At 60.3% G+C, this 57,173-nt stretch carries 58 protein-coding genes and 4 tRNA genes (2 of these 62 only partly in view); 48 read left to right on the top strand and 14 right to left on the bottom strand.

Features of this window, described 5'->3' with window-relative positions:
- The 4 genes from C7453_RS05140 to C7453_RS05125 all read right to left on the bottom strand — a co-directional run.
- A protein-coding gene (locus tag C7453_RS05140; RefSeq protein ID WP_114726444.1) for a hypothetical protein crosses the window boundary here: on the bottom strand, window positions 1–1,339 show its 5' portion. It extends 479 nt beyond the left edge of the window; the window shows 1,339 of its 1,818 coding nt (coding positions 1–1,339); it begins with the start codon at window positions 1,337–1,339; its stop codon lies beyond the left edge, outside the window.
- On the bottom strand, window positions 1,314–1,916 hold the full coding sequence (locus C7453_RS05135; protein WP_170143132.1) for an O-methyltransferase: 603 nt from the start codon (window positions 1,914–1,916) through the stop codon (window positions 1,314–1,316). Before C7453_RS05135 ends, C7453_RS05140 begins: the two co-directional genes overlap by 26 nt.
- A gap of 104 nt (window positions 1,917–2,020) precedes the next feature.
- Window positions 2,021–3,217 (bottom strand): GGDEF domain-containing protein, encoded by a 1,197-nt coding sequence (locus tag C7453_RS05130; protein WP_114726442.1) that lies wholly within the window; start codon window positions 3,215–3,217, stop codon window positions 2,021–2,023.
- Between the two features lie 93 nt (window positions 3,218–3,310).
- A complete protein-coding gene (locus tag C7453_RS05125; RefSeq protein WP_371858453.1) occupies window positions 3,311–4,591 on the bottom strand; it encodes an MFS transporter in 1,281 nt (426 codons plus the stop codon).
- A gap of 133 nt (window positions 4,592–4,724) precedes the next feature.
- On the opposite strand from C7453_RS05125, the gene C7453_RS05120 reads away from it, so the two are divergent.
- From C7453_RS05120 to C7453_RS05095, 6 genes are all read left to right on the top strand, one after another.
- Window positions 4,725–5,090, top strand: a complete 366-nt coding sequence (locus tag C7453_RS05120; protein WP_114726440.1) for a tRNA-binding protein — start codon at window positions 4,725–4,727, stop codon at window positions 5,088–5,090.
- Window positions 5,090–5,572, top strand: coding sequence for a xanthine phosphoribosyltransferase (gene gpt / locus C7453_RS05115; protein WP_114726439.1), 483 nt, complete (start codon window positions 5,090–5,092; stop codon window positions 5,570–5,572). Before C7453_RS05120 ends, gpt begins: the two co-directional genes overlap by 1 nt.
- 76 nt (window positions 5,573–5,648) lie before the next feature.
- Window positions 5,649–5,725: transfer RNA gene (locus tag C7453_RS05110), tRNA-Pro, on the top strand.
- Window positions 5,726–5,752: 27 nt separating this feature from the next.
- On the top strand, window positions 5,753–6,058 hold the full coding sequence (locus tag C7453_RS05105; protein WP_114726438.1) for an ETC complex I subunit: 306 nt from the start codon (window positions 5,753–5,755) through the stop codon (window positions 6,056–6,058).
- A 33-nt stretch (window positions 6,059–6,091) separates the two neighbouring features.
- Window positions 6,092–6,168: transfer RNA gene (locus C7453_RS05100), tRNA-Arg, on the top strand.
- A 158-nt stretch (window positions 6,169–6,326) separates the two neighbouring features.
- Window positions 6,327–6,416, top strand: a tRNA-Ser gene (locus tag C7453_RS05095).
- A 75-nt stretch (window positions 6,417–6,491) separates the two neighbouring features.
- Here C7453_RS05095 and C7453_RS05090 read toward each other — a convergent pair.
- Window positions 6,492–6,860 carry a hypothetical protein gene (locus C7453_RS05090; RefSeq protein ID WP_245948849.1) on the bottom strand — a complete coding sequence of 123 codons (369 nt, stop codon included), beginning with the start codon at window positions 6,858–6,860 and terminating at the stop codon, window positions 6,492–6,494.
- A 640-nt stretch (window positions 6,861–7,500) separates the two neighbouring features.
- On the opposite strand from C7453_RS05090, the gene flgG reads away from it, so the two are divergent.
- The 5 genes from flgG (at window position 7,501) to C7453_RS05065 (ending at window position 12,553) form a co-directional block, all read left to right on the top strand.
- A complete protein-coding gene (gene flgG / locus C7453_RS05085) occupies window positions 7,501–8,286 on the top strand; it encodes a flagellar basal-body rod protein FlgG (protein ID WP_174787910.1) in 786 nt (261 codons plus the stop codon).
- 244 nt (window positions 8,287–8,530) lie between these two features.
- On the top strand, window positions 8,531–9,310 hold the full coding sequence (gene flgA / locus C7453_RS05080) for a flagellar basal body P-ring formation chaperone FlgA (RefSeq protein ID WP_245948798.1): 780 nt from the start codon (window positions 8,531–8,533) through the stop codon (window positions 9,308–9,310).
- Between the two features lie 9 nt (window positions 9,311–9,319).
- On the top strand, window positions 9,320–10,063 hold the full coding sequence (flgH, locus tag C7453_RS05075) for a flagellar basal body L-ring protein FlgH (protein WP_114726434.1): 744 nt from the start codon (window positions 9,320–9,322) through the stop codon (window positions 10,061–10,063).
- A 152-nt stretch (window positions 10,064–10,215) separates the two neighbouring features.
- Window positions 10,216–11,574, top strand: a complete 1,359-nt coding sequence (locus tag C7453_RS05070; protein WP_114726433.1) for an L-serine ammonia-lyase — start codon at window positions 10,216–10,218, stop codon at window positions 11,572–11,574.
- A gap of 85 nt (window positions 11,575–11,659) precedes the next feature.
- Entirely contained in the window at window positions 11,660–12,553 is an 894-nt protein-coding gene (locus C7453_RS05065) for a diacylglycerol/lipid kinase family protein (RefSeq protein WP_114726432.1), read from the top strand.
- 465 nt (window positions 12,554–13,018) lie between these two features.
- Here the strand turns inward: C7453_RS05065 and C7453_RS05055 are convergent, their stop codons facing one another.
- On the bottom strand, window positions 13,019–13,471 hold the full coding sequence (locus tag C7453_RS05055) for a hypothetical protein (protein WP_114726431.1): 453 nt from the start codon (window positions 13,469–13,471) through the stop codon (window positions 13,019–13,021).
- 118 nt (window positions 13,472–13,589) lie between these two features.
- Window positions 13,590–14,468, bottom strand: a complete 879-nt coding sequence (locus C7453_RS05050) for a TrmH family RNA methyltransferase (protein WP_170222009.1) — start codon at window positions 14,466–14,468, stop codon at window positions 13,590–13,592.
- Between the two features lie 64 nt (window positions 14,469–14,532).
- Between C7453_RS05050 and C7453_RS05045 the strand changes: the two genes are divergently transcribed.
- The 19 genes from C7453_RS05045 (at window position 14,533) to C7453_RS04955 (ending at window position 31,042) form a co-directional block, all read left to right on the top strand.
- Window positions 14,533–14,618, top strand: a tRNA-Tyr gene (locus tag C7453_RS05045).
- 618 nt (window positions 14,619–15,236) lie between these two features.
- Window positions 15,237–16,091 carry a MotE family protein gene (locus tag C7453_RS05040; RefSeq protein WP_141288696.1) on the top strand — a complete coding sequence of 285 codons (855 nt, stop codon included), beginning with the start codon at window positions 15,237–15,239 and terminating at the stop codon, window positions 16,089–16,091.
- Window positions 16,092–16,354: 263 nt separating this feature from the next.
- Window positions 16,355–16,690 (top strand): hypothetical protein, encoded by a 336-nt coding sequence (locus C7453_RS05035; protein ID WP_114726428.1) that lies wholly within the window; start codon window positions 16,355–16,357, stop codon window positions 16,688–16,690.
- Between the two features lie 334 nt (window positions 16,691–17,024).
- A complete protein-coding gene (gene fliF / locus C7453_RS05030) occupies window positions 17,025–18,632 on the top strand; it encodes a flagellar basal-body MS-ring/collar protein FliF (protein ID WP_245948797.1) in 1,608 nt (535 codons plus the stop codon).
- Window positions 18,633–18,660: 28 nt separating this feature from the next.
- Window positions 18,661–19,680 carry a flagellar motor switch protein FliG gene (gene fliG / locus C7453_RS05025; protein ID WP_114726675.1) on the top strand — a complete coding sequence of 340 codons (1,020 nt, stop codon included), beginning with the start codon at window positions 18,661–18,663 and terminating at the stop codon, window positions 19,678–19,680.
- A 35-nt stretch (window positions 19,681–19,715) separates the two neighbouring features.
- Entirely contained in the window at window positions 19,716–20,435 is a 720-nt protein-coding gene (locus C7453_RS05020) for a FliH/SctL family protein (protein ID WP_245948795.1), read from the top strand.
- A 17-nt stretch (window positions 20,436–20,452) separates the two neighbouring features.
- Entirely contained in the window at window positions 20,453–20,824 is a 372-nt protein-coding gene (gene fliN / locus C7453_RS05015) for a flagellar motor switch protein FliN (protein ID WP_114726426.1), read from the top strand.
- A 10-nt stretch (window positions 20,825–20,834) separates the two neighbouring features.
- A complete protein-coding gene (locus tag C7453_RS05010) occupies window positions 20,835–21,209 on the top strand; it encodes a hypothetical protein (protein ID WP_245948793.1) in 375 nt (124 codons plus the stop codon).
- A 217-nt stretch (window positions 21,210–21,426) separates the two neighbouring features.
- Complete coding sequence (fliP, locus tag C7453_RS05005) at window positions 21,427–22,122, top strand: flagellar type III secretion system pore protein FliP (protein WP_114726673.1); 696 nt, start codon at window positions 21,427–21,429, stop codon at window positions 22,120–22,122.
- Window positions 22,123–22,693: 571 nt separating this feature from the next.
- Window positions 22,694–24,196: a methyl-accepting chemotaxis protein gene (locus C7453_RS05000; protein WP_114726425.1), complete on the top strand. Its 1,503-nt coding sequence runs from the start codon at window positions 22,694–22,696 to the stop codon at window positions 24,194–24,196.
- Window positions 24,196–24,495, top strand: coding sequence for an STAS domain-containing protein (locus C7453_RS04995; protein ID WP_245948792.1), 300 nt, complete (start codon window positions 24,196–24,198; stop codon window positions 24,493–24,495). The genes C7453_RS05000 and C7453_RS04995 overlap by 1 nt, the downstream gene beginning before the upstream one ends.
- Window positions 24,492–24,875 carry a response regulator gene (locus C7453_RS04990; RefSeq protein ID WP_114726423.1) on the top strand — a complete coding sequence of 128 codons (384 nt, stop codon included), beginning with the start codon at window positions 24,492–24,494 and terminating at the stop codon, window positions 24,873–24,875. The genes C7453_RS04995 and C7453_RS04990 overlap by 4 nt, the downstream gene beginning before the upstream one ends.
- 28 nt (window positions 24,876–24,903) lie before the next feature.
- Window positions 24,904–27,189, top strand: coding sequence for a chemotaxis protein CheA (locus tag C7453_RS04985; protein ID WP_245948790.1), 2,286 nt, complete (start codon window positions 24,904–24,906; stop codon window positions 27,187–27,189).
- A gap of 42 nt (window positions 27,190–27,231) precedes the next feature.
- A complete protein-coding gene (locus C7453_RS04980) occupies window positions 27,232–27,702 on the top strand; it encodes a chemotaxis protein CheW (protein WP_114726421.1) in 471 nt (156 codons plus the stop codon).
- Complete coding sequence (locus tag C7453_RS04975; RefSeq protein ID WP_114726420.1) at window positions 27,699–28,541, top strand: CheR family methyltransferase; 843 nt, start codon at window positions 27,699–27,701, stop codon at window positions 28,539–28,541. The genes C7453_RS04980 and C7453_RS04975 overlap by 4 nt, the downstream gene beginning before the upstream one ends.
- A 3-nt stretch (window positions 28,542–28,544) precedes the next feature.
- Window positions 28,545–29,579: a protein-glutamate methylesterase/protein-glutamine glutaminase gene (locus tag C7453_RS04970; protein ID WP_114726419.1), complete on the top strand. Its 1,035-nt coding sequence runs from the start codon at window positions 28,545–28,547 to the stop codon at window positions 29,577–29,579.
- A 101-nt stretch (window positions 29,580–29,680) separates the two neighbouring features.
- The gene (locus tag C7453_RS04965) at window positions 29,681–30,070 is read left to right on the top strand and encodes a response regulator (protein ID WP_114726418.1); all 390 of its coding nucleotides are present in this window, start codon (window positions 29,681–29,683) and stop codon (window positions 30,068–30,070) included.
- Window positions 30,067–30,627 carry a chemotaxis protein CheD gene (locus C7453_RS04960; protein WP_114726417.1) on the top strand — a complete coding sequence of 187 codons (561 nt, stop codon included), beginning with the start codon at window positions 30,067–30,069 and terminating at the stop codon, window positions 30,625–30,627. The genes C7453_RS04965 and C7453_RS04960 overlap by 4 nt, the downstream gene beginning before the upstream one ends.
- 28 nt (window positions 30,628–30,655) lie before the next feature.
- A complete protein-coding gene (locus C7453_RS04955; protein WP_114726416.1) occupies window positions 30,656–31,042 on the top strand; it encodes a hypothetical protein in 387 nt (128 codons plus the stop codon).
- Window positions 31,043–31,241: 199 nt separating this feature from the next.
- Here the strand turns inward: C7453_RS04955 and C7453_RS04950 are convergent, their stop codons facing one another.
- On the bottom strand, window positions 31,242–31,634 hold the full coding sequence (locus C7453_RS04950) for a flagellar biosynthesis regulator FlaF (protein WP_114726415.1): 393 nt from the start codon (window positions 31,632–31,634) through the stop codon (window positions 31,242–31,244).
- A 230-nt stretch (window positions 31,635–31,864) separates the two neighbouring features.
- Here C7453_RS04950 and C7453_RS04945 point away from each other — a divergent pair, with 230 nt between their 5' ends.
- Window positions 31,865–32,845: a flagellin gene (locus C7453_RS04945; RefSeq protein ID WP_114726414.1), complete on the top strand. Its 981-nt coding sequence runs from the start codon at window positions 31,865–31,867 to the stop codon at window positions 32,843–32,845.
- Between the two features lie 175 nt (window positions 32,846–33,020).
- Here the strand turns inward: C7453_RS04945 and C7453_RS04940 are convergent, their stop codons facing one another.
- Window positions 33,021–33,671: a hypothetical protein gene (locus tag C7453_RS04940; RefSeq protein WP_147280864.1), complete on the bottom strand. Its 651-nt coding sequence runs from the start codon at window positions 33,669–33,671 to the stop codon at window positions 33,021–33,023.
- Window positions 33,672–34,035: 364 nt separating this feature from the next.
- Here C7453_RS04940 and C7453_RS04935 point away from each other — a divergent pair, with 364 nt between their 5' ends.
- The 8 genes from C7453_RS04935 to C7453_RS19300 all read left to right on the top strand — a co-directional run bounded on the left by C7453_RS04935 (window position 34,036) and on the right by C7453_RS19300 (window position 41,806).
- A complete protein-coding gene (locus C7453_RS04935; protein WP_114726412.1) occupies window positions 34,036–34,368 on the top strand; it encodes a flagellar hook-basal body complex protein FliE in 333 nt (110 codons plus the stop codon).
- 10 nt (window positions 34,369–34,378) lie between these two features.
- Complete coding sequence (locus C7453_RS04930; protein WP_114726411.1) at window positions 34,379–34,654, top strand: flagellar biosynthetic protein FliQ; 276 nt, start codon at window positions 34,379–34,381, stop codon at window positions 34,652–34,654.
- Between the two features lie 34 nt (window positions 34,655–34,688).
- Complete coding sequence (locus C7453_RS04925) at window positions 34,689–35,501, top strand: flagellar biosynthetic protein FliR (RefSeq protein WP_170143130.1); 813 nt, start codon at window positions 34,689–34,691, stop codon at window positions 35,499–35,501.
- 131 nt (window positions 35,502–35,632) lie between these two features.
- Window positions 35,633–36,718, top strand: coding sequence for an EscU/YscU/HrcU family type III secretion system export apparatus switch protein (locus tag C7453_RS04920; RefSeq protein ID WP_114726410.1), 1,086 nt, complete (start codon window positions 35,633–35,635; stop codon window positions 36,716–36,718).
- Window positions 36,719–37,087: 369 nt separating this feature from the next.
- Complete coding sequence (locus C7453_RS04915; RefSeq protein WP_114726409.1) at window positions 37,088–38,818, top strand: flagellar hook-basal body complex protein; 1,731 nt, start codon at window positions 37,088–37,090, stop codon at window positions 38,816–38,818.
- Between the two features lie 408 nt (window positions 38,819–39,226).
- Window positions 39,227–39,763: a flagellar basal body-associated FliL family protein gene (locus tag C7453_RS04910; protein WP_114726408.1), complete on the top strand. Its 537-nt coding sequence runs from the start codon at window positions 39,227–39,229 to the stop codon at window positions 39,761–39,763.
- Between the two features lie 58 nt (window positions 39,764–39,821).
- The gene (gene fliM / locus C7453_RS04905; RefSeq protein WP_114726407.1) at window positions 39,822–40,973 is read left to right on the top strand and encodes a flagellar motor switch protein FliM; all 1,152 of its coding nucleotides are present in this window, start codon (window positions 39,822–39,824) and stop codon (window positions 40,971–40,973) included.
- Between the two features lie 80 nt (window positions 40,974–41,053).
- Window positions 41,054–41,806: a DUF6468 domain-containing protein gene (locus C7453_RS19300; RefSeq protein WP_245948789.1), complete on the top strand. Its 753-nt coding sequence runs from the start codon at window positions 41,054–41,056 to the stop codon at window positions 41,804–41,806.
- A 13-nt stretch (window positions 41,807–41,819) separates the two neighbouring features.
- Here C7453_RS19300 and C7453_RS04895 read toward each other — a convergent pair whose 3' ends face one another.
- The 4 genes from C7453_RS04895 to C7453_RS04880 form a co-directional block, all read right to left on the bottom strand.
- Complete coding sequence (locus tag C7453_RS04895; RefSeq protein ID WP_114726406.1) at window positions 41,820–42,311, bottom strand: hypothetical protein; 492 nt, start codon at window positions 42,309–42,311, stop codon at window positions 41,820–41,822.
- 145 nt (window positions 42,312–42,456) lie between these two features.
- Window positions 42,457–42,888: a hypothetical protein gene (locus tag C7453_RS04890; RefSeq protein WP_114726405.1), complete on the bottom strand. Its 432-nt coding sequence runs from the start codon at window positions 42,886–42,888 to the stop codon at window positions 42,457–42,459.
- Window positions 42,885–43,232 (bottom strand): rod-binding protein, encoded by a 348-nt coding sequence (locus C7453_RS04885; RefSeq protein WP_114726404.1) that lies wholly within the window; start codon window positions 43,230–43,232, stop codon window positions 42,885–42,887. Before C7453_RS04885 ends, C7453_RS04890 begins: the two co-directional genes overlap by 4 nt.
- Window positions 43,233–43,238: 6 nt before the next feature.
- A complete protein-coding gene (locus tag C7453_RS04880; RefSeq protein ID WP_114726403.1) occupies window positions 43,239–44,369 on the bottom strand; it encodes a flagellar basal body P-ring protein FlgI in 1,131 nt (376 codons plus the stop codon).
- Window positions 44,370–44,822: 453 nt separating this feature from the next.
- Here C7453_RS04880 and C7453_RS04875 point away from each other — a divergent pair, with 453 nt between their 5' ends.
- The gene (locus tag C7453_RS04875; RefSeq protein ID WP_245948788.1) at window positions 44,823–45,635 is read left to right on the top strand and encodes a transglycosylase SLT domain-containing protein; all 813 of its coding nucleotides are present in this window, start codon (window positions 44,823–44,825) and stop codon (window positions 45,633–45,635) included.
- Window positions 45,636–45,693: 58 nt separating this feature from the next.
- Here C7453_RS04875 and C7453_RS04870 read toward each other — a convergent pair whose 3' ends face one another.
- A complete protein-coding gene (locus C7453_RS04870; RefSeq protein ID WP_245948787.1) occupies window positions 45,694–47,259 on the bottom strand; it encodes a glycosyltransferase in 1,566 nt (521 codons plus the stop codon).
- 408 nt (window positions 47,260–47,667) lie between these two features.
- On the opposite strand from C7453_RS04870, the gene flhA reads away from it, so the two are divergent.
- From flhA to C7453_RS18665, 8 genes are all read left to right on the top strand, one after another.
- Window positions 47,668–49,743 (top strand): flagellar biosynthesis protein FlhA, encoded by a 2,076-nt coding sequence (gene flhA / locus C7453_RS04865; RefSeq protein ID WP_170143143.1) that lies wholly within the window; start codon window positions 47,668–47,670, stop codon window positions 49,741–49,743.
- A 200-nt stretch (window positions 49,744–49,943) separates the two neighbouring features.
- Window positions 49,944–51,692: a DUF1217 domain-containing protein gene (locus C7453_RS04860; RefSeq protein WP_114726400.1), complete on the top strand. Its 1,749-nt coding sequence runs from the start codon at window positions 49,944–49,946 to the stop codon at window positions 51,690–51,692.
- A 134-nt stretch (window positions 51,693–51,826) separates the two neighbouring features.
- On the top strand, window positions 51,827–53,218 hold the full coding sequence (fliI, locus tag C7453_RS04855; protein WP_114726670.1) for a flagellar protein export ATPase FliI: 1,392 nt from the start codon (window positions 51,827–51,829) through the stop codon (window positions 53,216–53,218).
- On the top strand, window positions 53,215–53,640 hold the full coding sequence (locus C7453_RS04850; RefSeq protein WP_114726399.1) for a flagellar export protein FliJ: 426 nt from the start codon (window positions 53,215–53,217) through the stop codon (window positions 53,638–53,640). Before fliI ends, C7453_RS04850 begins: the two co-directional genes overlap by 4 nt.
- A 165-nt stretch (window positions 53,641–53,805) precedes the next feature.
- Complete coding sequence (locus tag C7453_RS04845) at window positions 53,806–54,570, top strand: hypothetical protein (RefSeq protein ID WP_114726398.1); 765 nt, start codon at window positions 53,806–53,808, stop codon at window positions 54,568–54,570.
- Window positions 54,571–54,587: 17 nt separating this feature from the next.
- Window positions 54,588–55,682 carry a flagellar motor protein MotB gene (locus C7453_RS04840; RefSeq protein WP_114726397.1) on the top strand — a complete coding sequence of 365 codons (1,095 nt, stop codon included), beginning with the start codon at window positions 54,588–54,590 and terminating at the stop codon, window positions 55,680–55,682.
- A 126-nt stretch (window positions 55,683–55,808) separates the two neighbouring features.
- On the top strand, window positions 55,809–56,690 hold the full coding sequence (motA, locus tag C7453_RS04835; RefSeq protein WP_114726396.1) for a flagellar motor stator protein MotA: 882 nt from the start codon (window positions 55,809–55,811) through the stop codon (window positions 56,688–56,690).
- Window positions 56,691–56,726: 36 nt separating this feature from the next.
- Window positions 56,727–57,173 carry the start of a hypothetical protein gene (locus C7453_RS18665; protein WP_141288688.1) on the top strand. It continues 1,947 nt past the right edge of the window, so 447 of the gene's 2,394 nt are visible here — the first part of the coding sequence; its start codon is at window positions 56,727–56,729; its stop codon lies beyond the right edge, outside the window.

Genomic DNA, 57,173 nt, shown 5'->3' with positions numbered 1-57,173 from the left:
CGGCTGCATCGTCAAAAATAACATCATTGTTGAGAAACAGCAGTACATCGTGCTCTGCTTGAAGAGCAACCGTGTTGTTGCAATTAGAAAACTGATAGCGAAGATTACGCACAATCACACATGCATGCTCAGATGCACGTTCGTCGTATCCATTCAGAACAGCCGACTGCCTAGAGCCGGTGTCTCCAACCAGTATCTGCAAGGACAGTCCGCGCTCGGTGAATACATCCCGCGCGTCCATCAAGGCGTCGATTTGAGGCAGGATCAGTTCCGGCTTATCCCGATTCAAAATCACGACAGATAAGCCGGGTGTTGGATTCCTACGTACGCCAAGCACGGGGGAACGGTGTTGAACGGCTGCCGCGCGCGCAGCATTGTCGTCGAAATTGTAAGGATCAAGACGCGGATCGCGTTCCGGCAGAAAACACTCTGCACGGCTGAGATGCGGAGGCGATGCATCCGACATGATTCCCTTCGGCATATCCTGCCGAGCAGGATCATACAGCATCTTCCGGACGAGACCGGCCAGCCCTTCTCGCTGTACCATCTCCAAACTTCGTCTCAAAGTTGGTCCAACACCATCTCGCTCGATGATGCCTCTGGCCTTCGTCGTAGCCCCCTTCAACTTGCGCGCCACAATGCGCGGACGACGGCCATTACGAGCAACCATGCGCAACGGGGCAGTGATTCGCCAGGAAGAACTGGCCTGTAGCAACTCAACATGGCTCAATGCCTGATGAAGAGCCGCCTGGGTCTCCAGAAGAGAGGACTGGTATTGCTCGGCTTTACGAAACGCCGCATCACGTTCGGTAACATACGCCTGATGCTCAACGCGCAAACTCTCAATTCCGCGCTGCAATTCGTCAACGTTCTGCGCGTAAATCTCAGCTGTATTTTTCTCTGCTTCAGCCAATGCGAGTTGAGTTGCAAGCTCATCGCGTTGGGCATCTATCACTACACGCTGGGCCTCAAGCTCATCACGTTGGACCTCTATCACTTCGCGCTGGGCGGCGAGCATTTCGCACATCTGAGCCTCGAACGCCCGCATGGCCGTCGGAGAAAGCGCCAGATTGTACAGTTGCGGTACTGGCATGTGATGGCTGATGTGATGGGCGAGGTCCGCCACGGGGCGTTCATTACCGGTAATCAGCCGACGATAAGGACGCGTCTTAGAGGATTCAAGCTTCTCGATTACAATAATCGAATCATAGAAAGTAATACGGGCGATCTCTCGCCCTGCCATATACAGGTGCGCAAGATCCTGTGCATCTGCCTCCTTCGCATCCGCCTCGAAGTAATCCACGTTCAAAGCATCAGTCAGCGCCTTGAAATATTCCATGGCGGCCCCCGGCTTGCGGAACCCCCCCTCCGAAGGACGCGAAGTAACTGCAGTGTACGTCTTCGACCACATAGATGCCACCTGCCGCAAGACGCGGGAAACAGGCCTCAAAGCTGGCGATGATATGATCGGATCGATGCGAACCGTCATCTACTATGATATCAAACCTCTCATCGCCCAGTAGCCGCTCCAACGCAGCCGAATCGCTCGCGTCACCATTCAGTATGCGGATGCCAGCACCTAAGGAGAGATGTGCACAGGCCGGATCGATATCTATCCCCGTTATCGTTGAACCCGGCGGCAGATAACGCGACCATATCTGCAACGACCCGCCATTCTGGACTCCGATTTCGAGTAGCCTCAGCGGCTTTCCCGCCGCCACGAATCGGCGTAACTCCGCGTCATAAATAGCAAGATATTGCTCCCATTTATCTGAGACGTTACGATCAAAAGGCACGAAAAGGTCGATTAAACGAACCTCGTTTCCACCCTCCGTCGCCTGAATAGCCGAGGGAACATCATCAGTAGGGATGGAAGACAAAGCAGCAATCTCGCGATGCGGTGCCGACAGAGCCATCAGACAACTCGTGCCGAGCACATTAGGCCGACTGGAGTAATTTTTTTGAAACCTTATCATCCGTCTGCGAATAGGTCAACAAAACCTGCAAAGTGCTGCGCGAACTATCCCATTGTGATATCTATCATTTTCGGTCCAGAAAGGGGTAAGCGCGTGGGCCCTGCCCATATCGCCAAGTCACCGCTATCATGCCCCCGATTCGGGGTACCTCCCTCCACACGGTTGCGCCCCCGCTGCTTGGCGCAATAGAGCGCGGCATCCGCCAGCGCCATCTGCTCACCGAGCGACCTGTCGGAAACGGTAGCTGGAGCATAACCGATGCTGACGGTCGCCAGAAGTTCGTCAGACAGAGGCGTCCGCTCGAAAGCGGCGCGCACGCGCTCAGCCAGGGCGCCCAATTCGTCAGCGGACAGGCCGCTGACCGCTGCGGCGAACTCCTCGCCGCCGATCCGCCCGAAAACGGCCTCGCGATCCATGACCGCCGTCGCCACGGTGCCGAAATGCCTAATCACAGAATCACCTGTCGCATGACCGAACGTATCGTTGATACGCTTGAAATGATCGATATCGAACAGCAGCATGCCCCGCTGCGGCACATGTTCCGCCATCTGCCAGAATCCCCGCCGGTTCAGCAAGCCGGTCATGTCATCCCGCAGGGCCGCCGCCCGTGCCTCGAGAACCGCGCGTTCAGCAACCAGGGTCAGCATCAGGCCTGGCCAAAGAACCACATAGGTCAGCATCTCGAAAGGAATGGTCGCCAGCATGAGGGGTACCCAGCGCGCCAAAGACGGCAACGCCACCAGAAGCCCCCGAGCAACACAGCTCAGAACATGCAACCCGGATACGATGATCAGCATCTGATGCGAGCGGGTTTCACGCGGAAGCCGGATCAGTTGCCAGAGCGCCAGCACCACCAGTGTAATCGCCATCACCATCGCGATTTCCACACGCATGCCAAGCGAATGCCGGAACTGTGGCAATGCACAAAGGGCCAACCAGATCAGAACCGGGGCTGCAAGGCCGCAACGCGAAAACTGCTTGCCATTAAGTTGCGCCACGGCCTGCCAGAACAAGGCCAAGGCGAACATCAGGGCTCCATTCCCGAACGGAATGGCGATAAAATCCGGAATTGTAGGACGCATCACCACAAGCGGAATGCCAACACCCGCGGCGAACGTCCCCATCTCAACCAGAAGCAGCGCCGGGTCCCTCCGATAGTGACGGGCAACCTGGCAGAGAAACCCGATCAGCAGACAGACAAGCGCGATGGATGGACCGGTCGGAAGCGTGGAGACGGGCATGAAGAACGGCTATCCTGATCCATTCGAAACGCCATCATACCCCGATCCGTCCACTCCTTCCACATGATGTCCGATGGCCGGCGGCTTGCCGGCTCATGCCGCCGGACGGATATCGTCCAGCCGGTCCAACCGCCGCAAGCCGGGAAATAGCCGCATCCACAGCAACGTGACCACAATCGTGCCGACACCACCCAGCACCACGGCCTCCACCGGACCGATCAGGCTGGCCAGCATGCCGCTCTCGAACTCGCCCAACTGGTTCGACGACCCGATAAACAGCATGTTCACCGCCGAAACCCGGCCCCGCATTTCGTCAGGCGTGCGCAATTGCACCAGCGCGCCACGAACCACCACGCTGATCACGTCCGCCCCTCCCAGCACTGCCAGGGCCACCACCGACACCACCAGCGAACGGGACAGACCGAACACGATCGTCGCGACACCGAAAACGGCGACGGCAGCGAACATCGCCTCGCCTGCCCGGCGCTTCAACGGCCAGCGTGCAAAGATCAGGGCAACCAGCAGCGCCCCAAGCGCCGGCGCCATCCGCAGGATACCCAACCCGGTCGGCCCTGCATGCAGAATGGAGTCGGCATAGAGCGGCAGCATCGCGGTCGCCCCACCCAGCAATACCGCGAACAGGTCGAGTGAGATCGCCCCCATCATCTCTGGATGAGCCCGGATGAAATGAAGCCCTCCCATGACCGTTTCCAGCGTCATGGGCCGCCGCACCCGCGTCGGCGCTTCCAGCCTCATGCCAAGCGTCGCCACCGACGCCAGCCCGAACCCAACAGTGCAAACGCTGTAGCAGATCCCTGCCCCAACACCGTACAACAGGCCGCCCACCGATGGCCCCATGATCGACGCCACCTGAAACAACGAAGACGACAGCGCGGCCGCGCGCGCAAACAGTGCCGGAGGCACCAGCGCCGGCAGGAACGTCTGCTGGCTTGGCATCTCGAACGCCCGGGCGGTTCCGAACAGCGCAACCATGCCGTAGATCATGCCAGGCGTCAGCCAGCCGCCGAACGACCCGATCGCCATGATGAACGCCCCGCAGGCTTCGAGCACCTGGCAGACCGCGGTAATGCAACGTCGATCGAAATGATCGGCCACATGCCCGGCAAGCAGAGTAAAGCAGAACATCGGCAAAAACTGCGCCAGACCGACCCAACCGAGCGCACTCGCGCTATGGGTCAACATGTAGATCTGCCATCCGACCGCCACGGCCTGAACCTGCGAAGAGAACGAGGACAGGGTCCGGGCCGTCAGAAAAACGGCGAAACCCCGATGGCTGAACAGGCGCGCCGGCGGTTGCATGGGGGCGGCGGATGGCGCCCGCGATTCGTCCGCCCGGTCCGAGTGATCTGGCATGGTGGACGAACAATAGCCCGATGACGGACTTTTACCATCCACTGTCTCTCGTGCGTGCCATCACACCGCGATCATCAGACATCTACGGCGTAGGTGGTTTGCAAATCCGCCGCCGCACGGGCAAAACCGTTCCATGACAGAGACCGTCCCATCCGCGCCACTTCCCCCCACGGATTTCGAGACCTTCGCACGCCTCGACATCCGCGTGGGCACCATCGTGGAGGCCCGCCCCTTTCCCGCAGCCCGCAAGCCGGCCTATCAGTTATGGATCGATTTCGGACCGCAGATCGGCGTGAAGCGCTCGTCGGCCCAGATCACCGTCCATTACACGCCCGATACATTGATCGGACGGCAGGTCTGCGCCGTGGTCAACTTCCCGGCGCGCCAGATCGGCCCGTTCCTGAGTGAAGTCCTGACCCTGGGCATGCCCGACACGAAGGGCGACGTCGTCCTGATCAGACCCGACCTGACCGTGCCAGATGGAGGAAAGCTGTTCTGATGGCCACCAACTATGCAACCGTAACGTGGGACCAGCTTCATCGCGATGCCCGCCAACTGGCCGAAATCCTCATCCCCCGCGGCCCTTTCAAGGGAATCGTGGCCGTCACCCGTGGCGGCCTGATCCCAGCAGCCATCATCGCGCGGGAAATCGACTGCCGGCTGATCGAAACGGTCTCGGTCGTAACCTATGACGAGGAAGAGCAGGGCCTCCCCACGGTGCTGAAGTCGCCCGTGGCTGCCGGTGACGGCGAAGGATTCCTGATCATCGACGACCTGGTCGATTCCGGCGTCACCGCCCAGATCGTACGCCAGCTCCTGCCCAAGGCATTGTTCGCGTGCTTGTACGCCAAGCCGTCCGGCAAGCCGCTGACCGATCTGTTCGTGGTCGAAGTACCGCAGGAGACCTGGGTCCTGTTCCCATGGGATACCGCGCCCCTGTTCATCCCCCCCCTGGCACGCAAGGGCAACACGGCTGGCTGATCCGCATGCGGCCATAGGAAAAATTTCGTGGGGCGCTTGTCAGCGCCCTCAAGGACTCATAGCTTCCCCCCAGGTTCGGGGCGTGGCGCAGCCTGGTAGCGCGCGTGTTTTGGGTACACGAGGCCCCCGGTTCGAGTCCGGGCGCCCCGACCAGCAAAAAATTAAAGGGAGTTTCGTTCCATGCGGGCCCGAATCTACAGGCAGGCAAAGACGGCCACCCAATCTGGCCAGGCGAATACCCACGACTGGATTCTGGAATACGGACAGACCCAACCCCGCCAGCAGGACTCGCTGATGGGCTGGACCGGCAGCCGCGACACCCGTTCGCAGTTGCGCCTGCAATTTCCCGACCGCGAAAGCGCCGTCGCCTATGCCGACCAACATGCGGTTCCCTACGATCTGGAACTACCGGTGGCCCGGGTGCGCAAACCGAAACTCTACGCCGACAATTTCCGCTACGACCGGGTCCAGAACTGGACGCACTGACCGTGCTCTGGCAGAAGAAGCACCACTGCGCATGCGCCCTTAGCTCAGTTGGATAGAGCAACAGCCTTCTAAGCTGTGGGTCGCTGGTTCGAATCCAGCAGGGCGCGCCAGTAGCAACGTTCTGGTACGAGGGCTGGTCCGCGTCGATCAGTCCGGCATCAGGGCGTCGTCAGGTCGCGAAACGCGACATGGCGGTTGACCGGAGAAAGCCGATATGTGGTATCCGTATCGCGGATACGATTGACGGCCCATACCGTTCAATCCCGCCGGAGAGGTGGCCGAGTGGTTTAAGGCAGCGGTCTTGAAAACCGCCGTACGTGCAAGCGTACCGTGGGTTCGAATCCCACCCTCTCCGCCAATACCCGCAGAAAACAGCCACTCCCTGAACATCGCCGCCGCCGGCTCCTCCGCAAAATGCGAAGACTATTCCTGTTCAGGATTTCGACGCGGTTGCCTCGTTCACCGTAATGACAGCTTCATTGGCGAAGGAGATAAGATCCGCAGGCCGCTCCGTGTTCTCCTTCTGGGCCTGGGCAATACCGGCGGTGAAGGCCCGCACTTGCGCCAGTTCCTCGCGCACGTCGTTGAGGATTTCCATCAGGGCCGTATGGTCCTCAATCGCACGCTGGTCGGTGCCTCGTGCAATGACCGCATTGCCGACCATCAACGCGGGGAGCGCGACAAGCTGGATGCAGTTGCTGATATAGAGCAATGGCCCCTGCCATGATGCATTGACCAGCGGCAACAGCGAGAAAACGGTAAACATGTAGACGCACCAGATGCTGCCGAACATGACCGTCATCTTGACGGCAAGACGATCATTGAATGTGTCGATCCATCGCGGGGCGCTCGGCGGCTGGTCGGCCCGGTGGCGATCCCGGTAAAACCAGTTGAGCGGCTTCCAGACATGGGGCGATTTCAAGGACATGATCCATCTTCCTCTCGGCGACCGATAACCGCGCTGATCGTTCCCGGCCACTGCCGCACAGTCAACTCCCTGACACGCGCCGGCTGTCAGACGGCAGCGCAGGGCTACATCCGGACCGGTGCGCTGGATTCCCGGCATGATCCGCCGCCGCGACAAAAGCCGTCGACATGGCTTCCGCTTCGTTCTCCCCCCTCTCCCCGTTCGCAGGGTAGATCCGCCCAGACCTGACGCTCCCCGATCGCTTCGACCTGCGTGAGCAACGGCATATGCCGGGTCCTGAGAAACCTGCCGGATGCTGACTTCCATACAAGAAGTGTACGGGCATAGAAATTTAACGCCCCCCGATCAGGGAAAGACCTTGCCATGCACGCAACATAATCGTAGCTGTGTCCATGGCAATGCAGGGATGGATACGATCCGTCGGACTATGGCATATGCGAATATTACGGCCCTACATTTGTTATAGTGGGTAACCGCATAGCACGCGGCACACCCGGAGGACTCTCTTCCCATGATGCGTTCGCTTGATATCGCCAATACGGGCATGCAGGCTCAGACGACGAATGTCGAGACGATTTCCAATAACATTGCCAACATGACCACGACGGGCTACAAGCGCCGCCGCGCAGAATTCCAGGATTTGATCTATCAGGACCTGCGTCGGGCCGGGACCATGAGTTCCGATACCGGCGACCTTGTCCCGGCAGGTGCCCAGATCGGCCTTGGTGTACGCACCGCCGGCATCTACCGGATCAACGAACAGGGCACACTCGAACAGACGGGCAACTCACTCGATCTCGCGATCGAGGGACGCGGCTATTTCCGCGTAACGCTGCCTTCTGGTGAATACGCCTATACGCGCGATGGAACATTCTCGCTATCGGAAGACGGAACCATCGTGTCGGCAGACGGCTATCCTCTGTCTCCAAACATTTCCCTACCGAACAACGCCGAGAACATCACCATCGACCAGTCCGGCCAGGTTCAGTACACCCTGTCCGGCCAGACGACGGCCCAGGTCGCAGGCCAGATTCAGCTCGCTACCTTCCAGAACGAAAACGGTCTGGCGGCGATGGGGCAGAACCTGTTCACCGAAACGACTTCATCAGGCACGGCAAACCTCAGCACCCCCCAAAGCGAGGGCTATGGATCGGTCCGGCAAGGCTTCGTTGAAGAGTCATCAGTCAACGTGGTGACTGAAATCACCGACCTGATCACCGCTCAGCGCGCCTACGAAATGAACAGCAAAGTCATCACTGCCTCCGACGAAATGCTGCAGACGCTGACGAACCTGAAATAACATGCGGAGACGCGGGGTCATTGCGGGCATATTCGCGGCGGGCCTGATAGCAACATCCGTTGTGCATTCCCAGGCGGCGACACTCCGGAATGCCTCGGTCATCACGTCCGGCACGGTTCGACTGTCGGACCTCTTTGCCGATCTGGAGCCGGGGCAGGATCGCCCTCTCGGTCCGGGCCCCGCACCCGGCGCGAGCATTCAGGTCGGTGGCGCGCAACTGCTCGCCATTGCCGACGAGTATGGTGTGGACTGGCTCGATCAATCACCCAACGCGATGGCTACCATTACCCGTGCGAGTCGCGTGCTTGATCAGGCCTATTTCGCCGATCTCGTCAGGCAGAACCTGCCGGAACTTGGCAATGGCCCGGTTTCCATCGACCTCCGCGATTTTCATCCCATGATGGTCGCGCCTGATGACCCGAAGCCGGTCGTGCTGTCTGACGTCAAATGGGATCAGCGCAGCGGATGGTTTTCCGCGACTGTCTATCGTGGCCAGCCTAGCGGCGATATCACGCAGGATTCCTTCATGCTGACCGGCGTCATCCACGCAGCGCGCCGGCTGCTGGTTTATGCTCACGCTCTTCCCGCTGGCAGCGTGATCTCAGCCTCCGACGTCCAGATCGATGAATCCTATGCGGGGCACATTCCCTCGAGGGCCTTCACCGAAGAAGCCGATATTGATGGCATGACCGTGACTCATGGCGTCGTCGCCGGTTCGCCCGTCCTCGACCAAGATCTCCATCGCACCGTGCTGATGCACAAGGGCGATCCGGCAATGATCACATTCGCCGCTCCGGGCGTTCATCTGACAGCAACAGGCCGTGCACTGGAAGATGGTGGTGCAGGCCAATATATACGTATTCTCAACGTGTCGAGCAGCATGATCGTAACAGGTAGAGTGGTCAACGCATCGGAAATCGAGGTCGAAGCTGGAAGCAATCCGGTTCCCTCCGATGGGAATACACTGCGGCGCCTGACGGCGCCTGCGCGCAACGCCTCGCGCGCGGATCTGTCCCTTCGGTAGCGGTCGCATATGCGCTGGAGCCTGCCTGTCATGAAACATCCCCAATCCGGGGCGATCCTCGCCGGATTACTGTGCCTATCCGGATGCACCGGGCTCGCTGATATGAGCGAGATCGGCCACCCTCCCCGCATGACGACAACGTCAGATCCGACCCAGGCGCCCGATTACCGTCCGATCACAATGCCCATGCCGCCACTCCAGCCCCCTCCGACAGAAGTCGGAAGCCTATGGCGACCGGGCAGCCGGGCCTTTTTCAAAGACCAGCGGGCATCGCAGGTCGGCGACCTGATCACGATCGACGTCAATATCGCCGACAATGCAGCGGTGAGAAACAATACGAGCGCCGCAGGCAGCGGCTCACAGACATTCGGCATTCCGAGCTTCTTTGGCGCCCAGGGCAAGACCCTGTCCAGTTCCTCAGCCCTGGACACCAGCAGTGCCAGTGCCAATACCGGCACCGGCACGATCACGCGAAACGAAACGGTCACGCTCGCCCTTGCGGGCACGATTACCCAGGTCCTGCCCAATGGTAATTTCGTCGTCGTCGCCCGGCAGGAAGTCCGTGTGAATGGCGAACTGCGTCAGTTGATGGTCAGCGGTGTCGTCCGACCTCAAGACATCACCGAAGACAATATCGTCACTCACGACAGAATTGCCGAAGCGCGAATTTCCTACGGTGGCCGCGGCCAGTTGAGCCGGATTCAGACACCGCGTTACGGACAGCAGATTATGGATAGCGTTCTGCCGTTCTAGCGCATTTCCACCGGCCTGAGCCCACCCATTCAAACAAAATCTGCCCTACCCTGTCATCTTATAGCCTGTCTGAAGATGGACGCAGGCGGGTTGTCCTCATGCCCCTCCTTCCTCCTTGTGCCGCACTAGCCAAGGGCGCACCATAAGGAAGCATGATCAGCCTCTTCGACCTCTTCAAGATCGGTATCGGCCCGTCCTCCTCCCATACGGTCGGACCGATGCGCGCAGCCCGGCGCTTCATCGCGCATCTCAACCCCACGTTGCCGGTGGCGCGACTGCGCGTCACGCTCTATGGCTCGCTGGCCTGGACCGCCAGCGGTCATGCGACCGACAAGGCCGTCATCCTCGGTTTGGCGGGAGAAGCACCGGAAAGCGTCAATCCCGATGCAGCCGATGACATCGTCCACCAGATTGGCATCGACCGCAGACTCTTCGTGCATGGTCACCCCGTGGCCTTCGACCCTGCCTTCGATATCGTGCTGGATCGCGAGACGATTCCGCCCATCCACCCCAACACCTTGCAATTCGAGGCCCTGGCCGGCGACGGGATGGTAGTGGATACCGCGCGCTTCTGTTCGGTCGGCGGTGGCTTCATCGTGCCCGAAGACGCAACGAAACAAGCCAGTTATGCCCAGCCAGACATGCCGCTCGACTTCACCAGCGGCACCGAACTGCTGGATCGAACGTGCCAAAGCGGCCTGACCGTCGCGGGCGTCGTCCTGGCCAACGAGAGCGCACTCCGCCCCCAAACCGAGATCGCAGTCTATCTGGACCTGATCATCGAGACCATGATGGCCTGCGTCGAACGTGGCCTGGTCCAGCATGGCACGCTACCCGGTCGGATCAAGGTCCGTCGCCGCGCGGCCGCACTACACGAACGCCTGACGGAACGCGCGCGCCTCAACCAACGTCCACCGCATGAGGCGATGGATTGGGTCAGCCTGTTCGCCATCGCCGTGAATGAGGAAAACGCCGCCGGCGGTCGCGTCGTCACCGCCCCAACCAATGGCGCCGCGGGGGTCATTCCGGCCGTATTGCGCTATTATCGTGATTTCTGCCCCGATGCCTCGCGCGCCGGCATGCATGATTTCCTGCTGACGGCGGCGGCGGTCGGCGGATTATTCAAGCTCAATGCGTCGATCTCGGGCGCCGAGGTCGGCTGCCAGGGCGAAGTGGGAGTCGCCTCATCCATGGCGGCTGCGGGCCTGGCGGCAGCACTTGGCGCAACGCCACTGCAGATCGAAAACGCCGCCGAGATCGGCATGGAACATCATCTGGGCATGACCTGCGACCCGGTCGCCGGGCTGGTACAGATCCCCTGCATCGAACGCAACGCCTTCGGTGCGGTAAAGGCGATCAATGCCGCGTCGCTGGCCATGCATGGCGATGGCGCACATCATGTCTCGCTGGATCAGGTTATCCGCACGATGGCTGAAACCGGCCGGGACATGAACCACCGCTACAAGGAAACAGCGCTGGGTGGCCTGGCCGTCAATTTCCCGGAATGCTGATCAATCCTTCCGTCTCAATGCCCCCATGACCAGCCGTATCCATGTATAATGATCGCGAAAATTTTCCAGAAGATGAATATTTTCGATGAAACACGTCTTTATTATTACAAATCCAACGGCCGGGCATCATAGTCGTTCAAGAATTTCCCGCTTCATACGCCACCTGGAACGGGCCGGCCTGCGCACGACGATCGCACGCACGCACTATCCAGGCCACGCGACCCTCCTGGCCCGCAACGCCGCCGAGAGCGGAACCTATTCCCACATCGTCGCTGCAGGTGGAGACGGCACGATCGCAGAAGTATCGGCGGGCATGATCGGCACATCCGCCATCTTGGGCATCCTCCCCCTCGGCTCAGCCAACGTGCTGGCACAGGAATTGAAAATACCCTTCAAGGAGTTCAGGAACGCTGCCCTGATCCACTCCGGGCATTTCACGACCATCTGGCCGGGCTATCTCCACACAAACACCGGAAGCCAGCTTTTCGTGCAGATGGCAAGCATCGGGTTCGACGCCCACATCGTACACGGCACATCGACGCGGCTGAAGAGCTGGGTTGGACGTGCCGCTTATGCCGCCAGCACGCTCTCATCCCTCTTCCGGTATGAACTGACGGAATTCACCGCCCTCATTGATGATATTCCCTATCAGGCCACGACCATCATCGTGTCAAAAGGATCGCTTTACGCCGGAAAGTATAAGTTGACGCACCACTCCGTGCACGAGGAGAAAGCATTCTCCGTCATCCTGTTCCAAACATCCGGCAGGCTGGCCTTGGCAAGAACGATTCTCTCCCTGTTCCTCGGCCGGATCGGAAAGCAGAAGGGAGCGCAGACCCTGACCGCCGCGACCGTCGAGGTGCCATCCCATGCCGCAATCCCAATCCAGAGCGACGGCGACAGAAAAGGATTTTCCCCGGTTCATCTCGATATCGCCACCTGCCCGCTTCGTGTGGCCACGGACCCAGTTCACTCGTGACGAAACGGCACCGCGCCCCATCGCCCCGTCAATCCGTCGGCAGGACGAGCCCTTGCTCCTTCACGCCCCGACAGATGATGTGCAGTTTATCGCCGTTCGGATCGCGCAGATAGGCACCGAAATAATCGGACCCACAACCCATCATGGGGACGTGAACCGGAGGCCCTCTCGTCGCCGCCGCCACTGGCCATGGCGCGTCAACGCCAATAGTCACATGACCGAACATCCATCGCGTTCCAGCTGCCATGATCACGTCTCGGCCGGCACATTTTCAAGATCAATGCACCAAGCCGTCTGCGAAGCGGGGAAGATCTGTCGGCGTGGCCATATGCCGGGGTCGTCGTCCAACGTGCCAGCCGGAACGATCATCAGTTGCCCGTTCCGCGTGGCAGCGGAACGGGCGTGCCACAGGTCCGGCAAATCGCGGTGGCGAAGCTGGCAGCCGTCGGCACGCCCGCGCGCCTGTCAGTGGATGACGACATGAATGTCGGTCGTCCAGGACCGCCCGAACGGCGTTATGACAAGAATGGAGAAGCGATCGGGCCCCACCGCGCCATCCGCAGGATGATAGATGGCCCGCACACCCTGTCGAGGCCGCATGTTGCAGACCTGTCGCTGGTCGCCGACAGCATAGTTGGAATAGTACGCCCCCGGTTCGATCGTCACCGTGCCGTGCGCTGGCATATCCTGCACCCGCACCGTGACCTGGCCGACGACCGAACAGTCCGGATTCAGCATGAACCATGTATTCACAATGCCGGGCTGGCCGGCCGCCACCGTGAAATCCCGTACAAAATGGGCATCCGTGGCCGATCCCGTCGAAGCATCGGAACGGGCAATGATTCCGTCGGGCCGCCGTTCAACGCAGCCGGCAAGCATGAGGGGCGCAACGAACAGAAGAGGAATAACGGCTCTCATCGGGAACGTTCTCCGCAGGACAGGCCCAGAATGTCAGATATCAGCGGTTCCGTCAGCAGAACGCCCAGCCTTCCACGGGTCATGATGGCAATTTTAGAATCGCCCCCCTCCCGCAATGTCAGCGTCGACGGGTCACCTCATACAGCGCGACCGCCGCGGCATTCGAAACATTCAGGCTTTCCATGTCACCCGGCATAGCCAATCCGGCGATCTCGTCGCAATGTTCGCGGGTCAGGCGCCGCAGTCCGTCCCCCTCGGCCCCGAGGACGAGGGCGGCACGCCGCTGTCCGAACGTACCTCCATCCAGCACGCCCCCACCAGCATCCAGCCCCACGACCCAGAAATTCCGCGCCTTCAGCAGATCCAGGGTACGGGCCAGATTCACCACGCGGACCAGCGGCACGACATCCAGCGCACCAGAAGCCGCCTTGGCCAAAGCCCCCGTCTCGTCGGGCGCATTGCGATCCATCACCACGACTGCGGCGGCACCGAACGCCGCAGCCGAACGCAGGATCGCCCCGACATTGCGCGGATCGGTCACCTGATCCAGCAGCAGCAGCGGGCCAGGCCGCTCCACGGCATCCTCGATCGCCAGTGGCGGCAGGATGTCGGTCAGGATCGCAACCCCCTGATGTACCGCGTCACGACCGCACAGAGCCTCGAACCGCGCCCGGTCAGCCCGCTGGGGCTGCATCGGCAGGGACGCTTCCAGCCGCTGACGCAGAGCGGCCTCCCCCTCTTCCGTCGTCAGGATCTGACGGATTCGCCGCTCCGGGTTCGCCAGCGCCGCGAGGGCCGGATGCAGGCCATACAGCCAATACGTACCGCGCGGCGTGGTTCCCCCGCTCCGCCGGGAAGGTCGGGAGGGCTCACGGGCAGCAGTCTCCGCCCGATTATCGGTCGAATGAAGGGCGGTTCGGGCGTCCGGACGACGCGGAGAGCGGTTACGCATCTCCTTGATATAGGGCGAACTGCGTCGCCCGTCACGACGTGACACACAAGAACGCATGACAAGCCCATTGACAGGCCCCGCCGATAGCCTTAACCACCCTTCCCAACACGGAAGGGTGCCCGAGTGGCTAAAGGGGGCGGACTGTAAATCCGCTGGCGTACGCCTACGTTGGTTCGAATCCAACCCCTTCCACCATTCTTTTTCAAAAAAAACGGCGGCAAGATTGTTACAATAATTGTAACAATAAAATAACAGAATCCGCTCCCCCCCAAAATAGCCGACCATTAGCCAGCCGGTAAATCCAGGTCAGTTCTTTCCGCTACGTCACCCTGGCCCAGCACGCCCGGGTCCCTGTATGGAACCGCCCACCGGCTTTGAAGCACCGCAAACCGGAAATACGTCCCGACATCGCCACTTGCCTTTCCTCCGGCCGCGCTCTACTCCACCCTGAGAAAACAAGCTGTCAAGCCATGGCCCGACTTGACAGAGGCCGTCATTCCCAGCATTTTTATTGCGCGACAACAGAAACATGCGATTTAGGTTTCCGAATTACCGCGCCCGTTGCATTCAATGCCTACGGAGACTCCTTAACTTGCAGAAAAGCAAGCCAGTCACAGATTCCACCAGAACTCATTATGGACAAAGCGCGAAAGCCCGTAACGAGTTGCCTGCATAAGTCCATTTTATCGCCTGCATTCCCGAGTTGGTCCAACACCATGTCACGTCTTCGACACGAATCCGAAAGCCGATCAGGTTAAGATGCTGATACCTCGCCTGTCATTCGGGAAGCTTGTGCATGTTTCGTCGATTCTGATGACTCTGCTGCTGGCGATGAACATGCATGCACTCGCCGGCCACCTGAAGGATGACACCATAGAGGCCGACGACGCGACGACACAGACCCCAGCCCCGCAGAAAGACCAAGGCAGACCCGCGGAAACCACAGAACGCACCTTGAACGCCGCGAAGAATACCACCGAAGGGTGGACCTCGGTTCTCTATTCGGACGAACATGACGTGGCAAAGCGTGCCAAAGGCTCGGCCATGCCGACCGCCGCACCCGCCACCCACTCCGCCGAACTCTGCCTGGACGAAGATTGCCCCCCTGTAGCGACGACTGCAGCAAAGCCGAGTCAGAGCGCCGATCCCGAAGTCGCCAAAGCGGAAGCAGATCTGGTCCAGAACATTCTGACGAGACAATCCACCTTCGACGACGAACAGAAAAACCTCGAAGAACAGAAACATATCCTTGATGCCGCCCAGGCCGCTATCAATGAAAAGATGCGGAACCTGGACAGTTCAATGGCGGCCCTTGCCGAACGGCAGGCCGCGCATCGCGAAACGATGTCGGCCGAAACGGACAGGCTGGTCAGGATCTACGAGGAAATGCCTCCCAAGGAAGCTGCGGCGGTGTTCAACATCATGGACATCCATGTGCTGGTTTCCGTCGCCAACAAAATGAGCCCCCGAAAAATATCGGCCGTCATGGGGTATATGATGCCCGAGCGGGTCAATATCGTTTCGCAATACATGGCAGGGGTCAGAACATTCCGCCCTCTTCACACGTCTCTTGATGGCATGACCGGACAGCCTGGCGATTCGGCAGCATTGACCTGGTTACCCAAATCCAGGGCCGACCAGAACGCCCTAAAACTGTCGCGCCAGTGACCCTCCCCCCATGGCGGACCTGTTTCACGGCCACTCGTCCGATTCAAAAATAATCACACCCAGAGTTGTGGTTTTTACTTTTAAAACTACCACGAAAGTCGATTGATTTCTTTCCGAATGTTGCACACGGAAAAACCGACACCACCGGTTGTGAAGGTGGGCGCGCGCGGGCATATTCGGCATCATTTCCGTACAGCATTCTGGAACAGTCAGGCATCATGCGACCGGAAGGCAGTCTTACTGAAGGGCAGGAACGGGCAGTCATGACACTCAGGCGCGGAGCGATGGTACTGATAACCACACTTCTCGCGGGCTGCTCCGCCGACACGGTCGCCCGGCACCTCACGGGCCGTGAATGCAATGCCGGCTACATCCAGAAAGGCGAGGATTGGTGCGCGCCGCCGGAAAGACCACCCGTTCCACAGCCTTATTGCACCCAGAGCTGGAACGGTGTGGATTGCTGGGGCCGTCCGGACCAGATGCCGAACGTCGCACGGCAAGTGGCCCAGGGGCCGACCGGCCTGACTCAGGACCAGAACGCGGACCGACTGAACATGAACGTCAAACAGGCGCCGCCGACCAACGATTACATCCCTTGAACCCCTGGGACAGGACGCACGGTCCAGAACAGGAACAGCGGAGGCAATCCGTCTTCCAATTGCCATATGACCGAATCCGGTTTTTTGCGGGTTTTCGTCATGAATTGGCGTTTCGCTCTTCCTGAGAAGACCGGCTGCGCTATGATGGCGGCACAGTGCTTCCGGATCGCGTTGATGCGCCTGACAGCGCGGTGGCAATGCGAACGGCAGAGATTTCGAATGATCAAACTCCCTGGGGATACCATAAGTTCCCGGCCCGGCACTGTATCAACGTAGCGGTTTTCTTATGCAGAATTTTTTGGCTGGCCTTAAGGGGCTCGGGCGTACGCGATTGATGGTGATGGGGGCTGCCGCGGCAGTCCTTCTTGCGGCAATCGGCCTTTTCGCCTTCCGGGGCAGCGGCCAGTCGATGGCCCTCCTGTATGGTGGTGTCGACCTCAATGAGGCCGCCCATATGGTCGAGGACCTGACCAAGGCGCATATTCCCAACCGTACGAACAGCGACGGCACCAGCATCTACGTCCCGCAGAATCAGGTCGCCAGCGCGCGCCTCCTACTCGCCAAGGACGGCCTGCCAAGCGGCGGAAGCGTCGGATACGAACTGTTCGACAAGAGCGCGACGCTCACCAGCACGCAGTTCGAGCAGACGATCAACGAAACCCGGGCGATGGAAGGCGAACTGGAACGGTCCATTCGTCTCCTGCAGGGAGTGCGCAACGTCCGGGTTCATCTCGTCCTTCCCCACCGCGACCTGTTCTCGACCCAGACCAGCCCCTCCCAGGCCAGCGTGGTGCTCGATATCGGCCGCGGCGGGCGCATCGCGCCAGACGGCATCCAGGCCATCCAGAACCTGGTGGCGGCAGCCGTGCCCGGCCTGCGCCCGCAGAACATCTCGATCGTCGATACGCGCGGTGACGTCCTCGCCAAGCCAGGCGATCCCGACAGCCCGGATGGCCAGGCCAACTCGCTTGAGAAATTCCGCCACGCCGAAGAACAGCGCCTGGCCCAGGCTGCCGAAGAGATCCTGATCCCCACGCTGGGCAGCGGTCATGTCCGGGCGCGCGCGGCCGTCACCATCAATACCGACGAAATTCGCGAAACCGAGGAAAATTACGACCCCAATCAGCAGGTCCTGAGATCGCAGCAGACGACGTCCGACAAGAGCGTCAACACCGAAGCGACGCCTAACACCACGGTCGCGAACAATCTGCCGAATGCCAATGCGAACCAGAACAATCGCACCGGCTCCAATGACGACCGCGAAGAAGAGACCGACAATTACGAGATCGGCAAGCGGGTCCGGGTCATAAGCCAGACCCGCCCCCGGGTCTCCAGAATCAGTCTGGCCGTTCTGGTCGACGGCACATACAGCAAGGACAAGGCTGGCAACGACGTATGGAAGCCGCTGGACACCGCCGAGGTCGAAAGGCTGACGGCCCTGGTCAGAACGGCCGTCGGCTATGACAAGAGCCGAGGCGACGAGGTCAATGTCGTCTCCATGCGCTTCATGGCAGAACCGGAAGGCGCTTTCGGCGCGGAGAGTTCCAGCCTGTTCACACGCGATACCCTGATTTACGTCGCCGAATGGGTCGTTCCCATTCTCCTGGCGGTCGGGGCCATCTTCCTGGCGATTCGTCCCATTCTGCGGCGCGGCAAGAATCTGCCCGAACTCCTTGCAACGACGCATCTGGAGACGCTGCCGGGAGTACCCCCCGGCGCCGCCGCCGTCGGCCAGATCCCAGGGCAGCCAGGTCCGGCTCTGGCCGCGGTCGAAGGCAATGTCGACGACACGGTTTCCATCGAGGGGATCGAAGGAAAACTCCGGATGGCGGCCCTTACGAAAGTATCGGATCGTATAGAGCAAAGTCCCCGCGAGACCATCTTCATCATCCGCAACTGGCTCGCCGCGCCGGATATCAAGAAAGGACGGGACCGTGAGTGACAGCGCCATGGAAGCCGCACCGGGATTCATGGCGCCGTCGCCGCCCCAGGCGCTCCACCTGACCGGCAAACAGAAGGCCGCCATCCTTATGCTGGCAGTCGGGCGCGATAAGGCGGCCAAACTGCTGAAATTACTGCATGAGGACGAAATCCGCGATATATCCATCGCGATGGCCAGCCTCGGCATCGTCAAGGCCGAAGCGGTCGAAAGCGTCTGCCGCGAGTTCACAAAGAATTTCGAGTCGCCAGACGGCCTGGTCGGCACGTATGAAACCACCGAGGAATTCCTGCGCCGGGCTCTCCCATCCGACCAGGTCGAAAAGATCATGGACGAAATCCGTGGTCCCGCCGGCCGGACGATGTGGGACAAGCTGGGCAACGTGCAGGAAACCGTACTGGCCAACTACCTGCGCAGCGAATACCCACAGACCGCGGCCGTCATTCTCACCCGCCTGCAGCCCGCCCATGCCGCGCGCGTCCTCTCCTTGCTACCGGAGGACTACGCGACCGATGTCATGATGCGCATCCTGCATATGGAAACGGTCCAGCGCGACGTTCTGGACAGTGTCGAAGCAACCCTGCGTTCCGAATTCATCTCCACCCTCGGCCGGTCGACCCGGCGGGACAGCTTTGAACTGCTTGCCGAAGTCTTCAATAACTTCGACCGCAAGACCGAAGCGCGCCTCATGGAGTCGATGGACAAACGCAATCACGACGACATGGAAAAAGTGAAGGCGTTGATGTTCACGTTCGAGGACATCAAACGCCTACCGCGTGAATCGCTCATGCGAATCGTCAACGAGATCGACCGTGAAAAACTGCCGCTGGCCCTCAAGGGCGCGTCCGACACCATCCGCAAGCTGTTCTTGCAATGCATGTCCAAGCGCGCTGGCAGCATGCTGCTCGAAGAAGTCGCCTCACTGGGGCCTGTCCGCGTCAAAGATGTCGAAACGGCACAGACTGAAATCGTCCTGACGATCAAGAATCTGGCGAATGCCGGCGAAATCGACCTGACCGAAAGCGCCGGCAATGATGAAATCATTCCGTGACGCCCCCTCCCGCCAACTGGCCGGGCGTGCCTGACATGGCGGGAACAGAGACCCGGCCACAGGGCGCGCGCGCGGTCAACAATACGCGTATCTTGCGACCGCTGCTCGATCTGGAAGATTTCGGCGCGGCACCGGGACTGGATGCCGAAAACATAGTGACGGACGAAGCCGCCACTGCCGAGCCCGCACCGGACCCGAATCTCGTCACGATGCATCGCGACGAAATCGCAGCCCTGCGCGACGCGGCGTTCCGCGAAGGTCAGGAACAAGGCGCAAAAGAGAAGGAAGAGGCGCTCCGTCACGAATTCGCCTCCCAGTTGGCCTCTCTTGCCGCCTCATTCGAGGCCGAGAGCACCCGGCGGCATCAGGTTGTCGCGGAAGCCACTCAATCCTTCGTCGCCGCCGTAGTGGAGATTGTCGGGAGCCTGACGGCCCTCGATCATGCGGTGCTGGGCGGATTGGAACGCGATCTGGTGGCGGATGCCGCATGCTTCGCGACAGAATGCGAAGGCGCCGTCACGGTCCGCTGCCGGGAGACCGACGCGCGCCTCCTGCAATCGGTCGCCGCAGCAGAGGGACGTATCCGGATAGAAACCGTCCCCGATACCGAACCCGCCATCATCAGTATCGTCTCGGCGGCGAATAGCATTGTCATCGATCCGCAAGAGTGGCGAAAATCCGTTGCGGAAAAGATTGTCACCGCTGTCACGGCGCTGGCCGGACAGCGCGCGGATCAACGAACACCGAAGGCATAGACCAGGCGGAGAGAATCATGAATTCGGAGACTGGACACATGGGACTGGAAGATTTCGCCACCAGCGCGGCGGCGGCAACACCGGCCGCTGCCGCGGCGGAACCTGCCGACAAGGATGCAACGACCGTTGGCGCCAGCCAGATGGAAGCGGTCTACGACATTCCGGTCAAGATCACGGCCGTCATCGGCACAGCGACCATGCCCGTCAGCCAACTGCTGCGACTGGGGCGCGGCGCGGTCGTGGAACTGAACAAAAAGCTGGGCGAAGCGGTGGATATCTACGCGAACAACCGACTGATCGCACGCGGTGAAGTCGTGGTTGTCGACGACAACCATATCGGCGTGACGATGACGGAAATTCTGTCCTCCACGCCCACTCCGCAGGGCTGAAAGAGGCGGAATGTCGGCAACAGGCCTCCTTACGCCCCAGGCGGGATCACTGGCGCACGGGACCGGCAGTTTCGCCTCCGCATGGCTTGCCTATCTTGCGTCGTTCGTGATCGTCATCGCGCTGATTCTTCTCAGCCGTCATGGCCTGAAATATCTGGAGCCCTACCTGCTTAAAGGGCGCCGGACCCGCAGCCTGGCGATCGTCGAAAGCCTGGCCATCGACCAGCGTCGACGGCTCAGCATCATACGATACAACAGCAGAACGGGACTGATCCTAACCGGCGGCGGAAATGACCTGTTCCTGGGGTGGATGGACGAGCAGGGCACTTCACCGCCGCCCTCACCGCCCTCGCCCATCCTGCCGGCGGACCTCCATGCCGGCTGAAGGCGCACCTCTCCCGAAACATGCGCGAGCCTGCCCGGCCGCCATGAGAGCGTTTAATGAAACCACACCGAATTTCATACAATGCGGATTCGGACCATCCTCAGGATCAAGAGGAACAGGGGAGCGTGATGCGTTGACGACCCGACTGCCCACGAACCGTCCTGCCGGTTTCGGGGCCATCATCACAGGCATTCTTGCCTTTGCGGTGCTGGCTGTCATGCCCGACCTAGTCCATGCACAGGCACTGACCCTGGATCTCGGCAAGGGGCTCGGAGACACAGGTACGACAAGCCGCCTCATTCAGTTGACGGCGCTCATCACCCTGCTGTCCTTTGCTCCCAGCCTGCTGGTGATGGTCACCGCGTTCACACGCATCATCATTGTCCTTTCTCTGCTGCGCGGCGCCATCGGCGCGCAGGGAACGCCGCCGAACACGGTGGTGATCGGTCTGGCGATGTTCCTGACCTTCTTTGTGATGCAGCCGGTCCTCGAACAGTCCTGGAACCATGGCATCGCCCCCATGATGGAAGGACAGGTCAGCGAAATCGATGGCCTGAAGGCGGCAGCCGAGCCCTTCCGCGCCTTCATGCTTGCCAATGCACGACCGGCCGACATCGCGACTTTCCAGCATCTGGCCAACCTTCCGCCGCCGAAGACGGCTGCCGAAACGCCCTGGCGGGTCATCATGCCAGCCTTCATGATCGGTGAACTCAGCCGCGGCTTCGAAATGGGCTTCCTGCTTTATCTTCCATTCCTCGTCATCGATATCGTCACGGCGAGCGTACTGATGAGCCTGGGCATGATGATGCTGCCCCCGGCGACGATCTCGCTGCCCTTCAAGCTGATCTTCTTCGTCATGGTCGATGGCTGGCAGATGGTGGCCGGCGGCCTCGTCCGAAGCTTCGGCGGATGAGCCATACTCACCCGGCAACAGGACAATGCATGCGCACCGCATCGTTCCGGCTTTTTGACAGGTGACAGCATCCGTCCGCCACGACGAAAAGCCAACCTCCGAAGCGGTATCGACGGCACCCGATCTGCAATAAGATTTAACGACTTATTAATTGATTTACGTCATGCCCAATAGCGACATCTCGGGGTATGAGAGGCCTTCTTCCGACCATCCCTTCGGGACATGCCCGTTCCGGCGGCGGCAGACAAAGCGAGAATGGCCAACAGGCAATGCAGGCGTTCGAAGTTGGCGAGCAATACCGTATGCAAGGACCACTTCCTGCCTCCCGGCCCCGGGCCGGCGGGCCGGCCATGCCTCCTTCGTCCCTGACAGACATTCGGATAGAACCGCCCGTTTACAAGGTTCCCACAGGGCCTTGGAGAACAGGCATCAGCCCATTATCCTCGGCGCAAGCCAAGAGGCAGCCGTGAAAAGCCATCGGGATCCGGCACTCCGCCCGAAGCGAGACCGTATGCGCGCGCAGTTCCACATGACGGCGCCCCGCCAGATGCGTAAGGAAAGTTAGGTCAGCATGTTGAATTGGCTGTATCGGGACGCACCATTCCGAAGCAAGATCAGAACGGTGATGTTGGGTCTGGAAGCCTATCTGGTGCTTCAGATCGTTATCGAGGCCTTCGGATATTTCATCCATGAGCCAATCCAGCACATGTTCATCGTCAATATGTGTGCCCTGGCCTTCGGCGCGGTCGTCGTCCAGCTGATCTGGTTCATGCTGACCCGCGTGGTCACCGAGCCGCTTGAAACCCTGAGCGACCTGGGTGAGCAACTCAGCCGCGGAGATGTCCGCGGGAATATTCCATTTCTCGACAACAAGGACTGCACCGGCCGCATGGCCCGCGTGATGGTCGAGTTCGCGCGCAGCCTGCAGGAACAGCAGCAGGCGCAGACCCGCCAGTCCGCGATGGCCGAGGAAATCAAGCGGTCCCTCGAACATAGCCAAGCCCGCGACAAACAGACCCACGAAGTGATCGACGCTCTTGGATCCGCCCTGGCGGACATGGCGCGCGGCGACCTCCGGAGCCGGATCACCTCCAATATCTTCGATGGCGAATTCGCGCCCCTGCGCGATGCATTCAACAATTCGGCGTCGCACCTGAACGACGCACTGCGGGCCCTGGCAAGCAATTCCGAATTGATCGCGACCGGTGCCACGGAAATCTCGACCGCGTCCGACGATCTGGCGAAACGCACGGAAAAGCAGGCCGCCAATCTCGGTCAGGCCGCTGCTTCGGTCCGCACCATTACCGACGGCGTCCAGCGCACCGCCAAAGCCAGCACCGAGGCCAGTTCGGAAGCAAAACAGTCTCTGGACAAGGTGAAATCCGCCACTGCCGTCATGACCGAAACGACGCAGGCGATGGATGGCATCAAGAAATCATCCGATGCGATCGGCGAGATCATTTCTGTCATCGACGGCATCGCTTTCCAGACCAACGTGCTGGCCCTGAATGCGGGTGTCGAAGCGGCACGGGCCGGTGATGCAGGCCGCGGCTTCGCCGTGGTCGCGCAGGAAGTCAGGTCCCTTGCCGAAAAATCGGCCAAATCCGCTAGTGAAATCAAGCGTCTGATTTCAGTTTCGGCCGACCAGGTCGACAAGGGTGTCGATCTGGTCCAGCAGACCGGCCGTTACCTGAACGAATTTGCCGGCAGCACGCAGAATATTTCGACGCGGGTTGAAGAAATTTCCGTCTCCACTCGCGATCAGGCCCAACGCCTGTCCGAAGTCACGGCGGCGATCGGCGACATGGACCAGGTGACGCAGCAGAACGCCGCGATGGTCGAGGAAACGACGGCCGCCAGCCATAACCTGACGGCGGAAACCAGAACGCTGACCCAGACCATCAGCCGGTTCAAAGTCGGTAATGACCGTCGGGAAAGCATGTTCGACGAGAGCACCGTTACGATTCCGTCGGGGCGCACCGCTGCGCCCAAACCCTCCCGGTCGGCCAATGTCAGTCCGTCGGCAACGGCGCTCCTGACCACGTCATCCGATCAGGGATGGGAAGATTTCTGATGACCGCCGACGTCGAGACACCCCCCTCGCCCTCGATCGCCCCAGTGCCATTGCCAGAACGCCTCGACACCGCGACGGTCGAGGTGCTCAAGGGTCTTGTGGAACAGGCCGAGGCGACGGATTGCGCTCTGGATGCCTCGGGCGTTGCCTATATCGGCGGGCTGTGTCTTCAGGTTCTTCTGGCAAGCGGTCGCCCCCTGGTCGCGCCGTCAGAGAAAGTCAGGGAAGCGTTCGCCCTTTTCGGGGTCAGTGAATTCCTGTCAGAACCGCCCACTTCCTCCAGCGAGCTTTCAGTATGACGGAAAAAAAAATTTTGCGTGTCCTGACGATTGATGATTCCCGAACCATGCAGGGCATGCTGCGCAAGGCCTTGGAAGAAGCCGGCTACGATGTCATTCAGGGAGGGGACGGCATTGAAGGTATCGAAGTCCTGGAAAGCGCCGATCCCCCGCCCAATGTGATTATTACGGATATCAACATGCCGCGCATGGATGGCTTCGGTGTGATTGAGGCCGTTCGCAAGATGCCCGCCTTCAAGCATCTGCCCATTATCGTTCTGACCACCGAAAGCGATCCGGAAAAAAAGGCCCGGGCCAGAGCTGCCGGTGCGACGGGATGGATCATCAAACCCTTCAGCTCCGACAGCCTGGTTGCGGCGATCCGTCGGGTAACAGCCTGAAGAAAGCGGGGACGGCATGAGTTCCGATATGGATGATATCCTCCAGATCTTCTTCCAGGAATGTGACGAGCAGTTACAGGAGCTTGAACGCGGACTTTCCGCATTGTCGGATGGCGAGTCCGAACATGAGACCGTCAATGCCGTCTTTCGTGCCGTCCATTCGATCAAGGGCGGAGCCGCGTCTTTCGGACTGGATAATCTTGTCCGGTTCGCCCACGTCTTCGAAAATTCCCTCGATGGCCTGCGTTCGGGGCGTTTTGCGCCAACTCATGATGTCGTCAAGGTTTTCCTCAAAGCCATGGATGTCCTGAGCGATCTGGTCAACGAGGCCCGTGGCGGGGCCACGGTCGACTCGGCGCGCGTTGCCGAAAGCCATGCCGAGTTGGCCGACATCAGCGGCACCGGCAGCAACCAGAACGCCTCGCAGGCAGCGACGACCGAAGACGTCATTCCAGCGGATTTCTCGCCCGTCCCCATGGATTTCGAGCCCGTTCCCGCGGATTTCGAACCGGTCCCCTTTGATTTCGACTTTGGCGAAGAAGAAGCCCCCCCGGCTGCCGCATCGCTGCTCGTGACTTTTCGGCCTCACGACGCACTGTACGAGCGCGGAGATGACGCGAGGAACATCCTGATCGGCCTCGCCGATCTCGCTCGTGAATGTGACGGAGAGATCCTGACCACCTGCGATCGATCGGCCCTGCCTCCTCTCGCCGATCTGCTGCCTGACAAATCATACCTCTCCTGGCAGGTCGTTCTGCCGCCCGCAGTATCCGAGGACAACGCCAATGCGGTCTTCGACTGGATCAGCGAAGATTGCGATTTTTCGATCGTCCGTGAAGGAGCCGAGGCCGCTGCGCCCCAGGAACCCACGATAGAACAGCCGGAACCGGCCGAGGTAGTCGCCGTCATCCCGCCCGTGGAAGACCACGAGGCGCCGCCCCCTGCTCCGACGCCTTCAGTAGCACACCCGGTCCAGATACTTTCCCCCTTGCCTGCTCCGGCAACGCCAGATGCGCATCCTGGCCCCTCCCCAGCCGGCAGCGCAGCGTCGTCAACGGCCAATGGTGCCGCCCAGACTGCCGCCCGCAAGCCCGAACAAGCCTCGATCCGCGTCGACCTGCACCGGATCGACGACCTGATGGACCTGGTCGGCGAACTGGTGATTGCGCAGGCGGCGATCGAATCCCTCTCCCGCCGGACCGATGCGGCCGGACAGCACGAACTGGTACAGAGCATCAGCAGCATGCAGTCGCTGACGCGCGATATCCAGGACGCCGTCATGGCGGTCAGGGCCCAGCCCGTCCGCGCCGTCTTCCAGCGCATGCAGCGCGTGGTGCGCGAAGCGTCCTCCATGACTCACAAGGACATCGTCCTGACGCTTGAGGGCGAGGATACGGAAGTCGACCGGACACTGGTCGAAAAGCTGACCGATCCGTTGACCCACATGCTGCGGAACGCGGTAGATCACGGCATTGAAAGCCCGGAAGCCCGCATCGCCGCCGGCAAGCCGGCAGAAGGCCACATCGTGCTCTCCGCCGAACATCGTTCCGGCCGGATTCTGATCACCATCAAGGACGACGGCGCAGGCATCAACCGTCAGCGCGTCTTCGAAACGGCTGTCAAACGGGGCGTTATCCCGGCAGATGCGGTCCTATCGGATGACGAGGTCAATAACCTGATCTTCATGCCCGGTTTCTCGACGGCCGCGCAGGTATCCAACCTCTCCGGACGCGGCGTGGGCATGGACGTCGTCAAGCAGGCCATTCAAAGCCTGGGCAGCAGGATCACGATCAGCAGCATACCCGGCAAGGGAACCACATTCGGTTTCAGCCTGCCTCTGACATTAGCCATTCTCGACGGCATGCTGATCTCTGCCAGCGGATCGACCATGGTCATTCCGATCTCGTCGGTCATCGAAACCATGATCGTCAATCAGAGCGATGTCTACGCCCTGCCCGACGGCAGCAACGTGATTTCCATCCGTGGCGACTGCATGCCTCTGATTCCCCTGGCGACAGTCCTGAAACTGTCCAACTCCCCGCCTCCGGATAGCCTCGATGCCTCGGTCATCCTCGTCGTCGAGAACGAATCCGGTGCTCGGGCTGCCCTCATCGTTGACGAAATCCGTGACCAGACGCAGGTCGTCATCAAGAGTATCGAGAGCAATTACCGGCAGATATTCGGCGTGTCGGCAGCAACCATTCTCGGTGACGGCAGCGTTTCCCTGATCCTCGACGTCTCGGCACTGGTGGCCTCGGCCATTGGACATATCGACATCAAGCCATCAAACATCCGCGCGGAACTGGCAGCCTAGCAAGACCATACGGACGTTCGACATTTACGCAGGGAACCGACCATGACGGAACAGACAGAGCTCAAAGAAGCCACGGACACCAAGATCGTCAAGATGATCGTGTTTGCCATCGGCGTGCAGGAATATTGCATTCCGATCCTCAGCGTTCGCGAGATCCGTGGGTTCGAGAAGACGACGACGTTGCCGTTTGCTCCTCCTTATGTCTGCGGAGCCATCAACCTGCGCGGGATCATCCTGACGGTGGTCGATCTAGCGGTCTATTTGAATGTGCCGCCGCAGACCGACAACCCGCGCCGCGTCGTGGTCATTGTCGAATCAAAGAATGGCGTCGTCTGCGGGCTCCTTGTGGATCGCGTTATCGACATGGCCGATATCAATCTGAACGATGTCCAGGCCGTGTCCGAAGACGGTAGTTGTCTGGGCGGCCTGGTCCTGGTCGACAATCGGATGATCGGTCTCCTCCGGCTGGAGACCGTCGTCGGACAACTGGTCACGGACACCATTTCCGAATGAAAGACCAGTTTCCGGTCAACGAGTCCGAATATACCGATGCCGATTTCCAGAAAGTCCGGCAGATCGCGCGTGAACAGGCCGGCATCCATCTTCCCGCCACCAAAAAGGCTCTCGTCTATTCCCGGGTTTCCCGCAGGGTGCGCGAACTGAACCAGAGTTCGTTCCAAGCCTATCTGAATTTCGTAACGACGGCCGCCGGCCAGAACGAGATGCAGAACCTGATCTGTGCCCTGACCACCAACGTCACGAGTTTCTTCCGGGAACGGAACCACTTCGATCATCTCGAATCCGTCGTTATTCCGCAGATGGCCACGAAGGTTCGGGCCGGAAAACGCGGGCGGCTATGGTCGGCCGCCTGTTCCACGGGTCAGGAGCCCTGGAGCATCGCCATGTCGGTCATGACGGCGTTTCCCGACGCGGCCTCGCACGATTTTCGCATCCTTGCGACCGACATCAATGCCAATGTCATCGCCCAGGCCACCGAGGGTACCTACAACGCCGAAGAAATCGAAGGTATTCCCCCGGCCAGGAAATCTCAGTTCATGGAGCCTGCCGGCAACGGCGATTATCGGTTTGACGGCCCGATCCGCCGCCTGCCCGCGTTCCGTGTCCTCAACCTCAATGCGTCCTGGCCGATCCAAGGGTCTTTTTCAGCCATTTTCTGCCGGAACGTCGTCATTTATTTCGATGACGCCACCCGAGAACATCTTTGGCAGCGTCTGGCGGACAAGCTCGAACCCGATGGCTTTCTGTATGTCGGCCATTCCGAGCGCGTATCCTGCGCAAGCCAGTGCGGCCTGATACAGGTCGCCCCGACCATTTACCGAAAGGACCAGTAAAGCGTGGAGAAGCCGATAAAGGTTCTCGTAGTTGACGACTCACGAACAGCAAGGGCATTGATTCGGCGCTCTTTCGAGCAGCACCCCGACATCGTCATCTGCGGCGAGGCCGCGAACCCGATCGAGGCCCGGGATCTGATCATCAAGGATCAGCCAGACGTCATCACGCTCGATGTCGAGATGCCGAGCATGAATGGCCTGCAGTTTCTCGACAAGATCATGAGACTGCGCCCGATTCCCGTCGTCATGGTATCCGGCCTCACGGCCAGGGGCGCGGATATCGCGATCACGGCGCTCCAGATGGGCGCGTTCGACTGCTTTCCGAAACCCTCTTCCGTCATGCCGGGGGGCGACGCGTTTGCCGGCCTGGCCCGTCTCGTCCGACAGGCCGCCCATTCCCCGGTCGCGAAGTTTCAGCGCAACGAGCAGGGCGCCGCACAGCACCAGAAATCATGGACCCATGATTTCAAGCTGGTCGCGATCGGCGCATCGACGGGCGGCGTGGAAGCACTGGAACAGGTCCTGTCGGGCTTTCCGCGCCAGAGCCCCCCCATCGTCGTCTGCCAGCACATGCCAGCCCTGTTCACGGCGAGTTTCGCCAACAGACTGAACCAGAAGATCGAGGCTCTTTCCATCGGCGAAGCCAGGAATGGCGAGGTCCTCCTGCCCGGCACAGTCCGGATCGCCCCGGGAGGCGATCGCCATACAGCCGTGGAACGACGCGACGGCCACTATGTCACACGCCTGCTGAAGGCCGCTCCGGTCAATGGACATTGTCCGTCCGTCGATGTCCTGTTCGACTCCGTCGCCGAGTCTGCGGGTAACCATGCCCTGGGCATCATCCTGACCGGAATGGGGCAGGATGGCGCCGAAGGCCTGCTTGCAATGCACCGGGCCGGAGCCTGGACAATTGCACAAGACAAGGCGTCTTCCGTCGTCTATGGAATGCCGCGGGTTGCAGCCGAGCTCGGCGCGACCTCCCAGATCGTCCCCCTTGGTCAGATCAGTGCTGCCGCCATGAACGCCCAAATACGCTGATACAAGCCGAACGACGCGCGATCGTGCATCACAGCCACGCGCTCACGACGAGTGATACCGGCGCCCCAGCCAGACTTAAAAAGGGAAAGAGGAGGAAAAAATTGCCCGCGGCTTCACAGATCAGGGTTCTCATCGTCGATGACCAGTCTTCCATTCGCCAGATCCTGGCCAACAGCCTGTTACAACTGGGTTTTACCCACATCGCCCAGAGAAAGGACGGCAAGGAGGCCATCGAGTATCTTGCCCAGAACCCGACGCACCTCGTCATTTCCGACTTCAACATGCCTGTCATGGACGGTCTGGAACTGCTTCGTGGCGTTCGCGGCAATCCCAAGACTCAGAAGGTCGCCTTCATCATCCTGACCGGTGAAGCCAGCCGCGACCTCGTTCAGGAGGCCGTCAAGGCGGGGGTGAACAACTTTCTCGCCAAACCCTACACGGTCGCGAAACTGCGGGAAGTGCTCGAAAAGGTATTCGGACCCATAACGTGACCAACGCATTGACACCCACGACAGTTGTACAGGGCGAAGTCGTCGTTTCGGACAATCCGTCTGCTCTTCTCACGACCCTTCTGGGGTCCTGCATTTCGGTTTGCATGTTCGATCCGGTGACGCAGGTCGGTGGTATGAACCATTTTCTCTTGCCCGGCGGGGGCGAGAGCCATGATGGCACGGCCATGCGTTTCGGTGTCAATGCCATGGAAAAGCTCATCAACGGCATCCTCAAGGCGGGCGGCAAACGCGACCGCCTGCGCTGCAAGGCCTTCGGCGGGGCCGCGATCGTCCCGTCCCTGGGCCGCATCGGGCATGAAAACAGCCTCTTCGTCCGCCAATATCTGGCGGACGAAGACATCCCCTGCATCGCTCAAAGCCTCGGGGGCACCCAGGCCAGGCGCGTGCGATTCTGGCCGACATCGGGAAAAGCTCAGCAGAACCTGATCCAGGATGGCCAGGCCATCGTTCGTCAGGAAGAGGCCTATAACCGGCAGGAAGCCGAAGCCGAACGCAGATGGGCGCGCGAGGCCAGTTCCAGCATTGAACTGTTCTGATCACCTGAGCGTGGAAAGAGAGACAGCGATGACCATGCATTCCACCGTCACACAAGGGGCACCCCCTGTGAAAATCACGGTGCATGATACTGTCTTCAAGGTTCTGCGCCTTCTGGACATGGCCGGCGAAGAACTCACGAACGCCCAGCAGGCGGTCGCGGAATGCATGCGCGACACATCCATGACCAGTTCGGAAATATGCCGCCTGCAAAAGCTGGACTTGGCAACGCAGACAGTCGCCTCCGCAGCGACAGTACTCAAGAATCTGATGTCTCTTGCCCCGGCCGGCATCAAGGACACTGTCAGCGTGGCCCGCCTATATGAGGGGATCACACTTGGCGACGTCGTGCAGGTACTGAAGGGTGAAGACACACCGGGTCACACCACGACGCCTGGTGAAATGGACCTCTTTTAGGGGGCTACCTGAAAAAATCCTCTGATGAGAGCGTGATGCCGGCTTCCAGCACCATCTGGCTCACGCCCCGGCATTACAGCCCGCCATGCTAGCGCCAGCAGCGATTTTTGCAGACAGGCTCTTATTCCAGATCGACACGCCCTGCCAAATCGCCTTGGGATTTACCTCCTGCCAGAAACAGACGTGTCCACTCCGGTGGTCAGGCCAGAGCGGAAGAACCCTGCTCACTCCCTCCCGGAGCCATTTCCAGACCGGCGAGGACATTTTCCGCAATCTCGATCAGAGGGACAAGAGACATTTCCGGATCCAGAATGGCTTGGACGCCATATTTCTGCGCCTGATCGGCCAGCCTGACAAAAAGCCTCCGATCCTCCTCCGTCGTCAGGCCATTATCGAGAATATTGGCCTTCATGATCATCGACCACAGACGCTGATGCCGGTCCAGCGCTCGGCTGCGAACCTGCGAATCGGCACTCTGGTTAGCGGCTTCCAGTTCATCGATAAGCATTCTGAAACAAACCGCTTCGGCCTCCCTCCCCGTCAGGGAAGTTTCCGTCACGGTCTGGTAAGCCCGAAGTGCTGGATGAATCATCGTCGTACCGTCTGCAATTTGTCATAATGGACACGAGTGATCTTAGCCTACTCCGCACGCCAAGACCATCCCGTCCGCCCCTCGGCACAGAGCATTTCCTCTATCCCGGCCTGGCGCGTCCCACAGGAAAAATGCTCTTCGCGCCTTTCTGGTAACCTTCTCTTAGCCATTTCCCGATTTTCTGGTGTGGACCTGGTTTACTCCAGGATAGTCCGCATGGAGAAAATGCTGTGAGCCTTTCCATCAACAACAACGCCTCTTCGAAAGTCGCCATCGAGACGCTGAATGCCGTCCAGAGCGATTTGAGCAACACGCAGAACGTCGTCTCGACCGGCCTGAAGGTTTCCACCGCCGCCGACAACGCCGCTGCCTTCGGCATCGCGCAGCAGATGCAGGGCAACGTCTCCGGCCAGAGCGCCGTGAATGACGGCCTGTCCTTCGCCGCCCAGACCGTCAGTTCGACGGCCAGCGCCGCCAACCAGATCATCAGCGTGCTGCAGCAAGTGCAGAACGCCGTGACTTCGCTGGGCAACAGCTACGGCGTCGATGCCTCGGAATCCCAGATCGGCACCCAGATCAACGGCTATCTCGCCCAGATCGACACGATCGCGCGGAACGCAACCTTCAATGGCGTCAACCTGCTCGCCCCGGAAGCCAGCAACGCGGCCGCGGCAACCAAGCTCGGAATCTCGACTTCGGATCTGAGCTACGTTGCAGGTCTCCAGGGCGATGTTACAACTGTCTCGGGTTTTACCGGTTCGAAGATCAGCAGCTATCTGACGTCTTCCGGCGGCACCGCTGGAGCGACTGCGTCGGCTACGCTGACCGATCTTCTGGGTCTTTCCACCGGTGGCACGGCTGGCACGAACCCCACAGCCAACGTGTTCGTGACGAGCGAAGGTAAATTCGGCTCCAGCTATTCCGGCGTTGCTTCCGTTGCTGATATGATCAAGCAGGTCCAGGCTGCGATCAAGGCGATGACCTACATCACGTCGGATCTGGGTTCGAACACCAACGTGATCAAGAGCATGAGCACCTATGGCTCGACGATCTCCGACAATCTGAGCAACGGTATCGGCGCCCTGACCGACGCCGACATGGCTGCCGCCAGCGCGAAGCTGACCTCGCTGCAGACCAAGCAGCAGCTGGCCATCAAGTCGCTGACGATTGCCAACTCGCAGTCGCAGAACATCCTGTCGATGTTCCAGTAATCCATTCCCGCGCTCACAGCGTAGTATGGATGATGCCCCCGGCAATTGCCGGGGGCATTTTTTATGCCCCTTGTCGAACCCGGTTGAAAAATAACCGGCTTCAGCAGGGCAGCATTCCCCGAAGCCGCATATGCATCATGCGTCCTAGCGGTCTTTCCCCCGCCGGATCAGATCGTCATTCTACAGGTCCGTTCAGAATCCTGACGGCCAGAACGATCGGATTCCCCGAAGAATCCGTTCCCGCCTGAAAGCTCTGCCACTTTCCCGGCGAGAACACCCATGTTCCGGCAAAGCTCGCCACGAATCCATGCGGCCTGCATGTACCGTTACCAGCGCCATCCTGCTGCTGACCATCGTCCTGCAAGCCACATTGCGCCATATCCGCCGCGGCTAGCGGAACATAGACCGTTGCATCCATCTGCGCGGTGCGGCCGCGTATTTGCAGCGTTCCATCGACGCCCGTCTTCTGCCCCACCAAACCGCCCGCCGCCCCGCCATCAGGCGTCCCACGCGTCACGACATCGGTGAATTTGGTGGCATCCGTCGCGCAGATCTCAATCGAAGCCTCACCGAGCGGCAGATTCGGATCCGCGGCATTATTCTGTCGTGTGATCGCCTGGATTTCAGCGATATGCACCGGCCCCGCCGGGCAGTGGAGACCGTCATCTCCGATATGCGCGGTCGTGTTCGTACCGCCATTGCTGCTGCCCCTGGCCACGGCAGTTCCGCAGCCACCACCCACGGCCAACAAGGCAACCAGCGCCGTCGCGTAGGCCAATCGCCTCCTGCCGGCTTCGGCACGGGCAGCATTCACCGAACGTCGCATATTGACTCTGTAAGACCTATCAACGCCGTACTCCACGTACATGCGACCGGGCGATCCTCTGTCGCCATGCCACGACGGCTCAGACGCCCCATGATGGCTGAAGCGCGCGAAAACACCCTCTATCATGATCCCTACCCGCCGCACAGCGTCCGACAGAGACGAATTTATCCGCCGCCCCCCCAACGCCTCGATCGTCAGACCGAACGATTCTGCCCGATCAAAAGCGTTCCCGATCAGTCATGCTGTTTCAATTAAAGGTAAAAAACAGCGCCCTTGCCGTTATGGCAAGACTAGGTTAGGCACTGAATCGTAGTAGCCTGTCGGGGATCTCCGATCAGGCAGCAAGGGGCGCAGCACGCACACGATGATCAGCGACATCACCACCCGCAGCTTCGATGCGCTCAACGCCTATGGGCAGACACAGAAGGCCTTGCAGCCTTCGACCGACGACACCCAGAACGACACCTCTTCCGACAGCGTATCCAGCTTCAGCAATGTCCTGGACGGCGCGCTCAAGAACGCGGTTCAGACTGGCAAGAGCGCCGAGACGCTGACGGCCCAGGGCCTGTCCGGAAAAGGCAACCTGACCGACATCGCAACGTCCGTGGAAGAAGCGAAGCTGACCCTTCAGACCGTCACCACTGTCCGGGACCGGATCGTTCAGGCCTATCAGGACGTCATGAAGATGTCGATCTAAGCCGTCACGCATGCAGCATACGGTCGATATCCACGAAATACTGCGTCAGACCCTGCTTGTGGCGGTCAAAATGGGGGCTCCGTCCCTTTTGTCGTCCCTCTGCGCGGGCATTCTGGTGTCGTTGTTCCAGGCCGTAACCCAGGTAAACGAGGCGACCCTGTCCTTCGTGCCGAAATTCATAGCCGCGACAGCCGCTCTCATGCTGACGGGCTCGTTCATGTATTCCACACTTCATACCTACGCCCACACCATTTTCGACCAGATGATCATGGTGGGCGGTTCGTGAAAGCAGGCCGCATGCCGGCGGCGCCCATTCCGGAATGACCGGGGACCTGTTCTTTCCCGGCGGCTCCATCCCCGTGCTGGCTGCCATGTTTCTGCTGACCCTGTGCCGGGTCAGCGCCATGGTCATGACGGCCCCCGGCTTTGGCGAAACCACCTCCCCCATGGTGGTCCGGGCCGGAATCGCGCTGGTTGTCACCATTACCATCCTGCCGGTGGTGCAGGACCACCTCGCGGCCGTATCCGGGCCGGCACTGCATCATCCGTTCATGGTACTGGCCATCGTCGTGGGCGAACTTCTATGCGGTGCATTCATCGGGCTCCTGGCCCGGCTCGTTTCCATGGCGCTGATTATCGCAATGCAGTTCATCGCCGTCCTTGCCGGCCTGGCCAGCATCCTGCAGCCCGACCCGGAACTCGGGGCATCCAGCACGGCTATCAGCCATATGGCCTCAGCTCTAACGCCGGTCATCTTTCTGTCTACTGGACTGTATGTCTTCCCTCTGGCTGCAGTGACAGGCTCTTACCACCTGTTTCCGCCCGGTCACATGCCGATGCTCGGCGACATGACGAAGAGCATCGTCGCTGCCACGGCGCAGTCATTCGTCCTGGCGCTGCAATTAGCCGCCCCCTTTGTCCTGATCGGAACCTTGTGGCCGGCCATGCTGGGCGTGCTGAACCGCCTGATGCCGTCCATCCAGGTCTACGGCATTGCCATGCCGGCCCAATTATTGGGCGGCATCCTTCTGCTGGCCATGCTGATCCAGGTCATGACCGGCGTCTGGCAGGAAAGAATGAACGATCTGCTCGTCGCGTTGCCCGGCGTAGGTGCAACGTCGCCACCACATTGACATACCGTGGCCCGGCCGCCATCCACACGGCTCAATATGCCGGGACTTCGGACATGCCGATAGCGCGGCGCTCCCTTTTTCGGCCGGGTACGCCCGTCCGGCATGTCGGCACCATAAGAGGATAGGCCCACGTGGCGGAAGAAGGATCAGCCAGCGACGACAAGTCGCAGGCTCCGACCGGAAAGCGGCTGCAGAAGGCACGCGAGGAAGGCAATGTCGCGCACTCCCGCGAAACGCAGATGTTCCTGATCCTGAGCGCGTTTCTAGCCGTCTTCACTATGACGACCGCCGTCTCGGGCAGCACGTTTCTCCGCCACATGCGGGGCTTGATGGAGCATTTCGACACAGTCTCGCCCGATGGCGGCGCACTTTATCTCGCCCTCCAGCAGTCCATCCGCGAAGGCATCCTTCTGGCTGCACCCCTGGCACTCGTTTGCGCAGTGGTCGTCGTCGTGTCCGGCATGCTTCAGACGGGCCTACTGTTCCGCCCCCAGGCGCTCATTCCCGATATCGGGCGCCTGTCCCCCCTATCGGGGATCAAGCGCGTATTCAGCATGAACAACGTAATTGAAATGCTGAAAAGCCTGACCAAGTTCGTCGTTTTCGGCGCGGTGCTCTACGGCGTGGCGAAAGGCACCCTGCGCGTGGCGCCCGAGGCCGAACGCTGGACCCTCCACCATCTGACGTCGGAGCTCATCTCCTGGTTCGTGTATGCCACGATGATCATTCTGATGATCCAGGCCGCGATCGCCGTCCTCGACGAGGTATGGACACGCTATCACCGGTTGCAGAAGCTGCGCATGAGCCATCAGGATATCAAGGAGGAAGTACGCCAGGAAGACGGCGACCCCAAGGTCAAGGCCAAGCAAAAACAGATCCGCATGCGGCGCGCCCGACAGATGATGATCCAGGCCGTCAAAAAGGCCACGGTCATCGTCACCAACCCGACTCATTATGCCGTGGCGCTTTCCTATGACAACGGCACGGATGCGGCGCCGAAAATCGTCGCCAAGGGCGCGGACGAAGTGGCCGCCCGAATCCGTGAAGCGGCCGAAGACTCAAAAGTCCCGATCGTCTCAAATCCGCCCGTGGCCCGCGCGCTCTATGCCCTGCCAGTGGATTCCGAAATACCGCCGGAATATTTCCAGCCCGTCGCCGCGATCATCGCCTACGTCATGAAACTCAAGACACCCGGCTCGCGCGCGCCCAGGCAATAAAAGACCGTTCGATGCCTCCGGTCAGTCCAACATCAGGGCCGCTTGTCGCATCGATGCATTCATGCCCGCATTCACAAAACATACCTCTTTATCGCCACCAGGAAACAATTCCGTAACACTTTCTCCCTATCGCTACCCCCAAAAACGATACAGGAAATCCTTGTATTTCGCGCTACGCATGCTACTCAGATGCTCAGAAAGGCACAGGTGCCGCGCGGGGAATGTTTCAGCCACCATTCCATGTCCGTAAGATCACCGATCCGAACATTACATCATGCCAGAAGATGGTCTGTGTCATGATCGGGTCATGATTTTCCTGCCTGACGGTAGGCGGAACAGTTAACTGCGCGCACAAGGCAGGGACGGCATATGTCAGTTTTCAACGCCCTCACCACGGCAGTCAGCGGGATCAACGCCCAGTCGACCGCGTTCACGAACCTGAGTAACAACATCGCCAACAGCCAGACGGTCGGCTACAAAGCCACCACCACGGCATTCCAGGATTTCGTGGCCGGCTCACTGGGCAAGAATGCGTCTTCAGCCGATATCTCGGATTCAGTAGCCGCCGTCACTGTCCAGCATGTGGACAATCAAGGCACTGCAGCCACGAGCACGGACAGCCTTGCCACTGCCATTTCAGGGAGTGGCCTGTTCGTCGTTTCCAAAGAAAGCGGCGCATCGACGTCCACAAACACGCAATTTCAGTCCCAGAACTACTACACCCGGAATGGAGAAGTTTACAAAAACAACTCCGGATACCTGGTCAACACCAGTGGGTATTACCTCGACGGCTATATGGTGGACCCCACTACCGGTTCGTTGAACGCATCGCTGACGCAACTCAATGTCGCCAATGTGGCCTTCCGCCCGACTCAGACCACGACGCTGACCTTGTCGGCAACGGTGGGAACGATGCCGTCCAGCAATGCCAGCTATACGGCAGCGGATGCTCAGTCCTATACGACGGCTCCCGTAACCACCTATGACGCGTCGGCGACACCACACAAGATCGCTTTGTCCTGGACGCAGAGTGGCACCAACCCTCTGGTCTGGAACGTCAGCGCCTATGACGCAGACGGCACCGGCACCATAGCCAGCAATTCTTATCAGGTGACGTTTGACAGCAGCGGCTCCCTGGCATCGGTTGCCGATTCTACTACTGGAAAGACAATCGGATCGACCCTGACAGGGGCAAGTGCTTCGATCCCCATTACAGCCGATTACAATGGCGTCGCGCAAAACATCACTCTCGATCTGGGAACGATCGGCGGCACCAGCGGTACCGTTATGGCAGCATCCACAGGTACGGCGAGCACCAACCAAGCCAATGCCCTGACCGCATCGGGCACGACGCTTACCATGAGCAAATCCGATGTGATCGGCACCACGACCGGCAGTAATCAAACGTCGATGACATCGCCTACCGTTGCCAACGGCACTTCGGTTGCAGCCAAATGGACTCAGACGGCCGCTTCACCGCCGACATGGTCACTGTCCCTGGTCGATCCTTACGATACATCATCGTCGTCGCCCGTCAGCAGCGACACCTATAATGTCGTATTCAACACAGATGGCAGCGTTCAGTCGGTTACGGACAGTACCACAGGTGTGACGACATCTTTAAGTGCACTCAGCGCCACAATTGGCGGCACGTCATATACAGTCGACCTCAGCCAGACGACGCTTTCAACGGCCAGCAGCCTGGCAACGGATACGACAGCCCTTCAATCCGACAGCATCGCCAGCGGCACCTATCAGGGCGTGGAAATCGAAAGCGATGGGTCGGTCATGGCCCAGTTCGATACCGGAACCCAGTTGATCGGTAAGATCGCACTGGCGAATTTTGCCAACGTAGACGGTCTGAATGCGGTCGACGGACAAGCATATACCGCCACGGCGTCTTCTGGCGACGCCAAGATCGGTCTGGCCGGGGCAAATGGCACTGGCACGTTGTCGGTAGGATCTGTGGAATCGTCCACGACAGACCTCACCAGTGACCTGTCGGCCCTGATCGTCGCGCAGGAGGCTTACTCAGCCAACACCAAGATCGTCACGACCGCAGATCAACTGCTGCAAACAACAATCGCCATGAAGCAGTAAAAACCAACCGGCTGGCCGTGTCTTCGACATAGCCAGCCAACAGTTGACAGACACGTCTCCATCAACTGCTCTCGCGAGACTGTCAGGCGCGAAAAACAAGTAATCTTCTACACGTGACCGGACCTGAAGATGCAGGACCTACCCACCTGCGCCCGCATACGTCGGAGATTACTTTGTTCTCATTCTGGTTTTTCAAGGCAGGTCGAATACACCCGCTCCCCTCGTTGAATCCCGGCATCGACGGACCAATGCCGCTTGCCATACCCTCCAGAGTGCAGGAATTACCGCCTTTACGACGGTGATATCCGTCTATTGTCGTGCCCCCGGCACCCATCCCATTGAGCATGCTCCCGCCAGTAGCTACACTGTCAATAAATCGTTTATCCACCCTCCGGGAGCCACCTGCATATGAGCGAGACTATAACCGGCGGCGGTGCACCGGAGCCCTCTGCCGGGGATGAGAAGCGGCAATCCATCGCCGCGGAAGCAAAGCCCCGCCGCTCCAGGAAGAAGTTTCTCTTCATCGGTCTGGCAGCTCTCGTTCTCACTGTGGGCGGCGGCGGTGCCGTATTCCTCGAAAAGGGTCGTCTGCTCCATTCGGTTCAAAGCGGAGTGGCAGACCGCGCCAGCCAGATGCTGCATCCGCCGATCATTCTGGGTATCCCGTCGATCGTATCCAATCTCGACAATGGTGACGGCCGCCCGGTCTATGTAAAATTGACGGCCAAGGTCGAAATTTCAGGCGCGCGAGACGAAGCCTCGCTCCAGAATATGATTCCCCAGGTGCAGGACATATTTCAGACCTATCTTCATGAGACACGCCCTCAGGATATCCGGGGTGATGGCATATACCGGCTGCGCGAGGCGATGATCCGTCGCCTCAGGGCGGAACTGACGCCCTTGCAGGTGACGAATCTGTATCTGGTTGAATTCCTGATTCAGTAATCGGAACGTTTTACTTGATGTTCATACAGAGTACAGATCAAACCGTGGCGAAGACAATATGCAGGACGTAAACGACACGCCGGACGCCGCCGAGCCCGATGAGGCCAGTGCCGACGCGCCGCACGAAACGCCGGGCCACGGGTCAGATGCGGGCCATACCACGCGAGAAGATGCGTCCACGGGCTTCGAAAACAGCATGATCAGCAGCCACGTGCTGGATCAGTCTGAAATCGACAGCCTTCTGGGCAATACATTCGCCGGACTTCCCGATCGGGAAGAGACCGGCATGGAACGGGTCATCAAGGCCGGCTTCGTGGCGTACGAACGCCTCCCGATGCTGGAAATCGTGCTGGACCGGCTCGTCAGGCTCCTGTCGTCAACGCTCCGCAGCTTCACGAACGACAACGTCGAAATCACCATGGAGAGCACGCGCTCGATGTGTTTCGGCGACTACATGAACACTGTGCCGTCATCCTCGCTGTTCGCGGTTTTCAAGGCCGTCCAGTGGGAGAATTACGGGCTTATCGTCGTCGACTCCGCATTGTCCTATTCCATTATCGATATTCTGATGGGCGGCCCGCGCGGCGTGGGTCACGCCGGGACCGAAGGCCGCCCGCACACGGCGATCGAACGGTCTCTGATCGAAAAACTGATCACATTGACCCTCAACGATCTCTCGGCGGCGTTCAATCCCGTCTGCACCATCGACCTCACCTTCGAACGACTCGAGGTCAGCTCCCGTTTCGCTGCCATCGCCCGCGCCTCCAATGCCGTAGTGATGACAAAGCTGCATATCGACATGGAAGACAAGAGCGGCAATCTGGATCTCATCATTCCCTATGCGACCCTGGAACCGGTGCGCGATCGCCTGTCCCAGCAGTTCATGGGCGAACGCTTTGGTCGCGATTCAATCTGGGAAAACCATCTGATCTCCGAGATTCTCGAAACCGACGTTGAAGTGTCGGCCGTATTCGAGGAAAAGCACGTCTCTCTTTCCGAAGTCCTCAACCTGCGCCCCGGTGCCCAGATCGCGTTTCCCTACAGGAAAGACACCGATATCCATGTCACGCTGCAGTGCGGACAAACCTCTCTCTTCGTGGGAAGGCTCGGCCAGTTGCACGGTAAGGCAGCAGTGAAAATCGAACGAAGGCTGGTACCGCCCGACAGTCCCCACCCCCACACCACCCCACCGCCTGCGTCAGGCGAATAAGCAAACAGGACAACCCCGATTCCTTCTCTCACGACCCGCCCGTCGCTTCCAAACCGGGCCAGACTGGAGACATCTGGCAGATGCTGACTCAGATCCAGCTGATCATCGAAATCGTTTTATCGTTCTTCCTGCTTCTGGGGATTATCTACAGCTTTTATCTCAGTCGGGTTCTTTCCAACCTGAAGCACGACCGCGAAAGCCTGATGGGCCTGGTCGAAAAGCTCGAAGCCAGCGTGAAAAGTGCGGAAGAAGGCGTGGAGAAACTGCGCATAGCCGGAGAAGTCAGCGGCCGCCCACTCAGCCGCATGATCGAATTGGCCAAGGTAACAGGCACCGAACTCGACACCATGGTCGAGAAGGCCGACGCGACGGCGGGACGTCTGGAGACGGCGACGATCAAGGCTTCTCCGCACGAAAGGAAGCTTGAACAACTGCTCGAAAAAGCATCCGAAATCGAGCTAAAGCTGCATGCCGAAGTCCAAAACCAACCTGTATCCGAAGACACGGAGCACAACATTGCCGCCGCAGCTCCGGCAGAGATACAGGAGAACCGTCACGAACCCGCGCGGTCACAGCAATCCGAGACGCAGGACGAGACTGCCCCCCCCCCTCGGAACACAACACCGCCAATCGCCCGACCTGCGGCTGATAACGTCACACTCAGGGCGACCCGCGATGAAAGCCCGGCCCTTCGCCCGAGTCCCTCCCCGGCTGCGGAAAGGGAAAATGACGGGCCGAAGAATGCCAGAAGCCGAGCATCGACCTCAAATCGTCAGAAAAATCATCAAATGAAAAGGCTGGAGAACACTTTTCTCGGCCGGCCCGCTCGGTAACCCCCCCCCTGTTCTACCAGTAGCCACCGATGACATGTCGGGGCTGGCTGGGTCCGGGATCAGCGTTGGGCGACCATGCGCTCCAATCCCACGACGCAGTATCGCGCCTGTTTTCGGCCGCCATCGCAGGGATTGCCGAGGGGGTAGCGACAGCTTTCTTCCCTGCGGAAACCGACGATACATAATAGCTGTAGGCTGTCGCCGACCCCATATACACACAGCCACACCCGATCGGATCGGCATAGAGATACACCGGCCCGACCGTGGACGGCCGATACGTGACCTCGCCGGGCGGCAGCGTATTCATCATGGCGTAGCGTGCGGTCGTGTCCGCCTTGTGCGCCACAAAGCCGGAGTCCGCCAGACGGCGTCCCATATCCAGATATGGCTTGGCCGGTGACAGGCAGCCCGCAAGCCCGGCCGACGCCAGGGTCACCGCACCCATCCGCATCGCATGCCGCCGGATATCAGGCAGCAAAACCGCGAAATGACATCGTAGATTCATGAATTCTCTTTTCCGGATACCGAGAAGCCGAACACTCGAACCCCTTCCATCCAGACGTGCCCAGGCCAAAGAGGTCTCTTCGGTCTATACCGCATGCCGTCCAGGCACATTCCGATGGCAGAAGGAAACGAACGAACAGACGATGTTAGACATCGCTGCGCAATGTCAGTGCCGCCTGCGCGCCGGGGTTGGACATATATTGACCCGAAGCACCATAACCGACGCCTGCATCCTGCGTCGCATCCACCACGATCAGCCGAATCAGGATATTCTGCGCGTCGATTGCATTTTTCAGCAATGTTCGATTGGCGCGCACCAATGCACCGAAGCGGCCAGCCACCTCTTCGATTTCCGACGTCTTCAGACCATGAAGCCGGTCGGCCGATAACGAATCGGCACGACTCACTACCAGAATGCGCTCCAGAGCGTCCATTTCTCTTTGCTTTGCCGGAAGCATATCCACGACCTCCCGCAGCCTGCCGGCTTTCAGAAGATCGTTCTCAGTCTCAAGCACGGAGCAGACCGTCTGGAAGCTGGTAAGAAGGGAAGCCGCCATTCCGGCCGACGCACGGCTCATGACTGGCTTTGCTCCTGCTGAGCCTGTTCCTGCATGGCCAGAATCTGGCGATAGACGCTGTCGGCAATGCCGATGCCACCGTTATTGGCGATCTGCTTGCCAATTTCCAGAACCTGAAGCGAGCGGAACTGCTTCTCGGCCGCACCGCCCCCGAACATGCCTTTGGACGTGTCCACCGTATCGAACATGGGCTGCAACAATTCGCCGATGGTCACGCTTTCAAACGAGACAGCCGCCTTGCGAGCCTCTTCCTTACGGGCCGAATCCTGGTTCGCCTGCCCGGTCGCAACCTGCTGCCGGCTCATCGTGGACAACGAAGACGCGACATCACCTATACCACTCATGCGCCGCTACCTTACCTCAAGATCGGCCTGGAGCGCCCCATCGGCCTTGATGGCCTGAAGGATACCGATCATATCCCGCGGTCCCATGCCCAGAGCGTTCATACCTGCGACCAAACTGGCAAGAGTCGGCCCCTCGCGCAATATCCCCAGGCGATTAGAACTCCCCGTGTTCGCCGCGATCTGCGTTCGTGGCAGAATAGCGGTCGTTCCATTGGAGAACGGGCCAGGCTGGGACGCCACAGGCAGTTCCGTAACCTGGATGGTCAGATTTCCCTGTGCGATGGCAACGGTGCTGATGCGCACATTGTCGCCCATGACGATCGTTCCGCTAGCCTCATCGACAATCACCTTGGCCATCGTATCGGGCTCGATGCTCAGGTCGCCGATCCGATACAGGGTTGTCGCCGCATTGCGCCCGGAGAGGTCGATGGCAATGGTACGCGGATCGTCAACCCGTGCCATGCCACGCCCGATAGAGCGGTTGATCACATCGACAATTCTGTTCGCAGTTGTAAAATTGGCATTACGCAGGGAAAGATGAATAATCCCACCTGCCCCCAGATTGACCGGCACTTCGCGTTCGACCACCGCCCCATTGGCAATATGGCCGCTGGTCGGAATATTCTGCGTCATGCCGCCGGCAGCTCCGCTGGCCGCGAATGCGTTGGTCACCAGCGATCCCTGGGCGACGGCATAAACTTCGCCATCCGCGGCCTGAAGGGGCGTCACCAGCAACGTCCCGCCGGCGAGGTCCCGCGCATCACCGACGGCGGAAACCGTCACATCAATCCGTCCGCCCCCGTGCGAAAAAGGCGGCAGGGTCGCGGTCACCATCACAGCGGCCACGTCATGGGTCTGAAGCTGCACTTCACGGTCGCGAATATTCACCCCGAGGCGGTTCAGCATGCTGATCAGCGTTTCGCGCGTGAAAATGGTATTGGTCAGTCGATCGCCCGTACCCCGGAGTCCAACGACAAGGCCATAGCCGACCAACTGGTTGTCGCGCACGCCTTCATAATCGACGATATCCTTCACCCGAACGATCGCGGCACTGGCCGACGGAAACGGGAGCAGCCCGATCAGAAGAAACGCGGTCGAAACCAGCGCCACAATCCGCCGGAAACAAGGCACCTGCATGCTTTTCCGACTGAAAGACGCGGCATCCGTTCCATCGCCGCGACCGAAATGGTTGCGATAGAGGCTGGCCGCCCTGAGGCAAGTCCTCATAGACACTGGTCACCTTTTGCACTTCGGCCCATGGCATTCCGCGAAGTGACCATGGCAGATTTTGAGAATACGCCGCGGGACCACCATATTCAATGGCCCAGCGACGTGAAATGAGAAGGATAGTCCGCCTTGTCTCTTCGGCTTCCGTCCGGTTGTGGACCATCGAGGAAATGAGGTAAAGCCGGACGACTGCCCATACCTCAAAGTTCGATAGACCCGTTTCAGAACGCAGGCGCGACGACCTCGCCGTTCCATGCGCCGCCGAACGGCCTACGATACAGGGAGAGACGGCCTGTGATAGGTCCAGCCCCGATACCGGCCATGCGCTGCAACGCTCCACGACACCACGCATGTCGGACGACATTGGCCGTCCTCATCCTGCTCCTGCCGGCCCGCACCGCATTCGCCCGCCTCCCGGAAGCGTCGCTCTGCATCGCGGCGACAGCGCAAGCGGAACGGGCACTCCGTGTCCCGGATGGTTTTCTCAATGCCATGAGCCGGGTCGAAAGCGGCAAGCCAGGCCCGGACGGCACCATTTCCGCATGGCCGTGGACGATTACGGCGTCGGGAATCGGCCATTATTATTCAACGCGCGCCGAAGCCGTCGCGGCCGTGGAAGCCTTTCGTCAGCAAGGGATCCAGTCGATCGACGTCGGTTGCATGCAGGTTAACCTGCAACAGCATCCGGACGCCTTCGCCTCGCTCGACCAGGCATTCGACCCGGTCGCCAATACGCTGTACGCAGGCCGATTCCTGCTCCAGATGTATGACAAGACGGGAAGCTGGCCGCGCGCCGCCGCAGCATACCACTCCCAGACACCCGGCATCGGCACCCCCTACCAGTGGAAGGTCCTGGAAGCCTGGGCGATCCCGCAGGATGGACGGGATACACACGCGCCAGCGCGCCAGAACGTCCACATGGCATCTTCCATCACGCCAGCCTCCATGCATCCGTCCACGCCCAAAACGATACAGCAACCAACCCTCACGGCCGACGCACAACCCGATACCGACGGCAGCGCTCCCCCGGCGCCAGCCAAGGTCTTTCACCCGTTCCAGGGATTTGCGCATTTCACCCAGCCCACGATCCACCGCCCGACTACGGGCGGCATGCGGGGGCGCACGCTGGCATCCTACCGTGCCAACCCCGTCATGCTGGCCCGCCCGACGGGTTGATGCCCGGCGTGCCGAACCGTTCCACGCGAAACATCGCCCCGCCCGAACCGGCCCAGCGTTAAAGCCAGTTGCGCAAAGCCCGCCCGACTTCCTGCAATACAGGTGCGAACGATCGCTCCTTCGCCCGGAACACGCGCATGTTCGGATACCAGGGCGTGCCACTTCCTTCATCGCCCCATCGCCAGCAGGCATCCCAACGGCTGACCAGCCACACGGGGCAGCCGAGGGCGCCGGCAAGATGCAGCGGTGCCGTATCGACGGAAATGACCAGATCGAGATTTTTCATGATCGCCGCGGTATCGGCCATGTCACGCACATCGCCCATCGGGTCGAACAGCGGTTGACCATCCCATGCCTCGATTTCCGCACGCGGCCCACCGAACTGTAGATTGACCAGCGTAGCCTCCACCGGGGTCAGGGCCGCTCCCATCTCGGCCAACGTGGTCGAACGACGCTTGTCCGCCAAATCATACTCGGACTGCGCCCGCCGTTCGCCCGCCCAGACCAGCCCGACACGCGGCCGCCTGTCGGGCAAAAGGGCGGCAAACCGTGCGACATCCCCCTCGTCGGCACGCAGATAGGGAATGGCAGCCGGAATATCCCGCACCGACATCACACCGCTGATATAAGGAAGATCCGGAATCGGGGCAGCATAGCTGTAGCCGTCCTCCTGGCCGAAGCTCCACTTGTCGCGAACGCACACGCCAGGGAAAGACTGGGACAAAAGACGAACGAGCATCGGAGGCACGACGACAGTCACCTCCGCCCCCCTTTCCAGCAGATACGGGAGGCAGCGGATGAATTGAATAGTATCGCCGAACCCCTGCTCGTCGAACAGCAGAACCTTCCGCCCCGACACGTCATCATCAGGCCCCAGGCGCGGCAATTCCAGGTACCATGCCGACTTGTCCTTAACAATCAGGTCCCGCTTGGAATAAATCTGCCAGCCATCCGCCAGCCTCCCGGCCTTCAGCAGCGTGCAGGCATAACCGAAGCTGGCGTCGGGCGACGGCTCAAGTGCCAGCGCCCTTTCATACCAGGGAAGGGCTTCGGATGACCGATTGAGACGCCCCAGGGCGCATCCGATATTGTTCAGAAGCGCCGCAGTCACGTCTCCGTTCATGAGATGAGACTGCAGGACCTTCAGCGCCTCCGCCGGGTATCCAGCTTCAAGAAGCGACATCGATATGAATTCACATATATTCGCACGCTTCTCTGGATAACGCTCCATCATGCCGGAGAACAGGGAGCACCCTCCGGCGACATCGCCGCTAACGACGCGGACATGCGCCAGAAACGCCTGCGCCGCCACATTGTCCGGCTCGACCCGCAGCGTATTGCGCGCCAATGTTTCGACAATCTCATAACGGGAACTGTACCGCAGGATCACCGTCGCACCGGCCAGACTCAACTGCCCGTCGTCCAGATGCAGTGACGTTACCTCCAGTACCAGCCGGGTAATGTCGATGAGTTGCCCTTTCGCCGCCAACTTATCGCACGCCTCGATCAGATGGGCTGGCGTCGGCGATTGCAGCAGGCTTTCCTTCAGGAGCACGACATCCACGGACTGCGCGGCGTCGCCCATTTCGGACCCCAGGCCCCTCTTCGTTTCAATATCCGTCACAAATCCTGCCTCGCCTCGTCCGGAAGCCATGCCCAACGCTCTGCCTCACGACGGGGGGGCGGTTCTCGAACCACCCGAAGATCAACCCGTCACATCCCCGCCGGCAAATCGGCCGGAAGGGACCATATTCCACGTAGGCGCCCTTTTTCGCACCTTGCTCAAAACCGACTATAACGGTACTTATCGCCCCCAGAAACCGGTCCTGTACGGTATATCTCGCAGCATATGGCCGCAGATCATCACCAGATATCGTTATGACCATGACCGGCACGCGAAAGGGAATGTGGCATCTTGGACCCCGCCAATGGCAGCACAATCGCCGGGCCCGGCGATGGCAAGCTGACTGACGGAACCGCCGCGCGCGGCAAGTTCCCATCCCTTTCGCGCGGCATCGCCTCTGCAACCAGTTTGCTGCGCGGCGGCAACCTGAATGCCATTTCCTGGCGTTCCCTCATCCCCGGCACGGATATCGGCCTGGCGGTCGGCGTCCTGCTGCTCCTGTCCATTCTCATCGTCCCGCTGCCGACCTTCATCCTCGATATGGGGCTGTCGCTGTCGATCACCGCCTCGGCCCTGGTTCTCATGGTATCGCTGTTTCTGGCGAAACCGGTCGAGTTCACCTCGTTTCCCACACTCCTCCTGCTGACCACACTCCTCCGGCTGGCACTCGAAATTGCGACCACACGCCTGATCCTCAGCCACGGCAACGAAGGTGCCTATGCCGCCGGCCATGTGGTGGCCGCATTCGGTGGCTTCCTGATGGGTGGGGATGTCGTCATCGGCGGGATCGTGTTCTGCATCCTCCTGGTGGTGAATTTCATGGTCATCACCAAGGGCTCGGGCCGCATCGCCGAAGTCGCGGCGCGCTTCTTCCTCGACGCCATGCCGGGCAAGCAGATGGCGATCGACGCCGAACTGGCCTCGGGCGCGATCAACGACCGGACAGCACGCCTCAAGCGCAAGGAACTGGAAGAGGAAAGTTCATTCTACGGCGCCATGGACGGTGCCGCCAAATTCGTGCGCGGCGATGCGATCGCCGCGATCATCATCACGGGCATCAATATCGTCGGCGGCCTGGCCATCGGCGTGCTGCGTCACGGCATGCCCGTGAACGAAGCCGCGAACACCTTCACGACCCTGACCGTGGGCGATGGCCTCGTCTCGCAGATTCCCGCCCTTTTGGTTTCCACCGCCGCCGGCATCGTCGTCACGAAGGGCGGAACCGACGGGTCCGCCGACGTCACGCTGGTCCGTCAGTTGGGCGGCAATCCCAAGCCGATGGCCATGGCCGCAGTCCTGTCGGCCTGCTTTGCGCTGCTGCCCGGCCTGCCGGCCTTTCCCTTCCTCACCATTGCCGCCTTGGCCGGTGCGGGAGCCTGGTTTCGCCACAAGACCCCCACCACGGACAGCGACGGCGACATTACCGAAACCGCCCCCACCCCGGCGACGACACCGATTTCCGACGTCCTCAAGCTCGACCTGCTGCGCCTCGAACTCGGCTTCGGCCTGCTGCCGCTGACAAGCGGCGAGAACTCCCAGCTGACCGAGCAAATCAAGGCGCTGCGCAGAGCGATCGCAACCGAAATGGGCTTCGTGACACCGCCCATCCGGATCCAGGACAACATCCTGCTTCCATCCGAGAAATACGTCATCAAGCTCAAAGAGATCGAGATCGGATCGGGCGAGGCGAAGCCCGGCAAGCTCATGGCCATGAGCCCGTCCGGCGGCACCCCGCCCCTGGCCGGCGACAAGGCGATCGAACCTGCATTCGGCCTGCCGGCGGTATGGATCGATCCGTCCCTGAAAACCAAGGCCATCGCCTTGAAATGCACCGTGGTCGACCCCGCCAGCGTCGTCGTGACGCATCTCAGCGAACTGGTCAGGCAGAACCTGCCAGACCTCCTGACCTATGTCGCCACCCAGTCGCTGCTCGACGATCTGCCTCGCGAGCAGCAGAAGCTCGTCAACGATCTGATCCCGTCCCAGGTGACACTGAGCACCGTGCAGCGCGTCCTGCAGTCGCTGCTGGCCGAACGCATTTCGATCCGCGACCTTCCGACCATCCTGGAGAGCATCCAGGAAGGCAGCGGCCTCGGCCTGCGTGGCATACAGAACCTGACCAGCCATGTGCGCGTCCGTCTGTCCCGACAGATCTGCAGCACGCTGGAAGGGCCAGCCGGCTATATTCCGATGGTCACGCTGTCCCCGGAATGGGAGGCGGAATTCATAAACCACATCACCGGACAAGGCGAGGAGCGGCGCCTCGCCATGCCGCCTTCGCTGCTGAATCGTTTCGTCACGCGACTACGCGACGTCTTCAACACCCTCTCGTCCAGCGGCGAAGTGCCCGTCATCGTCGTCTCGACACCAGTCCGCGACTCCATGCGCTCGATCGTGGAGCGCGTCCGACCGAACGTGTCGGTCCTCTCACAATCTGAAATATATCCCCGCGCCCGCATCAAGACGATTGCAACGATTACCTGAAATCCAGAAGAAAAAACTATAGCATATCTCTATTCCCATGGAACTGCAGGTAAAGAGAGGGTTCACCCGACCAGATCCACCCTCTTTCCTGCTTCCGGAAGAATGACCCTATGGTCATGGCCGACAGAAGCTTCTATACGGGTTGGATAAAATCTTGATCGCGTCTTCCGCGTCATGGCTGGATATGAAGGATCGGGCCGATGTCCATCTCGAGCGTCTCTCCGATTGCGACATATGTTTCCGCCATCAAGAACGAAACGACGGCGGCGGAAACCTACGCAAAGGTCGACAGCACGACCAAGCGCGAAGTCGCGGCCTTCGAGAAGGACGCCGCGTCCATTACGTCGGCTGACGGGCTGCTGAAAAATTATTCGGCCTTGCAAGTGGTGCTCGGCGCTTACGGTCTCAGCTCCCTTTCCGGCCAGACGGCCGTGATCAAAGACCTGCTGACGCAGGACCCGACATCCTCCACATCCCTCGCCAAATCATCAGGCAATGCGGCATGGCTGGCCTTTGCCGATGCCTTCAAGACCTGGGGTCAGAACAAGGGCTCATCAACGGTATCGCCCTTCCTGACCGACGCGACCTCCGACGTCCTCAGCACGACCTATACGGCGACCAAGACCCTTTCGGTCAGTTCCATCCTTCCTTCCGCCAGCGCAACAGGCCAGACTTACACCACGGCGCCCGTCACAACCTACGATGCGAATTCGGACGCCCACCAGGTGGCCCTCAAATGGACCCAGGATTCCAGCAACCCCCTGTCCTGGACCGTCAGCGCCTATGATGCCGACGGCAATGCAACGATCGATACGAATGCCTATCAGGTCGTCTTCAATGAAGACGGCACCCTGGCGTCCGCCACCGACATGTCGACCGGCGAGGCGGTGTCGACCGACGATGCGGGCACCATCGCGCTGCCGATCAGCCTGAGCATTGTGCAGTCCGATGGAACCAGCATACAGCAATCCATCAATCTGGATCTCGGAACACCGGGCGGAAAAAGCGGCGTCACCATGGCGCCGGTGAGCCCGTACACCACCAGCACCGCCAGCCCAAGCCAGATCGTCAGCCTGACGTCCTCAGCCGACTCCAGCACCACCCTGACCCTTCCGTCCATTACCCTCGGCACCACATCGGGAACGAACCAGACATACGTCACGGCCCCGTTCGACCCGAACGAGGCAACGGACGACGCAAACGGTACCAGTGCCGCCAACCGGACCACCCTGTCCGTCAAATGGGTACAGGACACGTCCTCGCCCTCTACCTGGCAGGCTTATATCATCGATCCCTACGGCACCCAGGTCACCAGTACGACCTTTACCACCTCGTTCGACAACACGGGGAATGTGATGCAGGTCAACGGCCAGTATTCGCACGACATTCCCGCCCTGCAGGCGAAGGTCAACGGCGTTACGTACACCGTCAATGTCCAACCGCCGAAGCTCTCGACGTCATCACTGACCCAGGATTCGACCCTGACAAGCGACAGCACGGTCGCCAGCACCGTAACGGGGGTCAATATCAACACGGCCGTCTCGCAATTCGAACTGACTCAGTACGAAAACAGCGACGACATGCAGGATAACGGCGTGGGTAACGCGCTCTACTTCACACGCAAGATGACCGGCGTCACCACCCTGGCGCAGTTGATGTCCGATCCCACATTGCTGAAAGTCGCTGAAACGGTCGCGGGCTACGATCCCTCGACATTCGGAACCCTGGATTACGACCAGCAGGTCCGGATGCTGAAGGACAAGGTGGATTTCAGCAAGCTCTCGACCCCGCAGCAGATCCAGCAATATGCCGAGCGCTACCTGGCCATGCTCCAGATCAACCCGCAGACACCGGACAAACCGGCAACCATGATGGATCTGTACGGTGGCGGCTCGAGCGCTGAAGGCATCGCCGCACTGTTTGGCGTCAACACGTCCTCCTCGAGCTGAAATCCTGATTCCAGCTTGTTTTAAAGGGTTGGTTGCAGGCGCAACCTGCCTGACTGGGTGAGCGCAGCATGCAGCCTGCCGAAACAAACAGCGAAACCGATCGAGCATCGCAGGACGACGCGCTTGCCAGCGGGATGGTCCATACCCTCGATGCGCTCCGCAAGGCCGTGGCCGGCCCGTTTCACGATGTTCCCGTAGGCGTGCTGGAGGGGCGCGTGACGGGCCTGACCGGCCTGTCCGTCTCCCTCAGCGGCATGCGCGACTTCACCGGCGTTGGAGACCGGGTCAGCATTATCGGACTGGACGGACGCGAGACAGAGGCGGAAATCGTGGCGTTCCGGGGAGATACGGCCATCGCCATGCCGTTCGGAGCCCCGGCGGGCATAGGGTCGGGCTGCCGCGCGATGTTCCGGCTTTATGATCAGGAACAGAGGCGGCGCCGGGCGGGCGGCACGCTGGCCGTCAATCCGTTGTGGCAAGGACGTGTCATCGACCCGATGGGGCGCCCCGTTGACGGCAAGGGGCCGCTTCCCCCGGGCGGGGAACCTTGTCGACTGCATGCCCCCCCTCCCGAAGCTGGCCTGCGGGCACGGCTGGGGCCACGCATCGACCTCGGTGTCCGGGTGCTCAACCTGTTCACGACCTGCCGCGAAGGACAGAGACTCGGCCTGTTCGCCGGCTCAGGCGTAGGAAAATCCACGTTGATGGGCATGCTGGCGCGCAATACCGACTGCGACGTGGCAGTCATCGCGCTTGTCGGCGAACGCGGCCGGGAAGTCCGGGAATTCGTGGAAGACGATCTAGGGCCTGAAGGGCTGGCCAAATCGGTCGTCGTGGTCGCCACCTCCGACACGTCCCCCCTCATGCGACGGGAAGCCGCCTATTCGGCCATGGCGGTAGCGGAATATTTCAGGGATCAAGGCAAATCAGTGCTGCTGCTCATGGACAGCGTCACCCGCTTTTGCCAGGCCTTGCGTGAAATCGGGCTGTCTTCCGGCGAACCTCCCGCGACCCGGGGCTATCCGCCCAGTGTCTTTGCGGAACTGCCGCGTCTGCTGGAGCGCGCAGGCCCGGGCCTTGCCGGGCCGGACGGCAAGGCCGGCCAGATCACGGCCATGTTCTCGGTGCTGGTCGAAGGCGACGACCACAACGAACCGGTCGCCGATGCGGTGCGCGGCATTCTCGACGGGCATGTCGTGCTGGAACGGCGGATCGCCGAGGCCGGGCGCTATCCGGCCGTCAACGTCCTCCGCTCTCTCTCGCGCACCGTTCCCGGATGCAACAGCGTGGAGGAAAACGCCCTGGCCCAGGAAGCACGAACCGATCTTGCGACCTGGGAAGATATCCAGGACATGGTTCGCCTGGGCGCCTATCGGGCAGGAAACGATCCGGTCACCGACAAGGCTATTCACGTCGCTCCCGTCATCGAAGGCATCCTGAAGCAGTCACGCCAGGAAAAGGCGACGATCGCCGCAAGCTTCGACGCACTGCGCGGCGCACTCTCGGCATCCCGCACATCGCGATGAATGCCCGCACACGCGCGTTACGCTCCCTGATCCGCCTCCACAAAACGAAGGTCGACCAGGCGAAGGCCGCCATGGTCGAAGCGCTGGCCAGCGAACATACCGCACGCATCCAATTGGAAAGCTGCCAGGCGACGATCGAAAGCGAACGTCAGGCCGCTATGTCCGAGCATGTATCGATGGACGATTTCCGTCGCTGGCTACCGTTCGGACAGGAGGCCGTCGAACGTGCCGAGAACACGCTGCACAGCGCCAGCCAGGCATCGGAACAGGCGCGCGAAGCCCTCATGCAGGCCAATGCTGCTCTGAAGGCGGCAACCTCGATCCTCGATCGGCGGATGGAAGAGGAAAAAGAGATCGCCACGAGGCGGGAACGGGCCGAAATCGACGACCTGTCACGACGGGTACGCATGATGCCAGGTTGACTTCCAATGTTCATGTATCATTCCGACAAGACGATCGTCGTTTTTATCCTGTTTCGTCCTTGAGTAAGTGCAATGCCCCGGCTATCGCTATTATCGGGGTCGGCGCGTAACCGTGCCTGATATCGATCCGATCATCCCCATGGACGTGAGCGACCAGGAAAGCGCATGGAACAGACAGAACAACAGACCGCAAAATTATTCATTGCGACGCCTTGTTTCGGCGGTCTGGTAACGCAGGAATACATGGAATCCATTATCGCCTGCACCGGCGTGATGCGGACTCCGATGACTCTTTCCCTGCTCGGCGACGACGCGATGATCAGCCGGGCGCGCAACACCCTGGTCCATCAGTTTTTCACACGGTCCGACGCCACGCATCTCCTTTTCATCGACGCCGATATCGGCTTCCCCGCAGAAGCGCCGGCGCGCCTTCTCGCGGCCGACAAGGACCTGATCGCGGGCATGTATCCGATCAAGGAACGGTTCTGGGATAAAGGCACTCAGGAAAACATCCTGCGCGGCGAACCCCAGGAATCGGCCTCCCTGCGCTATGTCGGCGAGACCGATGCCATGCACGAGACCTGGGAAAAAGGTCCGCTCATCCGGACACATTACGCCGGCACGGGGTTCATGATGATCAGCCGGAAGGCGATCGCCCGCATGATCAAGCATTATCCCGAAACCGCCTATCGCCGGATCGATACCGCGGGCAGCGGAGATGCCGGCCTGTATCACGCCCTGTTCGACGCCAGCATCGACCCGGAAACCGGCACCTATCTGAGCGAGGATTTCACGTTCTGCCGGCGCTGGCGCGAACTCGGTGGCGAAGTCTGGCTCGATACATCCATTGCCCTGACCCATGCCGGGCGCGCGGCCTATCGCGGAGATCCGTCCTGCCGCGTCGGCATGGTCCATCACAAGGCCCTGTAAGGTCACGGTAGTTCCACATGGCCAGAAACAACAAACCTCCCGTCATCATCAGGCGCAGCGGCGAGTCTTCCGACGAGCCGGGCCATCATGGCGGGGCGTGGAAAATCGCTTATGCCGACTTCATGACGGCGATGATGGCATTCTTTCTGGTCATGTGGCTCCTCAACGCAACAACGGACGAGCAACGCCGGGGCATCGCGCAATTCTTCAATCCCATGGCGGACAACAAGACTCTTGTGCCGCCGACGGATGGCGTGCTCGACTCCTCCCCATCCCCGCTCACGGCGGGGAAATCGTTGCAGATGATCAAGAACGATACGAGTTCGAACGCGCCACAATCCAGAAAGCTCGGCGCAGGACGCGGGCCTATCACGTCCATAGAAGGTGGCGCTCCTGACGACATCACCTACGGGATCAGGACAGCATTCGTCCCACGAACCCCCAGTGTCGTCCCGATTGGCGGACCGGACAGCGGCGGCGCCCAGCATACGGCCTATGTCGGCGCCGACGACGCAGCCGCCGAACAGGGCAAGATCGAACAGATGGCGTCCAATCTTCAGCAGGCAATCCAGAAAGACCCGACCCTTCACGACGCCACCTCCAACGTGGCGGTCAGTTTCGGCCGGAACGACATCCGGATCGAGCTTCGGGATGCCAGTAATACACCGATGTTCGATTCGGGATCGCCGGCCCCCAACAGCAAAGGCCGGCAGATGCTGGCCGAAATCGCCAAATGGCTCGCTCCGATGCCGGAACGCATTTCCATCATCGGCTATACCGATTCCGACATGTACCGCCCCGGCAAGAACTGGAGCATGTCCAACTGGACCCTCTCCGCGCTGCGGGCGGATTACGCCCGTGAGGCGTTGGTCAAGGCCGGCTATCCCGACACCAATATCCTCGACGTCTCGGGAAGAGCCGATCGTTCGCTGGCCGTTCCCGCAACCCCTTCGGCCCCAGCCAACAGGCGGGTCGTGATCGTCATGCACAAGATGTATGGGGATGGTGCCCCGCCCGTCCTTCCCTTGTCGGACAATCCCGCTGCGGTATCACCCGGACCCGAAGGAACGGCCGTGAAACAGCACGCATCCGAAGCGGCAAAGCCGAAATAACGCCCCTCCGCAGCCGCGAAGCGGGCACCAAAGACGTCGGTCCGACAGCCTGGGATCGAGAACACTGCATACCACTGCGACCGGCGCGTGCCGGCCAGCATATCTGGGTGAAACGGAGACAACTCAATGCTCTTCATCGGGGGCCTCGTCTTTGCGCTGCTCTGCGTCTTCGGCTCGTTCGTGGCCTCCGGGGGTGTCCTGGCCCCTCTGCTCGCCTCGATGCCTTTCGAGATGCTGACCATCATGGGTTCGGCGGCCGGCATCTTCGTGATGTCGAATTCCGCCGGAGCGCTCAAAAAACTGCTTCCCGACCTGAAATCGACGTTGAAAGGCCCCCGTTACGACAAGGCGGCCTATACCGAACTCCTGCTCACGCTGTTCCGGTTCATGCGTCTGGCCCATGCGAAGGGAAACATGGCGCTTGAAGAACATGTCGAAAATCCGGCCGAAAGCAGCATTTTCGCGCAATCGCCCGCCATCCGCGACGATCTCGAAACCCGCAATCTGATCTGTGACTATCTGCGGCTGATCAGCCTCAACATGGACGATGCCTACCAGCTTGACGAAGTCATGGCCCGCGAGTTGAAAAAGAACCTGACGGCGAAGCTGCATACTGCCGAGTGCCTGACGAGCATCGCGGATGCCCTGCCGGCACTGGGCATCGTGGCCGCAGTCCTGGGCGTCATCAAGACGATGTCCTCGATCAGCAAGCCGCCAGCCGTTCTGGGTGAAATGATCGCCGGCGCCCTCGTCGGCACCTTTCTCGGCGTGCTGCTGTCTTACGGCGTCGTAGCGCCTCTCGCAGCCCGGATGCGCGATGTGATAACCCAGGACGGTCGTTATCAGGACATCATCCGGATTGTCTTCGTGGCGCATCTTCAAGGCAACCCGCCTCAGGTCAGTGCCGAAATCGGGCGCAAGGACATTCCGCCCGCTTTTATGCCTTCGTTTACTGAGCTCGATACGGCATTATCCGTGTCGCAGCCCACCATGGCTGCCGCGGCCTGACGGAGCGGAATGACGACAGGGAATACGGTACGTCCGATGGGCATTACGATGTCAAAAGTTTCGACGAAAACGGATCAGGCGCTCGCCTCTTCGTCAGCCGGTTCGCCGCTCCCTGTCTCTTCTGGCTCCGCCACCTCCGGGGCGGCGACATCCCGGTCCCGGACGACACGGCGCCCCTCCAACGGGCAGGCCTCCTTCAGTGCCCACCTGAAGAACGCACAAGACGAACATGCTGGCGGATCGCAGGACCATGCGGGCGCCCATGAGACGGCTGCCCACGCCCCCCAGACGACATCGAAGGGCCCGGCCGACAATCGGGCCGGGCAAAACACGGCACAGACCACCGACCTGCCGGCAGCCACGGTTACGACCGCGCTGTCCTCACAAATTACCAAGACAACGGATACCGCACCCGATCAATCCACGGCCAGTCAGGCGAAAAAGGTCAAATCCGATCCGGACACAGCGACCGACACCGCCACG

It is taken from the genome of Gluconacetobacter liquefaciens, from assembly GCF_003350405.1.
Lineage (GTDB): Bacteria > Pseudomonadota > Alphaproteobacteria > Acetobacterales > Acetobacteraceae > Gluconacetobacter > Gluconacetobacter liquefaciens.
This window is presented reverse-complemented; position numbering and strand designations above follow the sequence as displayed.

Excerpts from the sequence above, each read along its gene's own strand:
- C7453_RS05010 (WP_245948793.1), top strand. The coding sequence starts at position 20,835 with ATGTCGGCAACAGGCCTCCTTACGCCCCAGGCGGGATCACTGGCGCAC.
- C7453_RS04910 (WP_114726408.1), top strand. The coding sequence starts at position 39,227 with ATGAGCGAGACTATAACCGGCGGCGGTGCACCGGAGCCCTCTGCCGGG.
- C7453_RS04850 (WP_114726399.1), top strand. The coding sequence starts at position 53,215 with ATGAATGCCCGCACACGCGCGTTACGCTCCCTGATCCGCCTCCACAAA.
- C7453_RS04925 (WP_170143130.1), top strand. The coding sequence starts at position 34,689 with ATGACCGGGGACCTGTTCTTTCCCGGCGGCTCCATCCCCGTGCTGGCT.
- C7453_RS19300 (WP_245948789.1), top strand. The coding sequence starts at position 41,054 with ATGCTGACTCAGATCCAGCTGATCATCGAAATCGTTTTATCGTTCTTC.
- C7453_RS04990 (WP_114726423.1), top strand. The coding sequence starts at position 24,492 with ATGACGGAAAAAAAAATTTTGCGTGTCCTGACGATTGATGATTCCCGA.
- fliN (WP_114726426.1), top strand. The coding sequence starts at position 20,453 with ATGAATTCGGAGACTGGACACATGGGACTGGAAGATTTCGCCACCAGC.
- C7453_RS04935 (WP_114726412.1), top strand. The coding sequence starts at position 34,036 with ATGATCAGCGACATCACCACCCGCAGCTTCGATGCGCTCAACGCCTAT.
- C7453_RS04955 (WP_114726416.1), top strand. The coding sequence starts at position 30,656 with ATGACCATGCATTCCACCGTCACACAAGGGGCACCCCCTGTGAAAATC.
- C7453_RS04915 (WP_114726409.1), top strand. The coding sequence starts at position 37,088 with ATGTCAGTTTTCAACGCCCTCACCACGGCAGTCAGCGGGATCAACGCC.
- flgH (WP_114726434.1), top strand. The coding sequence starts at position 9,320 with ATGCGCTGGAGCCTGCCTGTCATGAAACATCCCCAATCCGGGGCGATC.
- C7453_RS04985 (WP_245948790.1), top strand. The coding sequence starts at position 24,904 with ATGGATGATATCCTCCAGATCTTCTTCCAGGAATGTGACGAGCAGTTA.
- C7453_RS04840 (WP_114726397.1), top strand. The coding sequence starts at position 54,588 with ATGGCCAGAAACAACAAACCTCCCGTCATCATCAGGCGCAGCGGCGAG.
- C7453_RS04885 (WP_114726404.1), bottom strand. The coding sequence starts at position 43,232 with ATGAGTGGTATAGGTGATGTCGCGTCTTCGTTGTCCACGATGAGCCGG.
- C7453_RS05130 (WP_114726442.1), bottom strand. The coding sequence starts at position 3,217 with ATGCCCGTCTCCACGCTTCCGACCGGTCCATCCATCGCGCTTGTCTGT.
- C7453_RS04860 (WP_114726400.1), top strand. The coding sequence starts at position 49,944 with ATGTCCATCTCGAGCGTCTCTCCGATTGCGACATATGTTTCCGCCATC.
- C7453_RS04940 (WP_147280864.1), bottom strand. The coding sequence starts at position 33,671 with ATGCGACGTTCGGTGAATGCTGCCCGTGCCGAAGCCGGCAGGAGGCGA.
- C7453_RS04995 (WP_245948792.1), top strand. The coding sequence starts at position 24,196 with ATGACCGCCGACGTCGAGACACCCCCCTCGCCCTCGATCGCCCCAGTG.
- C7453_RS04890 (WP_114726405.1), bottom strand. The coding sequence starts at position 42,888 with ATGAGCCGTGCGTCGGCCGGAATGGCGGCTTCCCTTCTTACCAGCTTC.
- C7453_RS04930 (WP_114726411.1), top strand. The coding sequence starts at position 34,379 with ATGCAGCATACGGTCGATATCCACGAAATACTGCGTCAGACCCTGCTT.
- fliF (WP_245948797.1), top strand. The coding sequence starts at position 17,025 with ATGGTGATGGGGGCTGCCGCGGCAGTCCTTCTTGCGGCAATCGGCCTT.
- motA (WP_114726396.1), top strand. The coding sequence starts at position 55,809 with ATGCTCTTCATCGGGGGCCTCGTCTTTGCGCTGCTCTGCGTCTTCGGC.
- C7453_RS04845 (WP_114726398.1), top strand. The coding sequence starts at position 53,806 with ATGGAACAGACAGAACAACAGACCGCAAAATTATTCATTGCGACGCCT.
- C7453_RS04895 (WP_114726406.1), bottom strand. The coding sequence starts at position 42,311 with ATGAATCTACGATGTCATTTCGCGGTTTTGCTGCCTGATATCCGGCGG.
- C7453_RS05135 (WP_170143132.1), bottom strand. The coding sequence starts at position 1,916 with ATGGCTCTGTCGGCACCGCATCGCGAGATTGCTGCTTTGTCTTCCATC.
- C7453_RS04950 (WP_114726415.1), bottom strand. The coding sequence starts at position 31,634 with ATGATTCATCCAGCACTTCGGGCTTACCAGACCGTGACGGAAACTTCC.
- fliP (WP_114726673.1), top strand. The coding sequence starts at position 21,427 with ATGCCCGACCTAGTCCATGCACAGGCACTGACCCTGGATCTCGGCAAG.
- fliM (WP_114726407.1), top strand. The coding sequence starts at position 39,822 with ATGCAGGACGTAAACGACACGCCGGACGCCGCCGAGCCCGATGAGGCC.
- fliG (WP_114726675.1), top strand. The coding sequence starts at position 18,661 with ATGGCGCCGTCGCCGCCCCAGGCGCTCCACCTGACCGGCAAACAGAAG.
- gpt (WP_114726439.1), top strand. The coding sequence starts at position 5,090 with ATGGCCACCAACTATGCAACCGTAACGTGGGACCAGCTTCATCGCGAT.
- C7453_RS05065 (WP_114726432.1), top strand. The coding sequence starts at position 11,660 with ATGAAACACGTCTTTATTATTACAAATCCAACGGCCGGGCATCATAGT.
- C7453_RS04880 (WP_114726403.1), bottom strand. The coding sequence starts at position 44,369 with ATGCAGGTGCCTTGTTTCCGGCGGATTGTGGCGCTGGTTTCGACCGCG.
- C7453_RS05090 (WP_245948849.1), bottom strand. The coding sequence starts at position 6,860 with ATGACGGTCATGTTCGGCAGCATCTGGTGCGTCTACATGTTTACCGTT.
- C7453_RS04975 (WP_114726420.1), top strand. The coding sequence starts at position 27,699 with ATGAAAGACCAGTTTCCGGTCAACGAGTCCGAATATACCGATGCCGAT.
- C7453_RS05040 (WP_141288696.1), top strand. The coding sequence starts at position 15,237 with ATGACTCTGCTGCTGGCGATGAACATGCATGCACTCGCCGGCCACCTG.
- C7453_RS05125 (WP_371858453.1), bottom strand. The coding sequence starts at position 4,591 with ATGCCAGATCACTCGGACCGGGCGGACGAATCGCGGGCGCCATCCGCC.
- C7453_RS05105 (WP_114726438.1), top strand. The coding sequence starts at position 5,753 with ATGCGGGCCCGAATCTACAGGCAGGCAAAGACGGCCACCCAATCTGGC.
- flgG (WP_174787910.1), top strand. The coding sequence starts at position 7,501 with ATGCGTTCGCTTGATATCGCCAATACGGGCATGCAGGCTCAGACGACG.
- C7453_RS05070 (WP_114726433.1), top strand. The coding sequence starts at position 10,216 with ATGATCAGCCTCTTCGACCTCTTCAAGATCGGTATCGGCCCGTCCTCC.
- C7453_RS05055 (WP_114726431.1), bottom strand. The coding sequence starts at position 13,471 with ATGAGAGCCGTTATTCCTCTTCTGTTCGTTGCGCCCCTCATGCTTGCC.
- fliI (WP_114726670.1), top strand. The coding sequence starts at position 51,827 with ATGGTCCATACCCTCGATGCGCTCCGCAAGGCCGTGGCCGGCCCGTTT.
- C7453_RS05035 (WP_114726428.1), top strand. The coding sequence starts at position 16,355 with ATGACACTCAGGCGCGGAGCGATGGTACTGATAACCACACTTCTCGCG.
- C7453_RS05120 (WP_114726440.1), top strand. The coding sequence starts at position 4,725 with ATGACAGAGACCGTCCCATCCGCGCCACTTCCCCCCACGGATTTCGAG.
- C7453_RS05000 (WP_114726425.1), top strand. The coding sequence starts at position 22,694 with ATGTTGAATTGGCTGTATCGGGACGCACCATTCCGAAGCAAGATCAGA.
- C7453_RS04980 (WP_114726421.1), top strand. The coding sequence starts at position 27,232 with ATGACGGAACAGACAGAGCTCAAAGAAGCCACGGACACCAAGATCGTC.
- C7453_RS05020 (WP_245948795.1), top strand. The coding sequence starts at position 19,716 with ATGGCGGGAACAGAGACCCGGCCACAGGGCGCGCGCGCGGTCAACAAT.